Annotated in this window: 47 protein-coding genes and 1 pseudogene (1 of these 48 running past the window's edge); 23 read left to right on the top strand and 25 right to left on the bottom strand. The window is 66.7% G+C overall.

What is annotated here, in order from left to right; all coding sequences use genetic code 11:
- Both FG93_RS15870 and FG93_RS15865 read right to left on the bottom strand, forming a co-directional pair.
- Positions 1-284, bottom strand: partial view of a GNAT family N-acetyltransferase gene (locus tag FG93_RS15870; protein WP_043236012.1) — the 5' portion only. 229 nt of this gene lie to the left of the window's left edge; 284 of the gene's 513 nt are visible here — the first part of the coding sequence; its start codon is at positions 282-284; the stop codon falls past the left edge of the window.
- 58 nt (positions 285-342) lie between these two features.
- Positions 343-1272 carry a YihY/virulence factor BrkB family protein gene (locus tag FG93_RS15865; protein WP_052513826.1) on the bottom strand — a complete coding sequence of 310 codons (930 nt, stop codon included), beginning with the start codon at positions 1270-1272 and terminating at the stop codon, positions 343-345.
- A 152-nt stretch (positions 1273-1424) separates the two neighbouring features.
- Between FG93_RS15865 and FG93_RS15860 the strand changes: the two genes are divergently transcribed.
- Positions 1425-2309 carry a DMT family transporter gene (locus FG93_RS15860; RefSeq protein WP_043236111.1) on the top strand — a complete coding sequence of 295 codons (885 nt, stop codon included), beginning with the start codon at positions 1425-1427 and terminating at the stop codon, positions 2307-2309.
- A 79-nt stretch (positions 2310-2388) separates the two neighbouring features.
- Positions 2389-4065, top strand: a complete 1677-nt coding sequence (locus tag FG93_RS15855) for an acyl-CoA dehydrogenase family protein (RefSeq protein WP_043236010.1) — start codon at positions 2389-2391, stop codon at positions 4063-4065.
- A 29-nt stretch (positions 4066-4094) separates the two neighbouring features.
- On the opposite strand, the pseudogene FG93_RS33615 reads toward FG93_RS15855, so the two are convergent.
- Together FG93_RS33615 and FG93_RS15850 are read right to left on the bottom strand one after the other, a co-directional pair.
- Positions 4095-4210 (bottom strand): annotated as a pseudogene (locus FG93_RS33615) (ATP-binding cassette domain-containing protein); the annotation flags it as partial.
- 88 nt (positions 4211-4298) lie between these two features.
- Complete coding sequence (locus FG93_RS15850; protein ID WP_043236007.1) at positions 4299-6251, bottom strand: bifunctional 2',3'-cyclic-nucleotide 2'-phosphodiesterase/3'-nucleotidase; 1953 nt, start codon at positions 6249-6251, stop codon at positions 4299-4301.
- A gap of 370 nt (positions 6252-6621) precedes the next feature.
- On the opposite strand from FG93_RS15850, the gene FG93_RS15845 reads away from it, so the two are divergent.
- The gene (locus FG93_RS15845; RefSeq protein WP_043236006.1) at positions 6622-7248 is read left to right on the top strand and encodes a glutathione S-transferase family protein; all 627 of its coding nucleotides are present in this window, start codon (positions 6622-6624) and stop codon (positions 7246-7248) included.
- 3 nt (positions 7249-7251) lie between these two features.
- Here FG93_RS15845 and FG93_RS15840 read toward each other — a convergent pair whose 3' ends face one another.
- The 3 genes from FG93_RS15840 to FG93_RS15830 are packed head-to-tail and all read right to left on the bottom strand — an operon-like array spanning position 7252 to position 10420.
- Entirely contained in the window at positions 7252-8103 is an 852-nt protein-coding gene (locus tag FG93_RS15840) for a MaoC family dehydratase N-terminal domain-containing protein (protein ID WP_043236004.1), read from the bottom strand.
- 1 nt (position 8104) lies between these two features.
- A complete protein-coding gene (locus tag FG93_RS15835; RefSeq protein ID WP_043236002.1) occupies positions 8105-9259 on the bottom strand; it encodes an acyl-CoA dehydrogenase family protein in 1155 nt (384 codons plus the stop codon).
- A gap of 15 nt (positions 9260-9274) precedes the next feature.
- The gene (locus FG93_RS15830) at positions 9275-10420 is read right to left on the bottom strand and encodes a CaiB/BaiF CoA-transferase family protein (protein WP_043236001.1); all 1146 of its coding nucleotides are present in this window, start codon (positions 10418-10420) and stop codon (positions 9275-9277) included.
- 248 nt (positions 10421-10668) lie between these two features.
- Here FG93_RS15830 and FG93_RS15825 point away from each other — a divergent pair, with 248 nt between their 5' ends.
- The 6 genes from FG93_RS15825 (at position 10669) to FG93_RS15800 (ending at position 16861) form a co-directional block, all read left to right on the top strand.
- Positions 10669-11970, top strand: coding sequence for an ABC transporter substrate-binding protein (locus tag FG93_RS15825; protein WP_043235999.1), 1302 nt, complete (start codon positions 10669-10671; stop codon positions 11968-11970).
- Positions 11971-12113: 143 nt separating this feature from the next.
- The gene (locus FG93_RS15820) at positions 12114-13019 is read left to right on the top strand and encodes a branched-chain amino acid ABC transporter permease (protein WP_043235997.1); all 906 of its coding nucleotides are present in this window, start codon (positions 12114-12116) and stop codon (positions 13017-13019) included.
- Complete coding sequence (locus tag FG93_RS15815) at positions 13019-13960, top strand: branched-chain amino acid ABC transporter permease (RefSeq protein ID WP_043235995.1); 942 nt, start codon at positions 13019-13021, stop codon at positions 13958-13960. Before FG93_RS15820 ends, FG93_RS15815 begins: the two co-directional genes overlap by 1 nt.
- Complete coding sequence (locus FG93_RS15810; protein ID WP_043235994.1) at positions 13957-14706, top strand: ABC transporter ATP-binding protein; 750 nt, start codon at positions 13957-13959, stop codon at positions 14704-14706. Before FG93_RS15815 ends, FG93_RS15810 begins: the two co-directional genes overlap by 4 nt.
- 2 nt (positions 14707-14708) lie before the next feature.
- Positions 14709-15410 (top strand): ABC transporter ATP-binding protein, encoded by a 702-nt coding sequence (locus FG93_RS15805; RefSeq protein ID WP_043235991.1) that lies wholly within the window; start codon positions 14709-14711, stop codon positions 15408-15410.
- Between the two features lie 17 nt (positions 15411-15427).
- The gene (locus FG93_RS15800) at positions 15428-16861 is read left to right on the top strand and encodes an aldehyde dehydrogenase family protein (RefSeq protein WP_043235990.1); all 1434 of its coding nucleotides are present in this window, start codon (positions 15428-15430) and stop codon (positions 16859-16861) included.
- A 541-nt stretch (positions 16862-17402) separates the two neighbouring features.
- Here FG93_RS15800 and FG93_RS15795 read toward each other — a convergent pair.
- Positions 17403-17930, bottom strand: coding sequence for an Lrp/AsnC family transcriptional regulator (locus FG93_RS15795; RefSeq protein WP_043235988.1), 528 nt, complete (start codon positions 17928-17930; stop codon positions 17403-17405).
- A gap of 48 nt (positions 17931-17978) precedes the next feature.
- On the opposite strand from FG93_RS15795, the gene FG93_RS15790 reads away from it, so the two are divergent.
- Entirely contained in the window at positions 17979-19157 is a 1179-nt protein-coding gene (locus FG93_RS15790; RefSeq protein WP_043235986.1) for an MFS transporter, read from the top strand.
- Between the two features lie 266 nt (positions 19158-19423).
- On the opposite strand, the gene FG93_RS15785 is transcribed toward FG93_RS15790, so the two are convergent.
- Positions 19424-20548: a zinc-dependent alcohol dehydrogenase family protein gene (locus FG93_RS15785; RefSeq protein ID WP_043236108.1), complete on the bottom strand. Its 1125-nt coding sequence runs from the start codon at positions 20546-20548 to the stop codon at positions 19424-19426.
- A gap of 83 nt (positions 20549-20631) precedes the next feature.
- Positions 20632-21594: a LysR family transcriptional regulator gene (locus tag FG93_RS15780; protein WP_043235984.1), complete on the bottom strand. Its 963-nt coding sequence runs from the start codon at positions 21592-21594 to the stop codon at positions 20632-20634.
- Positions 21595-21976: 382 nt separating this feature from the next.
- On the opposite strand from FG93_RS15780, the gene FG93_RS15775 reads away from it, so the two are divergent.
- Positions 21977-22975 (top strand): MBL fold metallo-hydrolase, encoded by a 999-nt coding sequence (locus FG93_RS15775; protein ID WP_043235983.1) that lies wholly within the window; start codon positions 21977-21979, stop codon positions 22973-22975.
- A gap of 112 nt (positions 22976-23087) precedes the next feature.
- Here the strand turns inward: FG93_RS15775 and FG93_RS15770 are convergent, their stop codons facing one another.
- The 9 genes from FG93_RS15770 to FG93_RS15730 form a co-directional block, all read right to left on the bottom strand.
- Complete coding sequence (locus FG93_RS15770) at positions 23088-24962, bottom strand: bifunctional sugar phosphate isomerase/epimerase/4-hydroxyphenylpyruvate dioxygenase family protein (RefSeq protein WP_043235981.1); 1875 nt, start codon at positions 24960-24962, stop codon at positions 23088-23090.
- Positions 24959-26029, bottom strand: coding sequence for a Gfo/Idh/MocA family protein (locus FG93_RS15765; RefSeq protein ID WP_043235978.1), 1071 nt, complete (start codon positions 26027-26029; stop codon positions 24959-24961). The genes FG93_RS15770 and FG93_RS15765 overlap by 4 nt, the downstream gene beginning before the upstream one ends.
- The gene (locus tag FG93_RS15760; protein WP_043235975.1) at positions 26026-26763 is read right to left on the bottom strand and encodes an ABC transporter ATP-binding protein; all 738 of its coding nucleotides are present in this window, start codon (positions 26761-26763) and stop codon (positions 26026-26028) included. Before FG93_RS15760 ends, FG93_RS15765 begins: the two co-directional genes overlap by 4 nt.
- A 12-nt stretch (positions 26764-26775) precedes the next feature.
- A complete protein-coding gene (locus tag FG93_RS15755) occupies positions 26776-27519 on the bottom strand; it encodes an ABC transporter ATP-binding protein (RefSeq protein ID WP_043235974.1) in 744 nt (247 codons plus the stop codon).
- Positions 27516-28574, bottom strand: coding sequence for a branched-chain amino acid ABC transporter permease (locus FG93_RS15750; protein ID WP_244448629.1), 1059 nt, complete (start codon positions 28572-28574; stop codon positions 27516-27518). The genes FG93_RS15755 and FG93_RS15750 overlap by 4 nt, the downstream gene beginning before the upstream one ends.
- Positions 28571-29449, bottom strand: coding sequence for a branched-chain amino acid ABC transporter permease (locus FG93_RS15745; RefSeq protein WP_043235973.1), 879 nt, complete (start codon positions 29447-29449; stop codon positions 28571-28573). Before FG93_RS15745 ends, FG93_RS15750 begins: the two co-directional genes overlap by 4 nt.
- A 176-nt stretch (positions 29450-29625) precedes the next feature.
- Positions 29626-30762, bottom strand: a complete 1137-nt coding sequence (locus FG93_RS15740) for an ABC transporter substrate-binding protein (protein WP_043235971.1) — start codon at positions 30760-30762, stop codon at positions 29626-29628.
- A gap of 57 nt (positions 30763-30819) precedes the next feature.
- Positions 30820-31704, bottom strand: coding sequence for a shikimate dehydrogenase (locus FG93_RS15735; protein ID WP_043235970.1), 885 nt, complete (start codon positions 31702-31704; stop codon positions 30820-30822).
- A 102-nt stretch (positions 31705-31806) separates the two neighbouring features.
- On the bottom strand, positions 31807-32748 hold the full coding sequence (locus FG93_RS15730; protein ID WP_043236104.1) for a LysR family transcriptional regulator: 942 nt from the start codon (positions 32746-32748) through the stop codon (positions 31807-31809).
- A 77-nt stretch (positions 32749-32825) separates the two neighbouring features.
- On the opposite strand from FG93_RS15730, the gene FG93_RS15725 reads away from it, so the two are divergent.
- Positions 32826-33245 carry a GNAT family N-acetyltransferase gene (locus FG93_RS15725; RefSeq protein ID WP_043235967.1) on the top strand — a complete coding sequence of 140 codons (420 nt, stop codon included), beginning with the start codon at positions 32826-32828 and terminating at the stop codon, positions 33243-33245.
- 254 nt (positions 33246-33499) lie between these two features.
- On the opposite strand, the gene FG93_RS15720 is transcribed toward FG93_RS15725, so the two are convergent.
- The 3 genes from FG93_RS15720 to FG93_RS15710 form a co-directional block, all read right to left on the bottom strand.
- On the bottom strand, positions 33500-33997 hold the full coding sequence (locus FG93_RS15720; RefSeq protein WP_052513825.1) for a DUF4142 domain-containing protein: 498 nt from the start codon (positions 33995-33997) through the stop codon (positions 33500-33502).
- Positions 33998-34360: 363 nt separating this feature from the next.
- Positions 34361-35047 carry a GntR family transcriptional regulator gene (locus tag FG93_RS15715; RefSeq protein ID WP_043235966.1) on the bottom strand — a complete coding sequence of 229 codons (687 nt, stop codon included), beginning with the start codon at positions 35045-35047 and terminating at the stop codon, positions 34361-34363.
- A 45-nt stretch (positions 35048-35092) separates the two neighbouring features.
- Positions 35093-36511, bottom strand: coding sequence for a flagellar basal body P-ring biosynthesis protein FlgA (locus FG93_RS15710; RefSeq protein WP_043235964.1), 1419 nt, complete (start codon positions 36509-36511; stop codon positions 35093-35095).
- 181 nt (positions 36512-36692) lie between these two features.
- Here FG93_RS15710 and FG93_RS15705 point away from each other — a divergent pair, with 181 nt between their 5' ends.
- The 5 genes from FG93_RS15705 to FG93_RS15685 all read left to right on the top strand — a co-directional run bounded on the left by FG93_RS15705 (position 36693) and on the right by FG93_RS15685 (position 41922).
- Complete coding sequence (locus tag FG93_RS15705; RefSeq protein ID WP_043236100.1) at positions 36693-37721, top strand: 4-hydroxythreonine-4-phosphate dehydrogenase PdxA; 1029 nt, start codon at positions 36693-36695, stop codon at positions 37719-37721.
- A 64-nt stretch (positions 37722-37785) separates the two neighbouring features.
- Positions 37786-38781: a tripartite tricarboxylate transporter substrate binding protein gene (locus FG93_RS15700; protein ID WP_081881577.1), complete on the top strand. Its 996-nt coding sequence runs from the start codon at positions 37786-37788 to the stop codon at positions 38779-38781.
- A gap of 146 nt (positions 38782-38927) precedes the next feature.
- Complete coding sequence (locus FG93_RS15695; protein ID WP_043235962.1) at positions 38928-39416, top strand: tripartite tricarboxylate transporter TctB family protein; 489 nt, start codon at positions 38928-38930, stop codon at positions 39414-39416.
- 30 nt (positions 39417-39446) lie between these two features.
- Positions 39447-40958 (top strand): tripartite tricarboxylate transporter permease, encoded by a 1512-nt coding sequence (locus FG93_RS15690; RefSeq protein ID WP_043235961.1) that lies wholly within the window; start codon positions 39447-39449, stop codon positions 40956-40958.
- Positions 40959-41004: 46 nt separating this feature from the next.
- Positions 41005-41922: a dihydrodipicolinate synthase family protein gene (locus FG93_RS15685; protein WP_043235960.1), complete on the top strand. Its 918-nt coding sequence runs from the start codon at positions 41005-41007 to the stop codon at positions 41920-41922.
- A 46-nt stretch (positions 41923-41968) separates the two neighbouring features.
- Here the strand turns inward: FG93_RS15685 and FG93_RS33855 are convergent, their stop codons facing one another.
- Positions 41969-42103: a hypothetical protein gene (locus tag FG93_RS33855; RefSeq protein ID WP_280114144.1), complete on the bottom strand. Its 135-nt coding sequence runs from the start codon at positions 42101-42103 to the stop codon at positions 41969-41971.
- 75 nt (positions 42104-42178) lie between these two features.
- Positions 42179-42532: a VOC family protein gene (locus tag FG93_RS15680; RefSeq protein ID WP_043236096.1), complete on the bottom strand. Its 354-nt coding sequence runs from the start codon at positions 42530-42532 to the stop codon at positions 42179-42181.
- A 197-nt stretch (positions 42533-42729) separates the two neighbouring features.
- Here FG93_RS15680 and FG93_RS15675 point away from each other — a divergent pair, with 197 nt between their 5' ends.
- The 6 genes from FG93_RS15675 to FG93_RS33960 all read left to right on the top strand — a co-directional run bounded on the left by FG93_RS15675 (position 42730) and on the right by FG93_RS33960 (position 55114).
- The gene (locus FG93_RS15675; RefSeq protein WP_043235959.1) at positions 42730-43485 is read left to right on the top strand and encodes a fumarylacetoacetate hydrolase family protein; all 756 of its coding nucleotides are present in this window, start codon (positions 42730-42732) and stop codon (positions 43483-43485) included.
- 251 nt (positions 43486-43736) lie between these two features.
- On the top strand, positions 43737-45686 hold the full coding sequence (locus FG93_RS15670; protein WP_043235958.1) for an autotransporter assembly complex family protein: 1950 nt from the start codon (positions 43737-43739) through the stop codon (positions 45684-45686).
- Positions 45686-50005, top strand: a complete 4320-nt coding sequence (locus tag FG93_RS15665) for a translocation/assembly module TamB domain-containing protein (protein WP_052513823.1) — start codon at positions 45686-45688, stop codon at positions 50003-50005. The genes FG93_RS15670 and FG93_RS15665 overlap by 1 nt, the downstream gene beginning before the upstream one ends.
- Before the next feature lie 430 nt (positions 50006-50435).
- Positions 50436-51797: a porin gene (locus FG93_RS15660; protein WP_043235956.1), complete on the top strand. Its 1362-nt coding sequence runs from the start codon at positions 50436-50438 to the stop codon at positions 51795-51797.
- A gap of 177 nt (positions 51798-51974) precedes the next feature.
- Positions 51975-54320 (top strand): OmpA family protein, encoded by a 2346-nt coding sequence (locus FG93_RS15655; RefSeq protein WP_081881575.1) that lies wholly within the window; start codon positions 51975-51977, stop codon positions 54318-54320.
- Positions 54321-54331: 11 nt separating this feature from the next.
- Positions 54332-55114 carry a hypothetical protein gene (locus FG93_RS33960; RefSeq protein WP_052513822.1) on the top strand — a complete coding sequence of 261 codons (783 nt, stop codon included), beginning with the start codon at positions 54332-54334 and terminating at the stop codon, positions 55112-55114.
- 16 nt (positions 55115-55130) lie between these two features.
- On the opposite strand, the gene FG93_RS15645 is transcribed toward FG93_RS33960, so the two are convergent.
- Complete coding sequence (locus tag FG93_RS15645) at positions 55131-56024, bottom strand: alpha/beta fold hydrolase (RefSeq protein WP_043235953.1); 894 nt, start codon at positions 56022-56024, stop codon at positions 55131-55133.
- Between the last annotated feature and the right edge of the window lie 408 nt (positions 56025-56432).

Raw genomic sequence — 56432 nt, 5'->3', positions numbered from 1 at the left:
GCTTCCGGGACGTCGTCGAAACGCTCGCCCAGGCCGCGGTGGAAATCGGCGAGGCCGACATCGCCGATCAGTTTCCCGCTTGCCTTGTCGAAGACGGCGAACATGCCGTAGCCGAGCAGCGACCAGTGGCCGGCATAGCGCAGCAGCCTGTTCCAGCCATCCTCCCGCGACAAGTGCGGCACGGCAATGAACCGGAACAGCTCCCGGTCCGAGAACATCGCGTACCAGGGTTCGAAATCCTCCAGCGCATGAGGGCGCAGGAGCAGGCGTGGCGTCTCGATCATGGGCGGACAGAAAGCAGCAGCGCCACTCCGCGTCAACGCGGGAGCGCTGGAGATTGCCCTACAGCCCCGCGATCGCCTCGCCGGGATCGGCCCTTGGCGCTCTCGCGATCGCGAAGGCGGCGTTCAGCTCCGCGCCATAGAGGAAGATCGCGGCGAGCCAGTACAGGAAGACGAGCGCGATCATCGCCGTCGCAAGGCCGGCATAGGTCGTGACATAGGCGCCTGCAAAACTGTCGAGATACCAGCCGAAGGCGAGGCCGCCGACGAGCCAGAAGGCGAGGGTGACGAGAACGCCGGGCCAGAGCGTCCGGATATGCGGGGCACGGGCCGGCAGCGTGCTGTGCGCGACGATCAGCGCCAGCACGATCAGCATGGTCGCGCCAGTGACGCGCAGGAAGCTGAGCAGGAAGGAGAGCGGCGCCAGCCAGGGCGCAAAGCCGATCAGCCAGCGCAGCACCAGCGGCCCGAGCACCACGAGAAACGCGAAGGAGAGCATGAACACGGCGCCGCCGATCACGTAAAGGATCGATTCCAGCCGCGTATGCCACCAGGCCCGCCATTCATAGGCCTCATAGGCGCGGTTGAGGCCGATGCGCAGCGCCTCGACGCCCGACGACGAGAAATACAGCGCCAGCAGCGCGCCGAAGGTCAGTGCATCGCTGCGGACCGCCGTCAACACCGAGCGCACCTCTAGCGCTATCGGGATGGCGATCTCCTTCGGCCAGGCTTCGAGCAGCAGCGCCGTCGCTTCGTCGGCCGCATTCTGCGTGCCGAAGACGCCGCCGAGCGCGGTCAGCAGGATCAGGAAGGGAAAGAGCGACATCAGCACGGAGAGCGCGATATGGCTGGCGATCGCCCATGAATCATGGGCGACGAAGCGCTCGAAAGCGAGGGCAGGGACGGAGATCAGCGACATATGGAGATCAGCGACATGCGGAGACTCGGACGAGCGGGCGCCGATTGTGACCTCAACATGCTTCGCCGTCATCCAGGGTCCGTGTTCGATCCATTCGGAACCAGCCCTAGCTGGTGCGGCACGACGCATTCGTTCCCTCGCCCGGACATGCCGTCCCGGCGTCGCCGGACGGCGACAAGCGCTTGCGGCGGGCTTATCAGGGCGATCAGCGAAAGCCGGTCCCCATGCTCGAATCGCCCCTGTTCCTGCGCGTCATCCCGCTCGTCTTCACGCTTCTCTGGTCGAGCGGCTGGATCGTTGCCGGCTATTCCGCGCGCTATGCCGATCCGCTGACCTTCCTGGTCGTGCGCTATGCCTGTGCCGGCCTGCTGCTCATCGGCCTGGCGCTCGCCGTCGGTGCGCCCTGGCCGAAGGGAAGGCGCGCGATCATCGACTGCATCGTGACCGGAGTCCTGCTGCACGCCGTCTATCTCGGCGGCGTCTGGTGGGCGGTGCGCCATGGTCTGCCGGCAGGGGTTTCCGGCCTGATTGCCGGCCTTCAACCCGTGCTGACGGCTCTGTTTTCGCCAGTCCTGGTCGGCGAACGCATCTCGCCGGTGCGCTGGGCCGGGATTCTCTGCGGTTTCCTCGGCATCGCACTGGTGCTTGAGCCGAAGCTGGTCGGCGTCGAGCCGCAGGCGCTTGCGGGCATCCTGCTGCCGGTCGCCGTCAATATCGTCGCGATGTTCGCGGTGACCTTCGGCTCCTTCTATCAGAAGAAGCGCATCGTCACCGGCGATCTGCGCACCGTGACCGCCTGGCAGTACACCGCGGCCTTCCTCGTCACGCTGCCCATCGCCTATGCGCTCGAACCGATGCGGATCGAGTGGAACCTGACCATGGTCCTGGTGCTGGCCTGGTCGGTCCTGGCGCTCTCGCTCGGCGGAATCGGGCTCTATCTCTGGCTGATCCGGCGTGGCGAGGTCTCGCGCACCGCGACCTTCCTCTATCTCGTGCCGCCAGCCGTAGCGGTCGAGGCCTGGCTGCTCTTCGGCGAGACGCTGACGCCGCTCCAGCTCGTCGGCATGGCGGTGGCGGTGCTGGGCGTCGTGCTGGCCAGTCGGAAATGATCTGGCCCCCAGCCGAAAGGTGAATTTCGGATTCTCCGAATTCTCTCCTATGCTGCGTCGCAACAAAGGGAGAGAGATCATGAGCGCCAACGTCGCCCGCAACTCCGAAGCCCCTGGCTCCGCCGTCGAATTGATCGGTGCCGCGCTGCCGGGCTTCGAGACGCTGCTGGACCAGGCGATCGCCGCGGTACGCCAGAAGGTGCTGGTCGACGGCAAGATCTCGTCATTGAGGCTCGAGGCCGAGCAGCATGCTGCGCATGGCCTGTCCTGGCTCGCGACCTATGTCATGGCGCTGCGCGAGATGAAGGCCTATGGCGAGCGCCTGCAGGCGCAAGACCGCTACGGCGCCACCGAGGATTATGCGCTGCGCGTCGGCGCCGGCGAATATGCAGCCCAGATCTTTGGCGGCATCCCGATGAGCCAGGGCGAGATCGTCCGGCTCGCGGCGCTCGGCCTTGGCCAGAAGGCGATCGCCGCCGCCCGCGGCGAAGCGGCGGAAACCCTGATCAGCGAGGGCAACACGCCGGAAAACCGCGCGCGCCTCGTCGCCCTGTTCAGCCAGTCGCAGGGGCTTGCCAGCGTCGGCGATCCCGGTCTCGACGAGACCCTGGAAGCGATCCGCTCCGAGATGCGCCGCTTCTGCGAGGCGGAGGTGACGCCGCATGCGCATGAATGGCATCTGGAGAACCAGTACATCCCGATGCCGGTCGTCGAGAAAATGGCCGAGCTCGGCGTCTTCGGCCTGACCATCCCCGAGGAATTCGGCGGCATGGGCCTCAGCAAGGTCTCGATGTGCGTCGTCTCGGAGGAGCTTTCGCGCGGCTATATCGGCGTCGGCTCGCTCGGCACCCGCTCCGAGATCGCGGCCGAGCTCATCCTCTGCGGCGGCACGCCGGAGCAGAAGGCGCATTGGCTGCCTAAGATCGCCGCGGGCGAGACCTTGCCGACAGCCGTCTTCACCGAGCCCAATACCGGCTCCGACCTCGCGTCGTTGCGCACCAGGGCGGTGAGGGACGGCGATGTCTTCAGGGTCCATGGCAACAAGACCTGGATCACCCATCCCGTTCGCGCCGACATCATGACGCTGCTTGTCCGCACCGACCCGGACGCACCGGGCTATCGCGGCCTCTCCATGCTGATTGCCGAAAAGCCGCGCGGCACGGACGAAGAGCCGTTCCCGGTTGCCGGGCTGACCGGCGGCGAGATCGAGGTGCTCGGCTATCGCGGGATGAAGGAATACGAGCTCGCCTTCGACGGTTTCGAGGTCAAGGCCGACAATCTGCTCGGCGGCGTCGAAGGCCAGGGCTTCAAGCAGCTCATGCAGACCTTCGAGGCGGCCCGCATCCAGACCGCGGCGCGCGCCATCGGCGTGGCGCAATCGGCCTTCGATCTGGGTCTGCGCTATGCGCAGGAGCGCATCCAGTTCGGCAAGCCGCTGATCGCCTTCCCGCGCGTCGCCGACAAGCTCGCGATGATGGCGGCCGAAATCCTGATCGCCCGCCAGCTCACCTATTTTGCCGCCCGCGAGAAGGACGCCGAGCGCCGCTGCGATCTGGAAGCCGGCATGGCCAAGCTGCTCGGCGCCCGTGTCGCCTGGGCCGCAGCCGATAATGCGCTGCAGATCCATGGCGGCAACGGCTTTGCGCTGGAATACCCGATCAGCCGTGTCCTCTGCGACGCCCGCATCCTGAACATCTTTGAAGGCGCAGCGGAAATTCAGGCGCAGGTGATCGCGCGACGGCTGATCGAGGGCTGAGACCACTGGGCGGACTTGGCGTCGCCGGCGTCGCGGGCGGAGAAGGGCTCGTCCAGAAGCATCAGCCGCGGCAGCGGGCGAACGCACGGGCCAGCGCGACGCGCTGCTGCTGGCCGCCGGACAACGGGTGAGGGCGCCTGTCGGCCCTGCTGCGCGGCAGTTCGACGGTGTCCATCAGCTCTGTAATGCGCGCGCCCCCGGTCGGCCTGGTTCCGCGTCAGGCCGAGGTTTTATCAAAGCAGGCGATACTTCACGAATCCGTCTCCGCCATCACCCGCGGCTTGCGCCTTCAGATGATCCGGCATTTTTCCTGCTGCCGTGGGTGAGGTCACGAAAGTGACGTTCACGCCGGCCGGAAGTGCGACCAGCGACCAGTTGTCATCGGCCTTGGGTTCGATCGTCTTCCTCTCGATGATGTAGCGTATGATCACGTCGCGGTTGAGATCGGGCGCCTCCAGCACCACGGTCGTCCTGGTGCCGGGAAAGTTGCCGCCGCCCGAGGCGCGATAGTTATTGGTCGCGATGATGAACTCGGCCTGGTCGTCGATCGGCTTGCCGGCATAGGCGAGGTCGACGATGCGGCGTGCGTCGCGCGCGACCAGCGCGCCACTGCCATCATAGCGCGAGGGCTGCATGACATCGATCCGGTAGGTCACGCCGTCGATCACATCGAAATTGAAGGCGGGGAAACCGGGGTCGATCAGCGGCTGCTCCTCGGTCTTGCCCGGGTCGATGCGGTTGAAGATGCCGGCCGAGCGCTCCAGCCACTCGCGGACCTCAGCGCCGGTGACCTTCACCACCTGCACGGAGTTCGGGTACAGGTAGATGTCGGCGACGTTCTTGATCGCGATCGGCCCGGCCGGGATATCCGTGTAGAAACTCGGTCCCGCGCGCCCGCCGGACTTGAAGGGCGCGGCCGCGGAAAGCACGGGCAGCGCCTTCCACTGTGTCTGCGCCATCAGGCCCTTCACATAGGCAGTCTGTGCCTCGGCCACGATCTGGACCGAGGGATCGTCCGCGACCAGCGCGAAATAGCTGTTGATCGGGCTCGCGGTGGAGCCGACCGGCTCGCGCATATAGATCAGCGTCGCCTCGTGATCGGCCTTCACGGTCGCAAGCACGGATTGTTCGGTGGCCGCCTTCGACACGATCTTGCGGTCCGGCATGCGCTCGAAGATCGGGCGCGGCTCGACCTTGAAGGCGGCAACCGTCCAGCGCCCGTCGCGCTTTTCCAGTTCGAGATCGATCAGTCCGAGATGCGAACCCCAGAAGCCGGGCTGGCAGGCCGGCTTGCCATGCAGCGAGCCCGCCTTGTTGTCGACCCCCTCGATGCCGTCAAAGGCCTTGCCGCCGGGGAAGACGAGATGCTGGTGGCCGGTCAGGATCACGTCGATGCCATCGAGCCTGGCGAGATGCAGTGCCGCATTCTCCTCCATGCCCTTGCGAACGCCGCCTGCGATGCCGGAATGACAAAGCGCGACGACGAGATCGGGACCGGCCCTGAGCAGGTCGGGCAGATGCTTGCGGGCGGCATCGACGATGTCGGTTGCCACCAGCTTGCCGTCCAGATTGCCCTTGTCCCATTGCATGATCTGCGGTGGCACGAAGCCGATCACGCCGATCTTGAGGAGCTGCTTCTGGCCGGCCTCGTCCTCGAAGCTCTGGTCGAGCATGATCCAGGGGTCGAGCAGCGGTGTGCCTTCGGGGCGCGTGACATTGGCGCAGACCAGCGGGAATTCCGCCTTGGCGAGGCCGTTCTCGAGGAATGGGAGACCGTAATTGAACTCGTGATTGCCGAGCGTGCCGCAGGCATAGGGCAGGGCGTTCATGGCGGCGAGCATCGGGTGCGTCTCGCCGGGTTTCAGCCCCTTCTTGTAGGCGATGAAGTCGCCGAGCGAGGAACCCTGCAGGAAGTCGCCATTGTCGAACAGGATGCTGTTCCTGGCCTCCGCCTGCGCCAGCTTGATCAGGCTCGCCGTCTTGGCGAGGCCGACCGTGTCGTCGGCCGCATCGCGAAAATAGTCGTAGGGTACGACGTTGACGTGGAGATCGGTTGTCTCCAGCACGCGCAGCCTGAGCTTCGCAGGGCTCTGCGCGGCGAGGCTGGTAGGCAGCGTCGCTGCGGCGGCCATGGTCGCTCCGGCCTTCAGGGTTTCACGGCGGCTGAATTCGGTTGCGCGTAACATCGGACCCAGCCCCTGGATATCTGTTCTGAACAGCGTGGAGGCTAGAGCATGCTGCGAAAAAGTGGCAACGGTTTTTCGCATAAAGCATGCTCTAAACTATTAGAGTCGATCACGTTTTCTGCTTTTGGACGATTTCGTCCAAAAGCAGCGTGATCTTGAGCATCGGCCCGAAAAGTGGATTGCGGTTTTCGGGGGCAAAGCCGATGCAATCACAAAAGGCTGGATCATCGGACCGGATACGATATCCGGTCCGATGATCCAGCATTGTGCCGGGCGCATGGCACGCCCAGGATGCGGGCTGCTTGCAGCTCTCCCGCCTCGCTTGCCTGCAAGCGCAGGCAGATGGCAGGCTTCGCCAGGAGGTGCCCGCATGATCCTGATCGGCCAGTATGATTCCCCCTTCGTTCGGCGCGTCGGCATCGCATTGACGCTGTACGAACTGCCCTTCGAGCATCGGCCATGGTCGGTCTTCGGCGATGCCGACAAGATCCGGCCCTACAACCCGCTGACGCGCGTACCGACGCTCGTGCTGGATGACGGCCTCGTGCTGGTCGAAAGCCACGGTATTCTCGACTATCTCGATGGTCTTGTCGCAGCCGAACGCCGGCTCTTTCCGGTCACGGAGCCTGCCCGGCATCGGGCGCTCAGAGTCGCCGGGCTGGCGATGGGCTTCGCCGAGAAGGCCGTCAGCCTGTTCTACGAGTTGAAGCTGCATCAGGAAGTCTCGCAGGTCTGGGCCGAGCGCTGCCGCGCCCAGATCATCGCGACGCTGTCCGTCCTGGAAGCGGAGCGCAGCCGGCCGAGTGGAGATGACGGGTTCGCCGGGCGCATCGGCCACGCCGATATCGCCATCGCGGTGGCCTGGCGCTTCCTGATCGAGGCCCATCCCGGGATCGCCTCGGCCAACGATTACCCGACGCTTGCGGGTGAGGCCGCGCGGCTGGAAGCGCTGCCGGTCTTTCAGGCTATCGCGCAGCCCTTCATTCCCCCGGCCTGATCGCTACACAGCGCGGCTGACGCCTTCCATGCGCACCCGGCCATCGGACCCTTCGGTCCAGGCCGCGATGCCGCCATCAGGCAGGCGCTTAGCCTTCACCAGGAAGTCATCGCCTGCGATCAGGGGCGCGACGCCACGGTAATCCAGCCTGATCGGCTCGCCGCCCGACAGCGTCGCGATGATGTTGAGCAGCAGCGTCGCCTGGATCGGCCCGTGCACGACGAGGCCGTCATAGCCCTCCTCGCTCGTCACATAGGGATGGTCGTAGTGGATGCGATGGCTGTTGAAGGTGATGGCGGAATAGCGGAACAGGAAGACCGGCGAACTCGCGACCTGCCAGACCAGATCGGCGGCCCGCGGTTCTTCCGGCGCCGGTGCAGGTGAGGCGGCTGCATCCGGTTTCGCGGCCTCGCGGTAGACGATGTTGTGGCGCTCGCGGAGCGCGACGCCGCGCGGCGTGACAAGCTCGTGGTCGACGGCGACGAAGCAGAGCGGCCCCGTGCGGCCCTGCTTGTACGAGATGTCGCCGATCACCGAGCGGCGCGTGACCTCGTCGCCCGTGCGCAGCGGCGCAACGGTCTCGATCGTTCCACCTGCCCACATCCGGCGCGGCAGCGGCACGGGTGGCAGGAACTCGCCCTTTGCGGCATGGCCATCGACGCCGATCGCGCCCATCGGTGCGATCGGTGGGGCCAGGCACCAGTGCAGGGCAAGCGGTGCCTCGCCCTCGGCATAAGGCGCCAGATGCGGCGCGAAGGTCGCCTCGAAGCTCCGCACCAGACGCGGTGTGACGAGGTCGGCGGCCTCCTCGGTCCTGCCGGTCCAGCGCTTCAGGGCGTCAAGATCGATGCTCATCTCAGTAGGACCTCGGCATGCCCAACACATGTTCGGCGAGATAGGACAGGATCAGGTTCGTCGAGATCGGCGCGACCTGGTAGAGCCGTGTCTCCCGGAACTTGCGCTCGATGTCGTACTCCTCGGCGAAGCCGAAGCCGCCATGGGTCTGCACGCAGGCATTGGCCGCTTCGAACGAGGCATCGGCCGCCAGCATCTTCGCCATGTTGGCTTCCGCCCCGCAATCCTGGCCCTGCTCGTAGAGCCGCACCGCCTCGCGCACCATCAGCTCGGCGGCGCGCATATTCGCGTAGGCTTTCGCGATCGGGAACTGGACACCCTGGTTCTGGCCGATCGGCCGGCCGAAGACCTGCCTCTCCCTGGCATAGCCCGATGCTTTCTCGATGAACCATTTCGCGTCGCCGACGCATTCGGCGGCAATCAGGATGCGCTCGGCATTCATGCCCGACAGGATGTAGCGAAAGCCCTTGCCCTCCTCGCCGATCAGGTTTTCGGCGGGCACGCGGACATTGTCGAAGAACACCTCGGTCGTGGCATGGTTCATCATCGTGCGGATCGGCCGGATGGTGAGCCCGGCCTTCAGCGCCTCCTGCATGTCGAGGATGAAGACCGAGAGCCCGTCCGTGCGCTTGGCGACCTGGTCGCGTGGCGTCGTGCGCGCCAGGAGCAGCATCAGGTCGGACTGCGCGGCGCGGCTCGTCCAGATCTTCTGCCCGTTGACGACGTAGTGGTCGCCATCGCGCCGGGCGAAGGTGCGCAGCGACGTGGTGTCGGTGCCGCTCGTCGGCTCGGTGACGCCAAAGGCCTGCAGCCGCAAGGCGCCGGACGCGATCCTGGGGAGGTAGCTTTGCTTCTGCTCGGCCGAACCGTGGCGGAGCAGCGTGCCCATGATGTACATCTGGGCGTGGCAGGCGCCGCCATTGCAGCCCTGCCGCTGGATCTCCTCCATGATCACGGTCGCGGCCGAAAGCGGCAGGCCGGCCCCGCCATACTCCTCCGGGATCAGCGCCGAGAGGAAGCCGCTTTCGGTCAGCGCGCTGACGAAGGCGGTGGGATAGGCCATCTCGCGGTCGAGCTTGCGCCAGTACTCGCCGGGGAAGCCGGCACAGAGCTTTGCGACGGCGTCGCGGATCTCGGCGTGATCGGGATCTTGCATGGCGTGCTGCTTGTCTCAGGCGGAAGGGGCGGCGGCTGCCACGGCGAATTCGGCCCGCAGCGCGGCTTCATGCTCGCCGAGTTCCGGCACGCGCCGCATCGCCGCCCGCCTGCCGTCGACGATGGCCGGAGGGGCCAGAACCTCGATCGGACCCGCCGGCGTCTCGACGGTAAGCGTCGTTGCAGCCGGGTGGGTGATCAGGTCGCCGACGCTCGACACCGTGCCATAGGCGATTGCGGCCCGGTCGAGTGCGGCGGTGACGGCGGCAAAGGGCCTCGCGATCAGGATCGCCTGGATCGCGGCGTCGAGGGCTGCCCGTTCACGGACACGCAGCACATTGCTGGCGAAGCGCGGGTCGTTGGCCAGGGCCTCGTCCTGAAGCACCTCGCGCGCCAGGACCTGCCATTCGCGCTCGCTCTGCACCGCGAGAAGCACGTTGCCGTCGGCGAGCTCGAAGACGCCATAGGGCGCGATCGAGGGATGGGCGAGGCCAAGGCGTGGCGGCTCGATCCCGCCATAGCGCCGGGTCAGATAGGGCACGTTCATCAGGTCGGCGATGGTGTCGAACAGCGAGAGCGCGATCTGCGAGCCTTCGCCGGTGCGGGCGCGCCGAAGCAGCGCCTCGAGAATCGCGGCATAGGCGGCGTTCCCGGTGGCGATATCGGCGATGGAGACACCGATCCGCGTCGGCCCGGAGCTTTCGTTGCCGGTGATCGAGGACAAGCCGGCTTCGGCCTGGATCAGCAGGTCATAGGCCTTGCGCGTGTAATGCGGCGTGCCGGGCGCATAGCCCGAGACATCGCAGGTGATCAGGCGCGGGTGGCGCTTGCGCAGCTCGGCACTGCCGATACCGAGGCGGCCGGTCGCGCCGGGGGCGAGGTTCTGGATGAAGACATCGGCCCTGGCCAGCATCGCCTCGACCATGGCGAGGTCGTCGGGCTGCTTCAGGTCGACGCGGCAGGACTCCTTGCCGCGATTGATCCAGACGAAATAGGAGGACAGGCCATTGGCGTAGTCGTCATAGCCGCGCGAGAAGTCGCCCTCCGCCCGTTCGAGCTTGATGACACGCGCGCCCGCATCGGCCAGCCGGCAGGTCGCCACCGGCACGGCGACGGCCTGCTCCAGCGCCACGACCAGGATTCCTTCGAGAGCATTCGTCATCACGTCTAGCCGTTTGGTCTTGTCCTGCGGGCGAAACGGGCCTTTCGAGCCGCGCAAGTCAAATAGAGTTTTGCGATGGCATCCATAGCGCGGTGATCCGAACGCGTCGGGCGGGCGGACTATAGAAAATCGCTATGGCCTTCATCGCTTTATTCTTCTTGTCGGCCTCTTTCGCCTATGCGCCCCTTTCGGCCCCGGGAGACGCGCCGCCGCAAGAGCGCGCCCCAGCGCAATGAGGGAGACGCATCATGGTGAGGATGAAATGGGCGGCGGCGCTCGCCGCTGCTGCGATGCTCGGCGCGCCGGCGCTGGCGCAGGACAAGCCGAAGGAGCTCGTGGTCGGCATCGCGACCTTCCTCTCCGGCCCGGCCTCGGTCTTCGGCGTGCCTGGCAAGAACGCGGCCGATCTGCTGATCGAGGAGCTGAACGCCAAGGGCGGCGTCCTCGGCGTGCCGGTGAAGCCGGTCTATGTCGACGAGGGCGCTGGCACGAACCAGCTCCTCTCGGAATACCGCCGTGTCGTGCAGGAACAGGGCGCGCAGGTGATGTTCGGCGCGATTTCGAGCGGCAGCTGCAATGCGCTCGCCCCCGTCGCGGAGGATCTCAAGGTCGTCAACGTGATGTGGGATTGCGGCACGCAGACCATCTTCGAGGACGGCAAGTGGAAATACTCGGTGCGCACCCAGGCTCATGCCGGCGCCGAGATGATGTCGACCCTGCTCTACCTGATGAAGTCCAAGCCGGACTTCAAGACGATCGCGGTGGTCAACCAGGACTATGCCTGGGGGCGCGAATCCTGGGCCCTGTTCCAGGCCGGCCTGAAGGCGCTGAAGCCCGACGTGAAGGTCGTCGCCGAGCTCTTCCCGAAATTCGGCGCTCCCGACTTCTCGACCGAGATCACGCGCCTCTCGGCCCTGCGGCCGGATGTCGTGCTCTCGACCTCCTGGGGCGGCGATCTCGACACCTTCGTCCAGCAGGCGGCGGCGCGCGGCCTGCTCAAGCAGTCGACCTTCGTGCTGCCGCTCGCGGAGAGCTCGCTGGAGCGCCTCGGCAACGTCCTGCCCGAGGGCGTGATCATCGGCGGGCGCGGCGACCATTACTGGCTGCACCCCAAGCACAAGAACTCGCCCGAGATGCTGTCCTTCGTGAAGAAGTACAAGGACAAGACCGGCGTCTACCCGATCTATCCGACCTTCCACATGGCGCAGGCCGTGATCGGGCTCGCCAAGGCCTATGAGAAGGCCGGGCAGGCCGCGGGCGAGAAATGGCCGAGCAAGGAGCAGGTGATCGCGGCCTTCGAAGGGCTCGAGTTCAAGAGCCTGACCGGGACGGTCTCGATCCGTTCGGACCACCAGGGCCTCGAGGACCAGCTGCTCGGCACCACCAAGCGCGTGCCGGACTATCCCTTCGCCGTCTACGACAAGATGGCGCTCTATCCCGGCAAGCTGGTGACGACGCCGCTCGGCGAGAAGTCGCTGGAATGGTTCGCCAAGGTCAAGCCGGACCTGGTGACGGACAAGTCGATCGAGACCTTCGATTATTCGAAGTGACCGCCTCGCACTGGCCTTTGTCGTCATTGCGAGCGCAGCGAAGCAATCCAGAGCCTCGCGCCACGTCTCCTGGATTGCTTCGTCGGCTGCGCCTCCTCGCAATGACGGCTGCGCGTTGAAACAAAATCTGAAGAACGGACGGCATGCCTCCTGAAATGCTCCTTCTCGCGGCGCTCGACGGCCTCGCCTACGGCTCGCTGATCTTCCTGGTCGCGGTCGGGCTGTCGCTGATCTTCGGCGTGCTCGGCGTCCTCAACGTCGCCCATGGCAGCTTCTATGCGATCGGCGCCTATGTCGCGGCCGCCGGCGTGCTGGCCATGACCGGGATGGGGTTGCCGGCCTGGCTGGCCTTTCCCTTCTTCATCGTCGCGGCAGTGCTCGTCGGCGTCGTCGCCGGCGGGCTGGTCGAGTCCCTGCTGCTTCGGCGGATCTACGGCAAGGAGGAGGTGCTGCAGCTCCTCGTCACCTTCGCCGTCTTCATGATCCTCGAGGACGCGCAGAAGGTCGTCTTCGGCGTGCAGCCCTATTTCGCCAATGCGCCGATGAACTGGCTCGGCACCGTCGAGGTCTTCGGCATCTTCTATACCCAGTACCAGCTCATCCTGATCCCGGCCGTGGCGCTTCTCGTGCTGGTGGGCTTGCGCCTCTTCCTGCGCCGCACCGCCTTCGGCCGTGCCATCGTGGCGGTGACCCAGGATCGCGAGGCAGCGACCGCGATGGGGATCGACGCGACGCGGGTCTACCTGATCACCTTCATCATCGGGGCTTCGCTCGCCGCCCTTGGCGGCGCACTCTCCTCGGCCACGACCTCGCTGACCCCGGGCATCGGCTCGGGCATGATCGTGCTCTCCTTCGCGGTCGCGGCCACCGCCGGGCTCGGCCGCATCGAGGGCGCGGCGGTCGCCGCCTTGCTGATCGGGCTCGGCCGCTCGGTCGCCGTCTATTTCGCGCCCGAATTCGATGTGCTGATCCCCTATCTGATCATGGTCGCCGTGCTGCTGATCAAGCCCGAGGGCCTGTTCACCACCGTACAGACGAGGAAGGTGTGATGGCCCGCCAGCTCATCATCGGCGCGGGCCTGCTCGCTGCGCTCATCATCTTCCCGCTGCTCTCGCCCTGGTCGACGGTCATCCTCACCGTCGCGCTCTGCGAGGGGCTGGCGGCGCTCGGCATCCTCGTGCTGCTGCGGGCCGGGCAGGTCTCCTTCGGCCATGGGCTCTATTTCGCCTTCAGCGCCTATGTCGTCGCCTTCATGGCGGCGGCCCGCTTCGGCCATGAGGTGTTGATCCTCGTGCCGGTCGCAACCGCGGCCTCGGGGCTGCTCGCGGCCCTGGTCGGGCTCTTCGTCGTGCGTTACCGGGCGATCTTCTTCGGCATGCTGAACCTCGCCATCTCGATGGTGTTCTTCTCGCTGCTGGAGAAGCTGTTCTCGATCACGGGCGGCGCCGACGGCAAGCGCGTGCCGCGCCCGACGCTCGCCGGCATCAGCCTCGAGCGCGCCGAATTCGAGCTCTGGATCTTCTACATCACGCTGGGCCTGGCCGTTCTCGCGGCGCTCAGTGTCGCGCGCTATCTCGTCTCGCCCGGCGGCAAGGCGCTGGAGGCGATCAAGTCGAACGAGACACGGCTCGAATATCTCGGCGTCTCCAGCCGCAAGGTGCTCTTCGGCGCCTATGTGCTGTCGGGCCTGCTGGCCGGGCTCGGCGGGGCGGTCATTGCGCTGGTCTCCGGCCATGTCACGCCGGAGCTGGCCTATTGGGTCCGCTCGGGCGAGTTCGTCTTCATCGCCATCCTGGGCGGGGTGGGCGGCGTCGTCGGCCCCTTCCTCGGGGCGTTGATGTTCCAGATCATCCGGGGCTATGCGGCGGTCTATGCGCCCGAGACCTGGCATGCGGTGCTCGGCGTGATGCTCCTCGTCATCATCTTCTTCGCGCCGAACGGGCTCTATGGCCTGATGACGGGCCGCAAGCCGGCGGGGACGGGCCAATGAACGCACTCATCCTCGAAGCCCGGGACCTCGAGCTGCGCTTCGGCGGCGTGCAGGCCGCGAATGGCGCGAGCCTCAAGGTCCACGCCAATGAGCGCATCGCGATCATCGGCCCCAACGGCGCCGGCAAGACCACCTTCATCAATCTCTGCACCGGCTATCTCAAGCCGCAGTCAGGCCGTGTGCTCTTCGCGGGCCGAGACATCACGGCGCTCTCGCCGCGCGCCATCACCCGGCTTGGCGTCGGTCGCTCCTTCCAGATCCCGCAGCTCTTCCTCGAGAACACGGTGATCGAGAACCTGTTGCTGGCGCTCAGCGCCCGGGAGGGAACGTGGTCGCCCTTCCTCAGGCTCGACCGCCATCCGAAGACCGAGGAGATGTGGGCGCTGCTCGACATCGTCGGATTGAAGGATACCGGCCGCCGCATCGTACGCGAGCTGCCCGAGGGCATGCGCAAGCTCATCGACATCGCGGTCGCGCTCGCGCTCGAGCCAAGGCTGATCTTCATGGACGAGCCGACCAGCGGCGTCTCCAGCCACGAGAAATTCCAGGTGATGGATACGCTCACCCGCGCGCTCGATGCGCGTGCCACCACCGCCATCTTCGTCGAGCACGACATGGATGTGGTCGCGCGCTACGCCAGCCGCGTCGCCGTCTGGGCCGGCGGGCGCATTGCCCATGAGGGCACGCCCGACGACATCCTGAACCATCCCGAGGTCCGCGAGACCGTCATCGGCGTGGGAGTCTGATCATGCTGGAGATCAAGGGCCTCACTGCCGAGATCGAGGGCGTGCAGGTGCTGCGCAAGGTCGATCTGTCCCTGGCCGAGGGCGCGACGGTCGCGCTGATCGGCCGCAATGGCGCGGGCAAGACCAGCCTGCTGCGCGCCATCATGGGTTTCATGAAGGTGACGGGAGGCGAGATCACCTTCGACGGCAGGCCGCTGCTTCAGGTCAGGCCGCATGAGCGCCCGCGCCTCGGCATCGGCTACGCCCCGGAGGACCGCCGCCTGTTCTCGACCTTCACCATCGAGGAGAATATCCGCCTGCCGGCCGAGGTGATGAAGGTGCGCGAGGCCGAGATCGCCAGGCGACTGGAGGCCGTCTACCAGGTGCTGCCGGAACTCGCCGATCTGCGCCACCGGCCGGCCGCCGGCCTTTCCGGCGGGCAGGGCAAGATGGCAGCGCTGGCGCGTGCGCTGATGGTCGGCACGCGCATCATTCTGCTGGATGAGCCGTTCCAGGGGCTCGCCCCCGTGCTCGCCAATCGCTATGCCGCTGCCTTGCGCGCCCTGCGCGACAGCCATCCCGACATCGCCTTGCTCATCACCGAATCCAATCCCAGCCTGCTCCGGACCTTCGCCGAGCGCAGCTATGCGATCGAGCGCGGCGAGGTGACCGGGATTGCCGGCGGCCTGGCGGCGAGTTCGCTGGAAGCCGCAGGCCTGCACTGACTTCGGAAGGAAGCCCTATGACTCAGCATTTCATCAATGGCCGCCATGTCGCCGGCCGGACAGGCGAAACCATGGCGGTGCTTGCGCCAGCGACCGGCGAGGAGTTCACCCGCATCGCCTGCGGCACCGCGGACGATATCGACGATGCGGTGAAGGCGGCGCAAGCCGCCTATGAGGGCGCCTGGGGCAAGTTGACGGCGGCCGAACGGGGCCGGCTGATCGCGAAGCTCGCGCTCAAGGTGCAGGACCATTTCGACGAGCTGGCCCGAATCGAGGCGCAGGACACCGGCAAGCCGATGGCGCAGGCCAGGGCCGATATCGAGGCGACGGCCCGCTATTTCGAGTTCTATGGCGGCGCGGCGGACAAGGTGCATGGCCATGTCATCCCCTTCATGAACGGCTACAGCGTCAGCGTCGTGCACGAGCCGCATGGCGTCACCGGCCATATCCTGCCCTGGAACTACCCGGCGCAGATGTTCGGCCGCTCGCTGACGGCGTCGCTCGCCATGGGCAATGCGGTGGTGCTCAAGCCCGCGGAGGAGGCCTGCCAGACGGCGCTCAGGCTGGCCGTGCTGGCCTCCGAGGTCGGCTTCCCCGATGGCGCGATCAACATCGTCACCGGGCGCGGCCATGAGGCGGGCGCGGCGCTCTCGGCCCATCCCGGCATCGGCTTCATGTCCTTCACCGGCTCGCCCGAGGTCGGCAAGATGGTGCAGAAGGCCTGCGCCGAGAACCTGATCGGCTGCACGCTGGAGCTCGGCGGCAAATCCCCGCAGATCGTCTTCGACGATGCCGATTTCGACGCCGCGGTCCCGATCGTCTGCAAGGCCATCGTGCAGAACACCGGGCAGACCTGCTCGGCCGGCAGCCGCGTGCTGGTCCAGAAGAACATCTACGACGCATTCGTCGGTGCCGTCGCCAGGCAGTTCTCCAAGCTGCGTGCCGGCACGCCGGAGATGGATCTCGATTGCGGGCCGGTGATCAACGCCAGGCAGCAGGGCCGGGTACAGAGCTTCATTGACCAGGCCCGCGAGCAGGGCATCCCGGTCCTCGCCGAGGGGCAGATCGCGCAGGGCGTGCCGAATGGCGGTTTCTACGTCACGCCGACACTGTTCGGCCCGGTGCCGCGGGGCAACCGCCTGGAGCAGGAGGAGGTCTTTGGGCCCGTGCTCTCGGCGTTCCCCTTCGAGGACGAGAGCGACGCCATCCGGCTTGCCAATGCCACGGCCTATGGTCTCGTCGCGGGCATCTGGACCGGCAATGGTGGGCGCCAGCAGCGCGTCGCCAAAAGCGTCCGGGCCGGACAGGTCTTCATTAACGGCTATGGCGCCGGCGGCGGCATCGAACTGCCCTTTGGCGGCACCGGCAAGAGCGGCCATGGCCGCGAGAAGGGCTTCATGGCGCTGGAAGAGTTCGCGGTGACCAAGACCATCGTCCACAAGCACGGCTGACTCTTTCACGGGGGGGAATCGCGCCCCTCCTTCTCCCCTTGCGGGAGAAGGTGGCCCGAAGGGCCGGATGAGGGGTCGCGCCGCCCTTGCCGGTTATCGCCCCCGCAAGCCTGAAACTTTCAACGTCGCGCGACCCCTCACCCCAACCCTCTCCCGCAAGGGGAGAGGGGGCAGGTCGCGCCGAATCCCGCCGAAAACCCTCTCCGATAGTTATAGGGAGGGGAATCGCGCCCCTCCTTCTCCCCTTGCGGGAGAAGGTGGCCCGAAGGGCCGGATGAGGGCGCGCGCCGCCCTTGCCGGTTATCGCCCCGCAAGCCTGAAACTTTCCAACGTCGCGCGACCCCTCACCCCAACCCTCTCCCGCAAGGGGAGAGGGGGCAGGTCGCGCCGAATCCCGCCTCGCGCTACTACGCAGGCGTTTCAACACCGCGGCCCGGTCAGTGCCGGCTCCGCCTCAAAGCGGCCGACACCTCGTCCCGCCCCCCCTCTCCTTACAGGAGAGGGTTTTTTTGCGCCTTTCCGCCACGCCGTCAGCCTCCGGTCAGGCGTGCTTGACGCGGGCCGGCCACTCCCGGGTGACGCCCGGCTGGACCGGGCGTTCCAGATAGGTCGACAGCACGACATAGCTGCGCGTCGCCTTCACGCCTGGCGTGTCGTAGAGTCGGGCGAGCAGGCCTTCCAGCGCATGCGTGCTCTCGGTTCGGACCTTCAACAGCATGCAGGTATCGCCCGCGACAGAGTGGATCTCCTCCACTTCCGGATGGGACTCGATCGCCATGAGCGCTGTGGTCTTGCCCCAGCCGGTGGTGTCGACATGGACGAAGGCGAGAAGCGTCTTGCCCGTGGCTTCCGGATCGATCAGCGCCGCGACCCGCCGGATCGCGCCGGAGCGGCGCAACCGCTTCACCCGCTCATGCGCCGCAGGCGGAGAGAGGCCGACGCGCTCGCCCAACTCCGCGTAGCTCGTGGTCGCGTCCTCGACGAGAACGCCTAACAGCTTTCGGTCCATGGCATCGAGATCGCGTTCGGAACCGCGCCCGCGCCGAACCCCATCTGTTTTTTCGTTCATTCGACGATCCTCAATTGAACCGGAATTTCATTCGGCCATTCTGTGGGAATGGCGAATGCAGATCAAATCACTTCCGCATCGAGCCGGATCCCGGCGGCAGCCTATGCGCTGTGCCTCTGTGTCGGTCTCATCGGCGCGAATTCGCTTGCGCTGGGGCCGATCGCGCCGCGCGTGGCGGCGAGCTTCGGCTGCGACGTGCCGGCGGTGATGTCGGCCTCGGCCGCCTTCGGCATCGGGACGGCGGCGAGCGCCTTGCTGCTCGCCGGGCTGATCGACCGGTTCGGGCCCGGCCGGGTGCTGCGTGCGGCCCTGTTGCTCCTCATTGCCGCGCTCGCGGCGAGCGCGGCGGCGCCGGCCCTGCCGGCCTTCATTGCCGCGCAGCTCCTGGCGGGCCTCGCCGCCGGCCTTGCGCTGCCCTCGATCTACACGCTGGCCGCTCTCGCTGCGCCTGCGGGCCGCGAGAGCGATACGCTGGGCGTCGTGCTCTTCGGCTGGACGCTCAGCATGGTCGCGGGCGTCTCCCTCTCGGCCGTGATCGCCGACATGTTCGGCTGGCGCATGGTCTATGGCGTCGTCGTCGTTGCCGGCCTCGCTGCGGCCGCCGGCAGCACGACGCTGACGGCGAGCGGCGCAACGCCGACGGGGAGGGCGCAATCGCCCCTGTCTGCGCTGCGCGTTCCGGGCATCGCGCTGCTGCTTTGCGCCTGCGCCGCCTTCATGGCCGCGTTCTACGGCGTCTATGCCTATGTCGGCGACCACCTGCACCGTGCGCTCGGCCTGCCGGTGAGCGCCGGCGGCCTGCTGGCGCTGTGCTACGGCCTCGGCTTCGGCGCGACGGCCTTCCTCGATCGCTGGATCGACCGCTTCGGTCCGGCCCGGCTGCTGCCGGCGTTCTTCATGGCGGTCTGCGGCATCTATCTGCTGATGGCCGCGGCTGCGGGCTCCTATGTCGCGCTGCTCGCCGTCGCCTTCGGCTGGGGGATGGCCAATCATGCGGCGCTGAACGTACTGATCGTCCGGCTGGCGGCACTCGATCCGGGTCGCCGCGGCGCGATCATGGGCCTCAATAGCGGCGTGACCTATCTGGCGCTCTTCGCCGGGACGACCGGCTTCGGACCGGTTTATGCCCGCTCGGGCTTCGCGGCGCTGGCCATTCTGGCGGCCGCCCTGACGCTGGCAGCGATCCTGGCCGCCGCGCTCGCGCCACGGGGGCGGGTGACGAGCTAACCTTCTGTATTTGCATCGCCCCGAAAACCGCAATCCACTTTTCGGGCCGATGCTTGAGCTCACGGTTTCGCCGGATCCACGCCGTCATTCCGGGGCAGGCCGCTGGCCTGAGCCCGGAACCCAGAAACGCAGGTCCGTGCGAAGAAACGCGCCGATCGCTCCGTACGGGCAACGCCGGTGCTTCTGGGTTCCGGGCTCTTCGCTGCGCGAAGCCCCGGAATGACGGTCGTGCCGTCTCGAGCCAGCATGCTCTGGCCGCCTATGGCTCACATCAGGATGACATGCCGGATCGTGCGCCCCTCGGCGAGCGCGTCAAAACCCTCGTTGATCTCGTCGAGCCCGCTCGTGCTGGTGAGCAGCTTGTCGACCGGCAGCTTGCCGCGCTGGTAGAGGTCGATGAAGCGCGGGATGTCGCGGCCGGGAATGCAGCTCCCGACATAGGACCCCTTCAAGGTCCGCTCCTCGCCGACGAGCTTGACCGGGGCGAGCGCAAGCGTGTGGGCCGGGTTGGCGAGGCCGGCCGTGGTCGTCGTGCCGCCGCGCTTTGTGATCTGGTAGGCGAGCTCGAGCGCCTTGACCGAACCGGCCATCTCCAGCCCATGGTCGACGCCGCCCCGGGTGGCTGCGCGGATCGCCTCGACGACGCCGGGATCGCCGGCATTGAAGGTGTCGGTCGCGCCAAGCTCGCGGGCGATCCTGAGCTTGTCCTCGGAGAGATCGACCGCGATCACCCGCGCGGCGCCGCAGGCGGCTGCGCCCAGCAGCGCACTCAGGCCGACGCCGCCAAGACCTACGACGGCAACGGTTTCGCCGGCGCGGACTTTTGCCGTGTTCACGGCGGCGCCGACCCCGGTCAGCACCGCGCAGCCGAACAGCGCCGCGATCTCGTGCGGGATATCGGCCTCGATCTTCACCAGCGAATAGCGCGAGATCACCGCATGCTCGGCAAAGGCCGAGACACCGACATGATGGTTCACGGCCTTGCCATGGGCCGAGAGCCTGCGCCCGCCGCCGAGCAGCTCTCCGGCGCCATTGGCCGCGTTGCCGGGTTCGCAGAGCGCTGGGCGGCCCTCGCTGCAGGGCGCGCAGTGGCCGCAGGAGGGCACGAAGACCATGATGACGCGGTCGCCCGCCTTCAGGTCCTGCACGCCGGGGCCGGGCTCGACGACCTCGCCGGCCGCCTCGTGGCCGAGTACCATCGGTACCGGGCGGGGTCGGTTGCCGTCGATCACCGAGAGGTCGGAATGGCAGAGCCCGGCGGCCCGCACGCGGACCAGGACCTCGCCCGGACCGGGCGGAGCGAGCTCGACCTCCTCGATCGCAAGCGGCCTGGATTGCGCATAGGGCGCAGCGACGGGGCTGGCATTCAGGACAGCGGCGCGGATCTTCACGGGCGTTTCCTCGGGTGGGCTGAGTTCTATGACCGGTGTGAAGGTCGGGCCCCGTTCCACTCCTGTCAAAGAGGAAATCGCGATCAGCCGTATAAGTCCGGACGATCACTGTCCTCGCCCAGCGTCGCCGTCCAGGTCTCGTCGGCCACCAGCCCGCGCAGGATCTCCCAGGAGAGCTGGCCGATGGCGCGCGCCGCAGCCGGCATCGGGCGCTCCGTCGAGTAGGCGAGATAGACCTTGCGGTGGAGCGCCGGCCTGTCGATCCGCCAGGTCTGGAAGATGCCGGCCCTGGCCTGCGCGCTGACGGCCATGCGGGGCAGGATGCCGTAGCCCAGCCCGCGCTCCGCCAGCCGCTTGATCTGGGAGTAGGATTCGATCTCGATCGCCGGGGTGATCGCGGCGTGGACACCAAGGGCGGCCTCGTCGATCTGGTCGCGCAAGCCGTGCCCCTGGCCGGGCAGAATGAGATCGAGCCCGGCCGCCTCGGTCAGGCTGACGGTGCCGCCGGCCGGTGCCGTGACAGCCTTCAGTGACGGCGCTCCGAACAGGCAGAGCTCCTCGGTCAGGACATGGTGGATGCCGAGGCCCTTGGGATCGGAGGTCGAGTAGATCACCGCGAGGTCGACCTCGCCACGGCGCAGCCAGTCGAGCACGAAGCCGCTCATCGCCTCGGCGATACGGATGCGCACGGCCGGGTAGCGCTCCCGCGCCGCCTCGATGAGCGGCACGCTGAACTGTTCGCTGACGGTGCCTGGCAGGCCGATGCGGACCTCGCCGCCCGGCGCGGCGGAGGCGCCGCGCACGCTGTCGCGCAGCTCCGCGAACTCGGCGAGGATGGAGCGGGCCCGCGCGAGCAGGCGCTCGCCGGCTTCGGTCGGAATGACGCCGCGCGTGCCGCGATGCAGGAGCGGTACGCCGAGCTCGTCCTCCATATGGCGCAGATGCTGGCTGAGCGCCGGCTGGGCGACGCGCAGCTTGGTCGCAGCCTTCGAGAACGAGCCCTGTTCGACGATCGCGGTGAAATAGCGGAGTTGGCGCAGATCCATCGCGGCTTCATCTCTCCCGGTGGCCCATGAATAATCGTCGTATGCATGAATAATCGCCGCATGGTGGTAGCGTCCGCGGCGCGCGAAGGCCAGAGACCGTCGGCGGAGCGATGCAACGACCGAGCGGCACCGCACCGCGGGACACGGGCGAAACGCCATGAAATCAGCGCCTTGTCGCACACTCCTGAATCACTCTCGCCTGAGGCCGCCCAAGCTTTCGGTTATGCGCGCCAGAGCGAAGCCTTATTGGCCGTCACGCAGCGGCACGTGCATCCTCGAGACGTGGCGTGGGACAGGAGGCCTTCTTCAGAAAGCGCCTCATCGGGAACGCCCAGCAGCAACCGGCGCCAGACGCCGGATGGTCACGTTCAGGAGGAATGCCATGTCCAGGGATCTGATCTTGCCGAACCTTGCCAGCCGCCGCGGTTTCCTCGGTGGCGCTGCTGCGCTCGCCGCGGGGGCGACACTGCCGATCGGCGCAACGTCCTTCGCCAAGGCGCCGCTGTCCAACAATCAGGCGCCCTATTTCTACCGCTTCATGCTTGGCCCGTCCGAGGTGACGGTCATCTCCGACGGGCCGCTGCCGCTCGGGGACCCCGGCACCAACTTCGTCGGCGTGGCCAAGGACGAAGTCTACAGGATGCTGGAGACGAACTTCCTGCCGAAGGACAATGTCGTCCTCGAGCAGAACGTCCCCGTGGTGAATTTCGGTGACCGGCTGGTGATGTTCGACACCGGAATGGGCTTCTCGAAGGCCTTTGGTCCGACGACCGGGCGCCTGCAGAAGAGCCTGCAGGAAGCCGGCATCAAGCCTGCGGATATCGACGCCATCGTCTGCAGCCATGCCCATATCGACCATATCGGCGGCATCTGCACGGCCGACGGCAAGGCCAATTTCCCCAATGCGCAGATTTATATCAGCCAGACGGATTTCGATTTCTGGACGGATGAGAGCAAGCTCGGCTCGCCGCTCAAGGTCTTCGTCGAACATGCGCGCGCCAATCTTCTGCCGGTGCGCGACCGCATCGTCTTCTTCAGGGATGGGCAGGAGTTCCTGCCGGGCATCCAGGCCATCGCGGCGCCGGGTCACACCGTCGGCCACCACATCTTCATGGTGTCCTCGGGCGGAAAGAGCTTCGCATTCCTCGGCGACCTGACCCACCACGCGGTGCTGCTGCTCGAGAAGCCGCTGATGGAATTCGCCTATGACAGCGACCCCAAGCAGGCTGCGCAGTCGCGCGTGAAGCTGCTCGGCATGCTGGCAGCCAACAAGACGCCGGTGATGTCCTACCACTTTGCCTGGCCAGGTTTCGGTAATCTGGCCAAGATAGGCGATGGCTACCGTTATTTTGCCGCACCTATGGACATGCTGCGTGGGTGAGTGAGCTGCGCTGCGGTGCTCCTCCCCGCTGCGGCGCCTCACCGGGGCCGGGGTCTGCACGAACGCTTCGGCCTTCGCGCAGGCTCCGGCCTTCTCCTGCGGCCGGGGGGCTTCAGTCCCGCAGGGGGCGGGGCACCGTCACCGGGCGTGCCTCGCGTGCCTGGGCGGCCAGGCGCATCGGCGCATTGACCGCTCCGAAGCCGGAATAGCCACCGCGGCGCTCGACGATCTCGAAGAAGAAGCGCTGGGCGAAGACATGGCTGTAGACCTGCAGGAACTCGGCCTCGCCGTCGCGGTCGTAGAGGATGTGGTGCTCGCGCAGCCGGTCGATGAAGCCGGGCTCCAGCCCGTGCCGGGCCTCCAAGTCGTTGTAATAGTTCTCGGGAATGTCGAGGAAGGACAGTCCTGCGGCGCGCATCGCCGTGACGGCGGCGAAGATGTCGGGCGCGCTGAAGGCGATATGCTGCACGCCAGAGCCGAAATGCTCGGAGACGAAGCGTGAGGAGAGCGTCCGCGTTGATTGCGAGCCGTTGAGCACGAAGCGGACGGCACCGTCGCCGCTGATGATCGGCCGGCTCGCGACCAGTCCGGCGGGATCGGCGACGTCGATCTGCTGGATGCGTTCCAGTTCGAACAGCGAGGTATAGAACAGCAGCCAGGACAGCATCTCCTCGTAGTCCATCGACTGCGAGATATGGTCGACGCTGTCCAGGAGGGCGGGCGAGGGCGCGCGCTCATCTGTGGCCGCGATGAACTCCTTCTCCCAGACATGGCCGAGCTCGCCCTTGGGCTCGGTGAAGTAGATCAGCGCGCCGCCGACCCCGCGGATCGCGGGAATATGCATCTCGCCTGGTGCGACCGGCTGCTCGAAGGCCGCGATCCTGAGCTGCCTCGCCCGCGCCATGGCCTGCGCCACATCCGCCACCCGCAGCCCGATCGCGCAGACGCCAGGACCGTGCATGATCGCATGCGACTGGGCAAAGCCGTCCTTCTCGGTGTTGAGCACGAGATTGATGCCGCCCTGGCTCCAGCGCGTCACCGCCTTGCTGACATGGTGCCCGGTCTGCCGGAAACCGAGCGCGGTGAAGAGTTCCGCCAGGCCGTGGGCCGTCTCCTCGTCGAGCGCGAATTCGATGAACTCGACGCCGCGGCACGGTGCGCGCGGTGGCAGCTCCGGCGCGACCTGGTCGGCGAGCTGGATCAGCGAGCGGACGCCGTCGGTCGCAAGCCGCCGGGCCGAGCCCGCGCGAAACTGATCGTTGAAGACCTCGAGCGAGAGCGGCCCGGAATAGCCCGTCGCCTCGACGGCCCTGACGAAATCCACGACCGGCAGGTCGCCCTGGCCGGGGAAGCAGCGGAAATGCCGGCTCCAGCTCAGCACGTCCATGTCCAGGGCGGGCGCGTCCGCAAGTTGGACCAGGAAGATGCGGTCTCCGGGGATCGTCGTGATCGGCCCCAGGGGCGAGCGCCGCGCAAGCGTGTGGAACGAGTCGAGGATGAGGCCGATGCGCGGATGGTCGGCCCGGCGCACGATCTCCCAGGCGTCGCGGTAGTCGTTGATATGCCGGCCCCAGGCCAGCGCCTCGAACCCGACCTTGACGCCATGCTTCTCGGCCAACGCGCCGAGCTCGCGCAGATCGGCTGCCGCACGGTCGATGCCGCCCTCCGCCTGCGGCGAGACATTGGAGCAGATCAGCATCAGCTCGGCGCCGAGCTCGTTCATGATCGCGAACTTGCGCTCGGCCCGTGCGAAGGCGCGGGTGCGGAGCGGCTCCGGCATGCCCTCGAAATCGCGGAAGGGCTGGAAGGCGGCAATGCCCAGGCCGAGATCGGCGATCATCCGGCCGACATCGCGCGGGCTGCCGTCGAAGGTCAGGAAGTCGTTCTCGAAGACCTCGACCGCGTCGAACCCGGCGCCGGCAATGGCTTGCAGCTTCTCGGCGAGATCGCCGCTGAGCGAGACGGTGGCGATCGAGGTCGGGTTCATGCTGCATCTGTCCCGGACAGGACCCGCAGCGGCGCGGGCTTGATGGTTGCGCCGGTCCTGGCCGCTTCCGCGACGGCCTCGACGACCGCCAACGTGCGGGCGGCATCGGCTGCGCCGGTCAGCGGCTCTTCGCTGCCGCCTATGACGGCGCAGAAATGCCGGAGTTGCTCGGCCAGGGGCTCGACAGGCTCGACGCCACGGCTTTCATGCTGGAGCGGCTCCCACCAGCCGGCCTTGTCGCGGTAATGCCAGAAATCGAGCTTCGGCAGCGCCAGCGAGCCCTCGTCTCCGGCGATCAGGTAACAATGGCCCTCGCGCTGCGGATAGGCCTTGTTCTCGCCGGAGCTGAGCTCCCAGCTCCAGGGCGAGGGCGTCACGTCCGAGACGGTCGCGGTCCCGAGCGCACCATTCTCGAAGCGGAAGATCAGGGCGGCGGTGTCCTCGACGGCAAAGCCGCGTGTCGCGTTGGAGGTGATGGCCTGCACGCTGTCGATCTCGCCGCAGATGAAGCGGAGATTGTCGATGTCGTGGATCAGGTTGATCAGCACGGGGCCGCCGCCCGGCTCGCGCCGCCAGGCGACGTCGAAATAGTCGTCCGGTTTCTTGATGAGGAACAGCGCATTGACGGCGACCAGCCGGCCGATGCCGCCCTCTCTGACGATCCTGCGCGCCGCCTTCACGATCGGGTTGTGGCGGCGGTGATGACCGGCAAGCACGGCGACGCCCGTGCGGGCCTGTGCATCGACAAGCCTTTGTGCCGCAGCGACGCTCTCGGCCAGCGGCTTTTCGACCAGCACCGGCACGCCGGCCTCGAGGCAGTCGATCGCACCCGGGACATGCAGCGCATTCGGCGTCGCGATGATGGCGCCGTCGGGCTTCATGGCAGCCAGCATCTCGTGCTGCGACGGGAACCAGCGCACGCTCCGCTCGGCCGCGATCGCCTTCGCTGCCTCGGTCGGGTCGCAGATGGCGGCCAGCGCGCAATCCGCCGAGGCCTCGATGCGCAGGAGATGCGCGCGGCCGATCAGGCCGGCGCCGACGAGCGCGATCTGGAGAGGTTTGCTCATGCGGCCTCCGTCATTACGCCGCCGAGGAAGAGCTGGCCGACGCGCGGGTCGGCGAGGATCTCGGCGGCCGGTCCCTGCATCCTGGTCTGGCCGAGTTCCAGCACAAGCCCTTCATCGGAGATCTCCAGCGCCGAGCGGGCGTTCTGCTCGACCATCAGGATGGTGACGCCGCGCGCGCGCAGGTCCTGCAGGATGCCGAAGGTCTCCTGCACCATCATCGGCGAAAGCCCGATCGAGGGCTCGTCGATCAGCACGAGCTTGGGGTCGAGCAGCAGTCCGCGCACGATCTCGAGCTGCTTCTGCTCGCCGCCCGAGAGGGTGGACGCCTGCTGGTCGGCCTTGCGGCGCAGCGCCGGAAAGCGATCGAGCGCGGCTTCGAGCCGCTTCGGCATATCGGTGATGTCCGAGCCTGCCGCGACAGCGCCGAGCTCGATATTATGCCGCACCGAGAGCTCGGGGAAGATGTTGCGCCCCTGCGGTACATAGCAGATGCCGGCCTCCAGCAGCTTGCGCTGGTTCCAGTGGGTGATCTCGGCGCCGTCCAGCCGGATATGGCCCTCGCGAACCTTGAGCAGGCCGAAGATCGCCTTGAACACGGTCGACTTGCCGGCGCCATTGGGGCCGATCACCGTGGTGATGGCGGCGCGCCGGACCTTGAAGGTCGTGCCGTTCAGGATGGTCATGGCGCCATAGCCGCCGACCACGCCGTCGAGTTCGAGGATATGGGCGTCCATTCCAGTCGCTCCTCAATGGCCGAGATAGGCTTCGATGACCTGCGGATCGGCCCTGACTTCGGCCGGCGTTCCCTCGGCCAGGACCTTGCCTTCCGCCAGCACGAGCACGCGGGTGCAGAGCGACATGACGAAATCCATGTTGTGCTCGATCACCACGAAGGTCGCGCCCTGCTCGGCATTGATGGCGCGCAGGCGCTCCTTCAGGTCGCCGAGCATGGTCAGGTTGACGCCGCCCGCCGGCTCGTCGAGCAGCACGAGGCGGGGCCCCGCCATGAAGGCCATCGCGGCATCGAGCAGCTTCTGCTGGCCGTAGGAGAGCCCGCCCGCCTTGGCGTCGACGAGATGGCCGAGCTTGAAGAAACCGATCATCCGATCGGCCTTCTCGGTCAGCCCGGCATCGCGCCGCCCGAAGAAGCGCGAGAGCATCGTGCCTTCATGTTCCTGGCCGGCGAGGATCAGGTTCTCGCGCACCGAGAGCTCGGGAAAGACCTGGAGGAGCTGGAAGGTGCGGCTGACGCCGAGGCGGTTGAGGTCGGAGGGGCGCATCCGCGTGACCTCCTTGCCGTCGAGCTTCACCGTGCCCTCGGTCGGGTCGAGCTGGCCCAGGATGCAGTTGAACAGGGTCGACTTGCCGCAGCCATTCGGCCCGATGATGCCGAGGATCTCGCCTTCCCCAACCGAGAAGGAGACGCCGTTCACCGCCTTGATGCCGCCGAAGGCCTTGTGGATGTTCGAGACTTCGAGCACCGGGCTCATGAGCGGCCTCCCGTGTTGGCAACCTTGGCCTCGCCAGCCTTGTCTTTGCCGGTGAGCCTCGCCCAGCCGCGCTCGAGAAGGCCGCTGACGCCCTGCGGGCAGGCGATCAGCAGCAGCATGACGATGGTCGCGAAGATGATCAGGTAGAGCGATCCGACGACGCGCAGCCATTCCGGCAGCACCACGCCGAGCAGCGCGCCGATGAACGGGCCGAGCAGGTAGCCGGCGCCGCCTGCGACCACCATCAGCAGCAGGAAGAAGCTCTGCGACAGCGAGAAGGGCGAGGGATCGATGAACTCGACCAGCGGAGCGTAGAGCGCGCCTGCAAAGCCGGCATAGGCCGAGCCGATGGCGAAGGCGAGCAGCGTGTACATGCGCGTGTCGATGCCGAGGCTGGCGGCCCGGATCGGGTTCTCGCGCAGCGCCGTGAAGGCGCGGCCCCAGGGCGAGCGGATCATCCACCATAGGGCGATCGCCAGGATCAAGGTGACGATGACGACGAAACGATGGAAGGCGAGCGCGCCGTCGAGCTTCAATCCGAAGAGGCTCGGGCGCGGGATGTTCGAGAGGCCGAAGACGCCGCCGGTCAGCCATTGCTCGTTGCGCAGGATCAGCCAGACCAGCGTCGAGAAGGCGAGCGTGACGAAGGCGAGGTAATGCGCCTTGACCCGCAGTGCCGGGAATCCGAGCACCAGCCCGACCGCGAAGGTCAGCAGGCCGGAGATCGCGAAGGAGGCGTACCAGTTCGGCCCGACCTTGGTGGTCAGCAGCGCGGTCGCATAGGCGCCGAGCCCCATGAAGGCGGCCTGTGCCAGCGACTTCAGGCCGGCATAGCCGAGTGTCAGGTTCAGGCCCATCACGGCGATGCTCATCACCAGCCAGAGCGAGAGCACATAGGTGCCGTAGCGGCCCATGCCGGCGGGCGCGAACCAGAGGATGACGGCGCCGAGCATCAGCGTGACCAGGGTGCCGTCGGCGAAGGCGGCAAAGGACGGCACTCTTGAGAGGCGGCCGCGCTGCTGCGGCAGGCTTCCCTCGGTCGCGGGCGCGGTCATACACGGCGCTCCTCTTTACGGCCCATCAGGCCTTCCGGCTTGAGCAGGATGATGACGACGAGCAGGACGAGCGGCACGGCCAGGCGATAGGAGGTCGAGATATAGGCCGCCGCCATGCTGTCGACGATGCCGACCACGAGCCCGCCGACCAGCGCGCCACGCACCTGGTTGAAGCCGCCGACGATGGCGGCGATGAAGGCGAAGAGGCCGATGACTTCGCCATTCGAGAATTTCGCCAGATAGATCGGCGAGATCAGCACCGAGGCGACGACGGCGAGCACAGCGTTGATCACGAAGGTCAGCAGCACCATGCGCTCGACCGGGATGCCGAGAATGCGCGCGACCGTCGGGTTCTGGGCCGTGGCCTGCATCTGCCGGCCAAGCCGCGTGCCGCCGACGAACCATTGCAGCAGGCCGATCACCGCGAAGGCGACGACGATGATGGCGATATGCTGCAGCGAGATCGAGGCGCCGAAGACCGAAATCGTCTGGGTCGGCACAAAGGAAGGGAAGTTCTGCGCCTCTGCCGAGAAGCCGTCCTTGGCGCCTTCCTTCATGATGATCGAGAGCGCCATGGTGGCGATCGCGAGCGGCAACACGCCGTGCCGGATCATTGGATCGACCACCGCGATCTTGAAGCCGACGCCGAAGATCAGGATGAAGGCGGCGATGCCGATCAGCGCTCCCAGCCAGATCGGCGCGCCGAACAGCTTGATGGCGAGCAGCACCAGCACCGCCGGCAGCATGACGAACTCGCCCTGGGCGAAATTGATCGTCTGCGAGGTCTGCCAGACAAGCGTGAAGCCGATCGCGGCCAGCGCGTAGATCGCGCCCGTGGCGATGCCGGCGATGAGATAGGCGATGAATTCAGCCATGGCGGGTTCTCGCGTTTGCTTGGCATGGCGGGTTTGACTCGGCCACCTCTGGCCGAAGCGGTCTTCCCCCGCGCCTGTCGTCATTGCGAGGAGCGTAGCGACGAAGCAATCCAGCGGTCGTAGCGCGGAAAGGCTGGATTGCTTCGCTGCGCTCGCAATGACGGGAGCGCGGCGCCTTACGGCTTGATCTTGGGCAGGGTCGCGTTGATCACCTGCTTGCCGTTGATCACCTCGGCGAGGAAGCTCTCGCGGTCGAGGTCGCCATTGCTCTCGATGGTGGTCTCCATCAGGATTCCAGGCTCGTCCGAAGGCTTGATCGTCGCGCCGCGCAGCGTATCGGCCACGCCCTTCTTGTCGAATTTCTTCTGCTTCTCGGTCGCCCACTTGATCATGTGGACGGCCATGTAGCCCTTCAGGCCGTTATGGTCCGAGGCATAGTTGTACTTGGCCTGGAACTTCTTGCCGAATTCCTGGAAGGCCGGGATCGGCGCGTCGATCGAGAGGCCGACATGGCCCTTGACGCCATTGGCGGCCTCGCCCGCGAGCTCGATCACCTTGGCGCCGAGCAGCGTCGTCTCGCCGACCATCGGTTTGCTGATGCCCTGCTGCTTGGCGGCGCGCAGGAAGCGGGCGCTCTCTTCCTCGTTGAGGTAGACGAAGATGGCGTCGGCATTCGAGTTCTTGATCTTGATGGCGTCGGCCGCGAAATCGGCCTGGCCCTGTTCGGTCGCGACATCGGCCACCACCTTGATGCCGGCTTTCTCGAGCTCGGGCAGGATGGCGTCGCGCCCGCCCTTGCCGAAGTCGTTATTGACCCAGACGACGGCGACCGAGCCCGCCTTGACCGTGTTCTTCAGATAGTTCGCGATCTTCGGCATCGCCGCCGCCTGGCTGAGCGAGGTGCGGAACAAATACGGGTTGCCCTGCTTGGTCAGGCCGGCGGCCTCGCCACCGACGAGCTGGGCGATTTCCGCGCGCTGGGCGATCTGCATCGAGGCGCCGATCGGGCCGGAGAAGACCGGGCCGAGCACGGCATAGGTGCCTTCGTCGATGGCGCGCTGCACCGCCGCGCGGGTGTTCCCCGGGTTGGTCTGCGTGTCGTAATGGACGATCTCGATCTGCTTGCCGAGGATGCCGCCCTTGGCATTGATGTCGGCGACGGCGAGGTCGATGCCGTTCTTCCAGTTGGTGCCGGCGGTTGCGCCCGCGCCCGAGAGTTCGACGACGTCGACAAGCTTGAGCTTGTCCTGCGCCGGCGCCGGCGTCGCGAGCCCTGCGCTGAGCGCCGCGGCCATGATCCATGTGGACTTCATGATGTCTCCTCCAGTTGTCCGGTTTCTTGTCTCCGCCCGGTCTCGCCGGGGCGTCGCTCAGGCGGCGCGATCGATCGTCGCGTGCGCCGCCATGATCCTGTCGAAGGCCTCAGCCATCGCGTTGTCCGATGGCTCCGCGCCGGTGAACAGCCGAAAGGCGTCCAGAGCCTGATGAATCGCCAGTTCGCGCCCGGTCATGACCGTCGCGCCAGCGGCTTGCGCCGCCTTCAGCAGAGGCGTCATGAGCGGATGATAGACTGCGTCCGCGACCCATTGGCCCGGCTGGATCAGGGCCGCGGGCACGGGCGTGCCCCGGTCGGGCAACATGCCGACCGGCGTGCCGTTGACGATGCCGGCGGCGCCGGCAACCGCTGCCTCGGCACTGCCGGCGATCTCGACCTCCGCCCGGGCACCGAGCAGCCCGGCCAGCGTCGCGGCCTTGGCGCGGTCGAGATCGAACAGACGCAGCCGGGCGACGCCGGAGGCGGCCAGCGCGAAGGCGATCGCCTTTCCGACACCGCCTGCGCCGAGGATCGCCACCGGCCGATGACCATCATGCCGCTTCAGGCCGCGATAGGCCGTGGCAAAGCCGCTCGCATCGGTGTTGTAGCCGATGAGCCGGCCATCCCGAACCACGACGGTATTGACCGCGCCAAGCGCCTCGGCGTCCGGCGACAACCCATCGAGCAGGCCGGTCACGGCCTCCTTGTAGGGGAAGGTGACGTTGATGCCGGAGAAACCCAGTCGCCTGACCCCGTCCAGCATGGCAGCGAGATCGTCGCGGCCTGCGGCGGCGACCTCGATGAGGTGGTAATGCGCTTCGAGCCCGGCTGCCCGCGCGGCCGCCTCGTGCATCGCAGGCGACGCCGAATGCGCGATCGGCGAGCCGAGAAGCCCGAGCAGCACACGCCTGGTCTTGTTGGCGACGGCGATTGCCGGCATGTCCCGATCCCTCTTGGCTCGCCCATCATGGTCGCAGGCGTTGCCATACGTCACATAAACCGATTTCAGGCAGTAACGCGATAACCAATTCATCCCGGTTACCTAACCTGATGTTATCTTTTCCAGCGCCTTTGCCGAGGCGCGCAGGCGCGGCGAAACCACCGCGTTCATCTCCTCGCGCAGCAGGCTGACGAAGGTCTCGGCATAGAGCGAAGGCGCCTTGTCGTTCTTGATCGCGACATAGGTCTGGAACTCGGTCGGCTCCTCGATCGGGATCGCGGTGATGCCCTGCATCGAGCCATGCGCGACGGTGAACTGGTCGATGATCGCGATGCCGAGCCCGGCCCGAACGAGCGAGCAGACGGTGGTGCCGAAGCGGGCCTTGATCCGCATGTCATAGGCCAGACCCTGTCGGCTGAAGATCTCGCTCATCACCCGGCCATAGGGATCGTTGGGATCGATGCCGATCAGCTCGTGCCGCACGATCTCGCGCGCCGACAGGCAGGCGCGGCCGGCAAGCTCATGGCTGTCCGGGACGATGCAGAGCAGTTCGCCCATCGCCAGCGGCATGAAATCGATGCCGGGATGGTCGAGCTTGTAGCTCATCGCCGCGATCTCGCCCTTGCCGAGCAGCAGATAGTCGAGCGCTTCCTCGATCTTCAGGATGTTGATGTCGATGCGCAGGTCGGGATGCTTGCGCCGCAGCCGCTCGATCGCGCGCGGCACCATGACATGGCAGATGCTCGGCACCGAGCCGAGCCTGAGTTCGATCTCGCCGCCGCGCTCGATGCGGGCCAGCGTGTAGTGCAGGTCGTCGACCTTCTTGTAGACCCCGTTGATCTGCTCGAAGATGTCGTTGGCTTCGGGGGTCGGAATGTAGCGCCCGTGCCGGCGTTCGAACAGTTTCAACCGGAGCGTGCGTTCGGTATGCTTCATCAGGCGGCTGATGCCCGGCGCCGAGACGCTGAGCAGCTTGGCCGCCCCGGCAATCGTGCCGGTGATCATGATGGCGCGGATCACCTCGATCTGGCGCAAGGTCAGCATGACCGGCGTATCCTTCCCCATCCTGTTTTGCGACAAGCGGAGGCGAGGGCCGGGTGACTGTCAATGGGGAGGATAGTGTGGACGTCGAGATCAGGCGAGTGACCGCGGCGGACATGGCCCTGTTCGATCGCGTCGACGAGGATGTTTTCGACGAGCCGGTCGATCCGGCAAGGCTGCGCGCCTATCTCGCCTCGCCGGGCCATCTCATGCTTGTCGGGATTCGCAAGGGCGTGGTGGTGGCGCAGGTCGCAGCCGTGATCCATCGCCATCCCGACAAGAAGACGGAACTCTATATCGATGAGGTCGCCGTTGCTCCCGCGCTGCAGCGCCAGGGTCTGGCGCGGCGGATGCTCGCCGACATGTTCGACTGGGGCCGCGAACTCGGTTGCGAGGAGGCCTGGGTCGGAACCGAACTGGACAACGAGCCGGCGCGCGCGCTTTACGAGCAGCCATTCGGATCGGGCGGCGTCTTCGTCATGTATGCCTGCCGGCTCTAAAGCACCGGCCCGAAAAGTGGGTTGCGGTTTTCGGGGAAGCCGATGCAAACACAAAAAAGGTTAGATCATCGGACCGAATAGTGGAATCGGTTTTCGGAAAAATCCGATGCTCAAACAAAGAGTTGGATCGCCGCGCCTGCGTCCGAATGGACGCACGGCGATCTAGGCTCGGGACCTGTCACGTGCGAGATCGCGCAGGCACCGCAATCAGGGTTTCGGCGCATCGCCAGCGAGCGGCGAATGGAACCCGCGGCTCAGTCGGCGCCCGGCAGCTTTCGCGCCAGTTCGCCCTGCGTTTGCAGGAGCGGGAGGGTCTTGCTGGCGAAGGTCCTCAGCTCGGCGTCCGCACCCGTCTGGGCGTAGCTGGAAAAAAGCGCCATCGCCTCGTCCTGGGCCCGCTTCTGCGCGGTGACATAAGCGCGGTCGAACTCGGCCCCTTTCTTGTTGCCGAGTTCGCGCAGGATGTCCTGATGCGCCTGATCGGGCCGTTCGGGCAGGGCGATGCCCGAGCGCTTCGCCACGATCTGGCGCAGGCCGGTGCCTGCGGTCGTACGGTCGTTGACGGCCTGATGCGCGAAGGCCTTGATCTCGGGCGACGAGCTCTTCTGCAAGGCGAGCGTGCCGAGCTCCACCGCCATCATGTTCGAGATCGCGGCCTTCTTGACGAATTCATCGGCCTGGAGCGGCTCCTGCGCCGGAGCATGGGAAGCGCAAAACGCCAGTGCCACCAGGGCAAGCAGGACTGCTCTCATCAATTCCTCGCGGATATGCCGGGCCCGCAGGATATGCCGGGCCCGTGGGGAGTAACCTGCAATCCCCCCCGGAGGTTCCCAGCTCCAGGCGCGGCGGCTAAGGCATCGGCCCGAAAACTGGATTGCGGTTTTCGGGAAAGCCGATGCAATCACAAAGGCATCGGCCCGATAACTGGATTGCGGTTTTCGGGAAAGCCGATGCAATCACAAAGGTATCGGCCCGAAAAGTGGATTGCGGTTTTCGGGAAAGCCGATGCAATCACAAAAGCATCGGCCCGAAAAGTGGATTGCGGTTTTCGGGAAAGCCGATGCAATCACAAAAGCTTAGATCATCGGACCGGATCCGATATCCGGTCCAATAATCTAGAGGACGTCGCTGACGCGCAGCCGCGTGGAGTCCATATGCCGGCCGATGACGTCGGCCAGGGCGTCCGCGTCGCGCTTCTTCAGCGCAACGATCATCTCCTCGTGCTCCGCCACGGCCCCGGCCCATTTCACCGGGCCTTCATTGCCGATGAAGCGCAGCCGCTTGATCCGTGCCTGCAGGGTCTCGTGCATCTCCATCAGCACGGCATTGCCGGAGGCGGCCACGATGGCGCTGTGGATCGCCTGGTTGAGCTTGAAATATTCGAGCCGGTTCGTGGCCTCATAGAGCTCCAGCATCTGCCTGTGCAGCGCGTGGATCGCCTCGATCGTCTCGTCGCTGGCCAATTGGCAGGCCATCCGGCCTCCCAGTTGCTCGAGCGTCTTCAGCACCTGCAGGATCTGGGCGAGATCCTTCTCGGTGAAGCGACGCACGATCGCGCCCTTGGCGGGCTGGATCTCGACCAGGCCTTCGCTCGCCAGCGTCTTGATCGCCTCGCGCAGCGGTGTGCGCGAGACGCCGAGCTGGGCGCCGACCTGCCCTTCGTTGATCCGCTGGCCGGGGGCGAGCCGGCCTTCGATGATCATGTCGCGCAGGCGTTCCAGGACCTCGTCATGCAGGGTCCGCCGGGTGATACGCGGATAGATATCCGGCGCGGCCCGGGTGATGTCGGCTTCGTTTGTCATCGCCGTCCCTCGTTTTCATCGTTACGGCATGGGGTCGTCAGCCTGTCAACGCGCCGCGGCTGCGCGCTCCACCGCGCTTTCGGCGAAGATCTCATCCTGCCTGCGCCGGGTCTGGAGCAGGACCGAGCCCTGATCGATCTCGACATCGCCGAGCCTGATCGCTGCGCCGGCCGCCACGGGGCGAACCAGCTTGCGGTTGGCGACCAGATAGAACGGGGCAGGGCGGTCATTGGCGAGCGCGGCCGCCGGGCGCATTTCGGCGCCGACGCTGTCGATGCTGTGGTGATGGCCGCCCATGGTGAGCACGATGCCGGCCGGCAGGTCCCGTTCCGCGACGGCGACCAGATCCCAGCGCGGACGATAATCCTCGCCATAGCCGGACCGGCCGAGCCCGGCCGCGTCGAGGATGCTGGTCGCGGCCTCGACGCCGAGCAGGTGGCGCGGCAGGTACAGCATCGCGGTATTGGCGGTGCGGCTGACCACATGGCCCTTGCCGGCAAGCATGTCCCAGGTGGCATCGTCCTCGCAACGCACGACAACGAAGACACCGCCGGCGAAGCTCGCTTCCTCCGCCAGCCGGATGTGGTGGAAGACATCGACGCGGCGCGTGCCGGCGCTCAGGCCGCCCCGGCGGCGCTCGGCGAACAGATCGGCGATTTCGGGAATGCGGGCCGGTGGCGCATGGAAGCCGGGCGTATCGGGCCCAAGCCCGGTCGCATTGGCGACAAGCGTCATTTCGCAGAGATCGGGCACGGCCCTGAGCGGGAAGGCGCTGCCCAGGATACGGGCGCGCTCGGCGGCATTGCCGACGATCGAACGCGTCCCGGGGAGCCAATGGTCGCGCAGCTCGGGGAGGGAATGCGTCACCCCGTTACAGGTCACCGCACCGGTCGCGGCATCGAGAACGAAATCATATTCGCTCGACTTGCCGGCGGCGATGATCTCCAGCCCGAGCACCTCGGCCCAGGTGACGAGGGCGATCAGCAGGCTCGGCTGGTCGCCGTCCACCGGCGTGACGACGACGCCCTTGTCCTGCGCCATGCGGGCGAGGCCGGGGCCGACGACGCTGTCTGCTTCCTTGGACACAAGCGCGACATGCCGCCCGGCCTCGATCGCCGCCAGGCTGTGACGGGTTGCCGCTTCCGGGCTGCCGGTCGCCTCGATCAGCAGGTGGAAGGGCAGGTCGATGACGGTCTCCAGCCTGCCTGCGGCGACGTGGCGCCCGGCCGCCCAGGCCGCCTTGGCTTCCGCCGGCGTTTCGCAGGCGACAATGTCGGAGGCGGGGATGCCGGCCGCCGCCATGGCGCGGGCCGCCCCTTCGGCGGTCATGTCCACCGCGATGCGCGCATTGATCAGCCTGATGCGCTGCGCCTGGCCCAGGAAGCTCTGGCCGAAGCCGCCGCTGCCGACCAGGCAGGTCTCGATCGGGGTCTTGATGCCGCTGTAGAGCGAATGAAAATTCATGGGCAGATCCTCCGGGGCGCCGCGTCGCGACTCTGAACCGGCCGCCACTTTCCGCTGAGCCTATAGCAAGACGGTTATGCTGCATACAGCATACTTGTAGCGTTTGGAGGGCTATGCTAGGTCGATGGCCAAGTCTGGCCCTGATCACATCCGGCCATGTGGGAGAATGAGAGCGATGGACATGCGCGCAAACGGATCACTGCCGACGATCGCGGTCGCGATGGGGGATCCGTCCGGCATCAGCCCCGAATTGCTGGCGCGCATCCTGCTCGAGCCCGATCTGCGCTCGTCTGCCCGTTACGTCGTCTTCGGCGACAAGCGCCTGCTCGATCTCGGAGCTGCGGACGCCAAGGTCGACCCGGATGTTCTGGTCATTCGCGAGGGCGACGAGATTCCGGCCCAGTCCGTGAAGCCGGTCTTCATCGATCTCGCCAATCACGATCCGGCCGCGCTCGAGCGTGGCAAGGCGACGCTCGCCGGCGGCCAGGCGGCGACCGACAATTTCCGTCGCGCCCTGCGTTTCGCTGCCGAAGGCAGGGCCGATGCCGTATTCTTCACGCCCTTCAACAAGGCCGCGATGCGCTTCGCCTATCCCGGCTATGACGACGAGATCCGCTTCGTGCGCGATGCCATCGGCTACGAGGGCGATGCCAGCGAGTTCAACATTCTCGACGGGCTGTGGAACGCCCGTGTCACCTCGCATATCCCGCTGTCCGAGGTTGCGGCCGCGATCAGCCAGGAGCGCATCCTCAAGGCGCTGACGCTGGCCGATGGCAATCTGCGTGCTGCCGGCTTCAACCCGCCGCGTATCGCCGTTGCCGGTATCAACCCGCATGCCGGCGACGGCGGCAATTTCGGCCGTGACGAGATCGAGACGATCGAGCCGGCGGTGAAGCAGGCCAAGGCCAGGGGCTTCACCGTCGAGGGGCCGTTCCCCTCCGACACCGTCTTCCTGCGCGCCAGGAACGGCGATTTCGATGCCGTCCTGACGATGTATCACGACCAGGGTCAGATCGCGATGAAGCTGATCGGCTTCGATCGCGGCGTCACGCTGATCGGCGGCTTCCCGTTCCCGATCTGCACGCCGGCGCATGGCACCGCCTATGAGATCGCCGGCAAGGGCATCGCCAATCTCGGCGCGACCCGCGCGGCGCTCAGCCTCGCCATCAAGATGGCGAATGAAGGAAGGGCCGCACGCAAGGCGGCTTGAGATAACCGCGGCCGGGCAGCCGATTCATGAGCCGCCCGGCATCTAATCACGAAGGGAGAGACGAATGAAAAAGACGAGCATTGCGGCTGGTATTGCGGTCGCGTTCAGCCTGGCCGGTGCAACGGCCGCGCAGGCCTGGCAGCCCACCAAACCGGTGGAATTCGTGGTCACCTCGGGCGCTGGCGGCGGCACCGACAATTTTGCCCGCGTCATCCAGTCGATCATCACCAAGCACAAGCTCTTCGACCAGCCGATCGTGGTGGTGAACAAGGGCGGCGGCAGCGGCGCTGAGGGCTATATCCATGGCCGCGCCGGCAAGGGCGATGCCCACCGCGTCATCTTCGGCACCAACAATGCCTATCTGCTGCCCTATGTCGCCAAGCTCGGCTACAAGCTCTCGGATCTGACGCCGGTCTCGGCGCTGGCCCTCGACGAGTTCATCCTCTGGGTCAATGGCCAGGCCCCCTACGCCGACGCCAAGAGCTATATCGACGCGGTCAAGGCCAAGCCCGGTTCGCTCAAGATGGGCGGCAGCCAGTCGAAGGACACCGACCAGACGCTGACCTCGATGATCCAGGAAGCCGCTGGCGTGAAGTGGATCTACGTGCCGTTCCAGGGTGGCAGCGCGGCCGCCGTGCAGCTCGCCGGTGGTCACATCGACTCCAACGTCAACAACCCCAACGAGAACATCGGCCAGTGGAAGGCCGGCCAGGTGAAGCCGCTCTGCGTGTTCAGCCCGGCGCGTCTCGCCAAGGGTGAGCCGGTCTTCGAGGGCAAGGGCTGGGGCGATATCCCGACCTGCAAGGAAGCTGGCCTCCAGCTCGAGACCTTCCAGATGCCGCGCACGGTCTGGCTGCCGGCCGAAGTCCCCGCCGACGCGGTCGATTTCTACGCCGGCATCATGGAGAAGGTCAGCAAGACGCCGGAGTGGCAGGAATTCGTCACCCGCACCTCGCAGACCGGCCGCTTCATGAAGGGCAAGGAATTCGCTGATTTCGTCGCCAAGGACGAGGCCGCGAACAAGAAGACCTTCGAAGCCGAAGGCTGGGTCGTCAAGTAAGGTGGTTCCCTGCCGCCGCCGGCCGGAAGGCCGGGCGGCGGCAGATCGTTTCATGATTGGCCTTGCCCCGGCGCCTTCAACAGGACCGGGACAAGGGTGTTGAATGCGAAGAGACGGCCTGAAGCCGTTCGCTGGAGGAGGCTGCCATGATCACCCGCTTCTGGGCTGAATCCGCCATGGCCGTGGTGACGATGCTCTTCGGCCTCGGCATCGTCTATGGTGCACTCGACTTCGGCGTCGGCTGGGATTCTTCTGGGCCGCAGCCGGGCGCCTTCCCCTTCTATACGGGTCTGCTTGTCGCGCTCGCCAGCCTCGGCACCTTGCTGCTGACGTTCGGCAAGCGCTTTGCCGGAACCGGCAATCTGCAGGACGTCTTTCTCGATCGCGAGCAGGCCAGGCGCGTCGCCGCCTTCTTCCTGCCGATGCTGGCCTTCGCCGTGCTGAGCGTCACGCTCGGCATGTATGTCGCGACGATCCTCTACCTCGTCTTCACCATGCGCTTCCAGGGCCGGTACGGCTGGTTCGCCTCGCTCGGCACCGCCTTCGTGACGGCCGTGCTCTTCTATTTCGCGCTCGAAAAGTTCTTCCAGATCGGCCTGCTCAAGGGGCCGGTCGAGTCTTTCCTCGGCCTGTGATCATCTCCCTTTCCGGATCGGTGCCGTCTCATGGATAATGTCGCCTCCCTGATGCACGGCTTCTCGGTCGCGCTCACCACTCACCACATCCTGCTGATGATGGCCGGCGTCCTGCTCGGCATCCTGGTCGGTGTCCTGCCCGGACTCGGCGCGCCCAACGGCGTCTCGCTGATGCTGCCGCTGACCTTCTCGATGGACCCGGTCTCGGCGATCATCCTGCTGACCTCGCTCTATTGGGGGGCGCTGTTCGGCGGCTCGACCACATCGATTCTGTTCAATATCCCTGGCGAGCCGTCCTCCGTCGCGACGACATTCGACGGGCACCCGATGGCGAAGCAGGGCAGGGCGGCCGAGGCCTTGTCCTTCGCGTTCCTCTCCGCCGGGTTCGGCGCGATGGCGGGCGTCATCCTGATCACGCTGCTCTCGGGCTGGGTTGCCAAGTTCGCGCTGAAATTCTCCTCGCCCGAGTATTTTGCGGTCTATTTCATGACCTTCGCGAGCTTCATCGGCCTTGGCGGAGCCACGCCGCTGAAGGCGATCGTCTCGATGGGCGTCGGCTTTACGCTTGCCTCGGTCGGCATGGACTCGGTCTCCGGCAGCGTCCGGCTGACCTATGATCTCGACGTACTGCTCGCCGGCGTCAGCTTCCTCATCGCGGTGATCGGCCTGTTCGGCATCGGCGAGCTGCTGCTGACCATGGAGGAGGGCCTGAAATTCGACGGTATCCACGCCAAGGTCAGGATCACCGACGTTCTGAAGACCGCGGCCAAGCTGCCGCGCTACTGGGTGGCGCTGCTGCGCTCCAGCGTGATCGGCATCTGGATGGGCATCACGCCCGGAGGCCCGACCGCGGCCTCCTTCATGAGCTATGCCATGGCCAAGCGCTCCTCACGCCATCCCGGCAAGTTCGGCAAGGGCGAGCCGGAGGGCGTGATCGCGCCCGAGACCGCCGACCACGCAGCTGGTTCGGCCGCGATGCTGCCGATGCTGGCGCTTGGCATTCCCGGCTCGGCGACGGCTGCCGTGATGATGGGCGGGTTGATGATCTGGGGGCTCAATCCCGGTCCGATGCTCTTCATCGAACGACCGGATTTCGTCTGGGGCCTGATCGCCTCGATGTATCTCGGCAATGTCGTCGCGGTCATCGTCGTGCTGGCGACGGTTCCGCTCTTCGCCTCGATCCTGCGCATCCCGTTCTCGATCGTCGGGCCGCTGATCGTGATCATCTGCTTCATCGGTGCCTTCACCGTCGCCAGCAAGGAATTCGACATCTGGCTGGCGCTGATCTTCGGGATCGTCGGCTACCTCTTCAAGAAGCTCGATTATCCGATTGCGCCGCTCGTGCTCGCCATGGTCATCGGCGACAAGGCCGAGGATGCCTTCCGGCAATCGATGATCTTCTCGCAAGGGTCGCTCTCGATCTTCTGGTCGAATCCGCTGGTCTCGACCCTGATGTCGATCGGTGTCCTGCTGCTGGTCATGCCGTTGCTCGGCTCAGGCCTGCGCCGTCTCAGGGGCGGCCGCGCGGCGCGCCCCGCCTGACCGTTGCTTCGACCCTCCGTCTCACCTTCGAAAACAGAGACCGACCATGACCGAACCCTTCAAGGGCATTCTGCCGATCGCTCCGACGATCTTCCACGACAATGGCGACCTCGACATCGAGGGCAACAGGCGTGTCATGGACCTGATGGTCGATCAGGGCGTCGACGGCATCTGCATCCTGGCCAATTTCTCCGAGCAGTTCCTGCTCACCGACGAGGAGCGCGACCAGGTCATGCGCCTGTCGATCGAGCAGGTCGCCGGCCGCGTGCCGGTGATCGTCACGACCTCGCATTTCTCGACCCGGATCGCCGCGCAGCGCGCCAAGGCCGCGGCGGATGCCGGCGCGAAGATGCTGATGATGATGCCGCCCTATCACGGCGCGCTGCTCAAGGCCGACGAGCAGGGCATGATCGAGCATTTCAGGCATGTCACCGATGCCTGCGGCATTCCGGTCATCCTGCAGGACGCGCCGCTCTCCGGCGTCACCATGACGGTTCCCTTCATGGTGCGGCTGGCGAAGGAGGTCCCGCTCGTCCGCTACTTCAAGATCGAGGTTCCCGGCACGGCCAACAAGTTGCGCGCCTTGATCGAGGCGGGCGGCGAGGCCGTGGTCGGCCCGTTCGATGGCGAGGAGGCGATCACGCTGATGGCCGATCTCGATGCCGGCGCGACCGGCACGATGACCAGCGCCATGATCCCCGACCTGATCAAGCCGATCCTGACCGCGCATGCGTCCGGCGATCGCGAGACGGCGGCGTCGCTCTATCGCGAGGTGCTGCCGATCATCAATTACGAGAACCGCCAGTGCGGCCTGCGCTCGGCCAAGGCGGTGATGAAGGAGGGCGGCGTGATCAGGAGCGAGGCCGTCCGCCACCCGCTGACGCCGCTGCACCCGAAGACCCGCGAGGGCCTGATCGAGCTGGCGCGCGAACTCGATCCGCTGGCGCTGCGCTGGGGAAAATGAGGCGGCGCGCCGGTGCGGCGCCCGCCGGGAGACGATCAGCGTCGGGTCAGTACGCCCCGATGCCGCCGGAAGGCGGCGGCAGGTTGCCGCGCCGATCTCTCGTGATGAATTCCGGCGTCACCTGGAACACCGTGGACAGCCAGGTGATGTAGGCCGACAGCAACTGCCCGATGGCACGCATGGGTTGCCTCCACATTTGCAGTGGCAATCCTAGCACGAAAAGGGGCGTCTTGCCCGGGATTTCGGGCGAAAGCCCTTACGCCTTCGTCCAGACCGCAAGCTCGTAGCCGTCGGGATCGGCGAAGTGAAAGCGCCGCCCGCCGGGGAAATCGAAGGCCGGCTTGACGACGCGCCCGCCTGCGGCCTCGACCTGCGCCTGCGCCGCGGCGAGATCGTCGGCATAGAGGATGACCAACGGCCCGCCGGGCTGCGGCGTGCCCTGCGTGGTGAAGCCGCCTTCGAGACGGCCGTCAGAGAAGGCGCAGTATTCCGGGCCGTACTCGGTCATCGTCCAGCCGAAGGCCTTCTCGTAGAAGGCACGCGCCTGGTCGAGATCGGCGACGACGAACTCGACATAGTCGATGCGCCGGTCATTGGGCGATGGGCTCATGACGTTCTCCTTCGATTCATCTTCGTCTGATCTCATGGAGCGGCCTCCCGTCATGATCCGGCAGGAGGCAAAGGATCAGGGGCGCTGCCGACGCGCATCTTGTTCAAGGGCGCCGTGCTGCTGTAGCAGCTTGGCAATCACCGGGCCTCCTGTGCACGATGCACATCCACAGGCTCAGACCGACAGGGGCGAGACGCATGCCGACGACGACCGAAACCTCCTTGCGCGAAGCCTTTGTCCAGGCGCGCCGCAGCCGCAGCCTCGTCGAGATCGAGACGCTTCCCGTTCCGGCCGATCTCGAATCGGCCCTGACGGTCCAGGCCGATGTCAGCAGCGATATGGGCTATGCGCATCTCGGCTGGAAGGTCTCGATCACGGATGGTCGCGGGCTCGTCGGCCTGATGCCCGGCCCGTTCCTGAAGCCGGGCGATACCTATCGCTCGGTGCCCGGAGCCGAGCTGCGCCTCGAGGTCGAGCTTGGCATTCGCCTCGGGCGCGACATGCCGCGCCGCCCCGGCAAACCCTATAGCCGCGCCGAACTGCTCGAGCATTGCCACAGCGCCTTCGTCGGCGTCGAGATCATCGAAAGCCGCATCGCCGACTGGACCCATGTTCCATTCCCGCTCTGGCTGGCCGATGCGATGGGCCATGGCGGCTATCTGATCGGCCAGGACGTTCCCTTCGAGGCCTTGGACGAGATTGCCGATCTGACCTGCACGATCGAGCTCGACGGCGACGTGCTCCATGACAAGCCCGCCCATCACGCCAATGGAGACCCGCTGACCCCGGTGCTGGCCTGGGCCAATCGCGAGACCGAGAGCGCGCTTGGCGGCCTGGTCGCCGGCCAGATCATCACCACCGGCAGCCTTTGCGGCGGCGTGCTCGCGCCGAATCTCGGCCCGGTCATCGCCAGGCTCGATCCGCTCGCCGCGATTTCCTTCGCGCTGGCCTGACATTGGCAAGGCCCATGCACGGGGAGGCAGCTTACAAGGGAGCCCGATCGTCGCGCAGCCCGAGGCAAGTATCGCTGGCTGCGGCAGCGCCGAGGACAGCTTTGGCGAGTTGAATTGTGGTCATGACGAGGCGTAACCACAAAAACATCTCATTCTATTGGTCTTGATAGTGTTGCGTTGGAGGATTGATGCGGGGTTTGCGGCGTAGGGTGCGCAGGGTTGCAGGCGGAGGCGGCTACGCTTTCGCCGCTATGCTTGCAATCCAGCCTGCGCCGGCTGAGGCCTTCGACTTCTCCTCGCTCGACATATTCGGCCTGTTCGGCTCCAAGGATAAGCCGCCTGCGGTGAGCAGCGCGACGCTGCCCTATCAGCTCGAATTCGATGTGAGCGGGGCCGTCGATGCCAAGGCGTTGACGCAGACCCTGCGCGACGCCTCGCTGCTTTATCGGCTCAGGCAGGATGCGCCACCCGACGGCGAGACCCTGGCCCGGCGCATGGTCGCCGATCTCAACCCGCTGATCGATGCTCTCTGGTCGCAGGGCTATTTCAATGCGGATGTGACGATCGCGGTCGACGGCAACGGTTTGCGCCTCGGCAGCGAGCCGGGCCCGGCGCTGGTGCGTACGCTCGAAGCCTATCGCAACCGGGCGCCGGTGCCGATCGTCGTGCGGGTTGCGACCGGCCCGCTCTTCAGCCTGCGCAATGTCGCGGTCGTCGAACAGGGCAAGGGCGCGGGCGGTGCCATTGCCGATCCCCACAAGGTGGCCCGTCTGAAATCGGGCGATCCTGCAACTGCGGCCGCGTTGCGCGCCGCGCAGGCCTCGCTGGTCGATTACCTGCGCAACCAGTCGCGCCCGCTTGCCAGGGTGGTCGCGCTGCGCCCGGTCGTCGATCACGCGGCGAAGATCATGGACGTGACCTATGTCGTCGAGCCCGGGCCGGTTGCCGGTTTCGGCGATGTCGCGATCGACGGGACGGTCGATGTGCCGCCGCATGTCGTCCGCTCCTTCATCTATCTGGAGCCGGGCGATCCCTATTCGCCCAAGGCGCTGGCCGATACGCGCAAATCGATCACCTCGATTCCCGCCATCGGCTCCGCCCGCATCCGCGAGGGCGACCGGCTCGACGCCAATGGCAACCTGCCGATCTTCGTCGACATCACCGAGCGGCCGAAACGGCTGATCGGCTTCTCGGCCCGTTATTCCACCATCGATGGTCCGGCGGTCAGGACCTATTGGGAACACCGCAATCTGCTCGGCGGCGCCGAGCGGCTCAGGCTCGAGGGCGATCTCTTTCTCGCTCCGCGCATCGATGGTACCAAGATCCAGAGTTTCGGCGATTTCGAGCGATCCGACATTGGCGGGCGCTTTGCGTTCAGCTTCATGAAGCCGGCGCTGAACGGAACCCGCTACGACCTGCTGGTCGATGGCTTCGCGACGCGCGAGCGTGTCGGTACCAGTCGCTATGGCGGCTACACCGCCCGCTACGCCAATGTCACCAGCAGCATCCGCCGGCGTTTCAGCGACACCTTCTCGGTCCAGGCCGGCCTCGAAGTCGAGCGCGGCCAGACCAGCGATGTGCTCGGCCAGGTCGATTACACCCTCGTCGGCATCCCGCTTTCGGTCCGATACGACACGACCGACAGCCTGCTCGATCCGACGCGCGGTGTCCGCGTCACGGCGTCCGTGGCGCCGTACCCGACCTTCCTGGGGTCGACGGTCGGCATCGTCCAGACCAAGGGGGCGGTGTCCGGCTATTACGCGCTCGACGAGGAGGCCCGCTATGTGCTGGCCGGGCGCATCGGCTTCGGCTCGGTGGCCGGTGCGGCGCTCGACGAGATTCCGTCGACGCGGCGTTTCTACGCCGGCGGTGGCGGTTCGGTGCGCGGCTACGCCTATCGTACGCTGTCGCCGCTGGGCCCGGACAACCAGTTGATCGGCGGACGCAGCCTGTTCGAAGGCTCGGTCGAGGCACGGATCAAGATCACCAATACCATCGGCATCGTGCCGTTCTTCGACGTTGGCGCCGCATTCGAGGAAAGCTTCCCGACCTTCAACCAGACGCTGCGGATGTCGGCCGGTCTCGGGTTGCGCTACTATACGCCGATCGGCCCGATCCGGTTCGACGTCGCCGCCCCGCTCAATCCGCGCAAGGGCGACAAGCCGGTGGCGGTCTATATCAGCATCGGGCAGGCCTTCTGATGCGCAACCGGCTGACCCTTTCGCGCCTGGCGCATCTGGCCCTGCTGCTGGTCGTGGGGCTGGTCGTCTCGGCGCGCTTCGGCGGTTTCGCCCAGAATGCCCAGAGTGATCGCGGAGTTCTGGCCGATCTGATCTCGCGCGCCCTGTCGACGCCGAACAGCCAGGTCTCGATTGGCGCGGTCGATGGCGCGCTGACCTCCGACGCGACGATCCGCGATGTGGTTCTCTCCGATCGGGATGGCGCCTGGCTGAGGGTCGATCGCGTGCGGCTGATCTGGACCCGCACGGCCCTGCTGCTCGGCAGGCTCGAGGTCGACCGGCTCGAGATCGGCAAGCTCGAGATCCTGCGCAAGCCGATAGCCGATCCGGCCGCTGCACCGACCAGCGACCAGCCGCTCCTGCCGGAATTGCCGGTCAAGGTGAACATCACCGCCTTCCAGCTCGGCGAGTTGTCGCTGGGCGCCCCGATCATCGGCGTGCCGGCGCGGCTGGGCGCGACCGGGGCCGCATCGCTGGGCGCACCGTCCGAAGGGCTTTTGCTGCGGCTCGAGGCGCGCCGGCTCGACGCGCCAGGGGAGTATACGCTGAGGCTCGGTTTCGTGCCGCAGACCACGCGCCTGCAGATTGCCGGCAAGGTCGACGAGCCGCAGGGTGGCCTGATCGCGCGTGTCGCAAACCTCCCGGACCAGCCGCCCGTCAAGCTCGACCTCAATGGCGATGGCCCGCTCGACGCCTTCCGCTCGACCCTGACGTTCACGGCCGGACCGACCATCGGGGCGCAAGGCTCGGCTGTTCTCTCGCGTGTCGGCAATGGCCGCGATCTTGCCTTGGCGCTCGATGCCCGCATCGAGGGGCTGATGCCGGCGCCGGCCGCTCCGATCTTTGCGGGCTCGACCCGCCTCGACGGCACGGTCGGCTTCGTCGATGATGGGGCCGTCGATCTGCGCAACATCGCGCTCGTCTCGGCACTGGCGCGTCTCGATGTCGCCGGCCGCTACGGTGCCGACAAGAACCTCGATATTCGCGTCACGGCTGCCGCCGTGCCCAACGCCAACGGCCGCACCGTTGCCGCCGGCAGCGAGATCGGCAAGCTCGCCCTGGACGCCACGATCAACGGCCCCGTGAACGGGCCGCGCGTCGTCGCCTCGCTCGATGCACAGGATGCGCGCCTGCCGACCGGTCGCCTTGGCAAGCTCGTGGCGCGCTTCACCGCGACGCCGAACGGACCGATCGGCAATGCCGACACGCGCATCGCGCTTGTCTCGGATGGAGAAGCGACCGGCGTGGCGCTGGCCGATGCCAAGCTCGCCCGCGTCGTCGGCGACCGCATCGTCTTCACGCTGCGCGCGACGGGGCGGGGCGAGGGCAGTGCCGATTTCGAGACGCTGCGGCTCGCGATGTCCGGCGTGGAACTCGACTACAAGGGGCAGCTCGGCAAGGCGCGCATCCTGGGGCAGGCGCGCGCAGTCCTGCCCGATCTCTCGCGGCTCAGCGGCCTTGCCGGCCGCAGGCTTTCGGGCAAGGCGCAACTCGGCGCCGATCTCGATGCCGTGCCGCGCCAGAACATCTATTCCGCGACCCTCGATGGCCGCGGCGATCAGATCGGGACCGGGGAGGCGGCGCTCGACCGGCTGCTCGCCGGCAATCTGACGCTCGCCGGGCGCGTCGGGACGCTGGCCGGCGGCGGCGTGAATGTCAGCGGCCTTCGTCTCGCCGGGCAGCATGTCGCCTTCACCGCCGATGGCGGGGTCGGCCGCGAGCGCTCGGATCTGCGGGCCGTCGTCTCCCTGCCTGACCTGAAGCGCGCCGACCCGCGCCTCTCCGGCAGGGGCGAGATCACGGCACAGCTTACCGGACCGCAGAACAAGCTCGATGCGTCGGCACGGATTGCGGTGACGAATGCGAGCGCGCTCGGCCGCCCGATTCCACGGCTGGCGATCGATGCCGTGATCCGCGACCTGCAGGGCGCGCTCGATACGCGCGCGACGCTCGCCGGTGAGATCGAGGGCAAGCCCGCGACCGGCACGCTGCAGTTCGCACGCCTGCCCGACGATGCCTGGGACCTGTCGAAGCTCGATCTCGCCATCGGCTCGGTGAAGCTCACCGGCGCGGTCACGCTCGACCAGGCCAGGCGGGCAGCCGGCCGGCTGACGCTCGCCGCGCGCAATCTCGACGATCTCTCGGCCCTTGCCCTCACCAAACTCGGCGGACAGCTCGATGCGGATATCGTGCTCGCGCTCGTCGAAGGCCGGCAAAACCTGGACCTGAAAGCCAAGGGCACGCGCATCAATGCCGCCGGGGTCTCGCTCGACAAGCTCGATGCCAGCGTCGGTGCCACGGATCTCCATGGTCGCCCGGCGATCGACGCCGCGATCGCGATCGACCGCGCGGTTATCGCCGGCGAGGCGATCAACGCGATCCGCTTCGATTCGAAGGGCGGGCCGGATGCGAGCGCCTTCACTCTCAGCGCCAACGCCCGGGGCTTCACGCTCAACGGAGCCGGTCAGCTCGTTCCGGGCGATCCGCTGCGTCTCGACATCGCCTCCTTCGATGCCCGGCGCGAGGGCAGGCGCATCACGCTCGCCAACCCCGCCTCGCTCAGCTTTCCGGCCGGCGGCGTCGAGATCTCGAAGCTGGCGCTTGCCATCGATGCCGGCCGGCTCAGCCTGGACGGCCGTGCGGGCGAGACCCTCGATCTGCGCGTGAATGCGAAGGACATCCCGCTTTCTGCGGTCAAGCTGGTGGCCCCGAAGCTCGACCTGTCCGGCACCTTGAACGCCGAGGCGCAGGTGTCCGGCAAGCCGGATGATCTCAGCGGTCCCTGGCAGCTCCGGATCGCGCGGCTGGTGACGCCCGAAACCCGGAACGCCGGCCTGCCTCCGGTCGAGATCAGCGGCAATGGTCAATTCTCCGGCCGGCAGACCAGCGTCGATGCAACCTTGACGGCCGGCCGCGGCGCCAATCTCGCGGTTCGCGGCACGGCACCCTTGAGCGCAAGCGGCGCGTTGGCGCTTACCATTCAGGGCAAGCTCGACGCTGCCCTCGCCAACGCGCTGCTGGCAGCGCAGGGGCAGCGGCTGACCGGTGCAGTGACGCTCGACCTGCGGGCAGGCGGCACGGCGGCTGCGCCGGAGCTGAACGGCGCCGCGACGCTCGCCAATGGCAGCTTCACCGACGCTCTCCAGGGCGTGCGGCTGACCGGGATCGAAGCGCGCATTGCTGCCAATGGCGACAATCTGCGCATCGAGCGCGCGGTTGCCCGCTCGGCCAATGGCGGCACGCTGTCGGCGTCGGGCCAGGTCCGCGTCGACCCCGCCGCCGGTTTCCCGGGCGAGATCAGAATCGAGGGACGCCGTGCGCAGCTTGTCTCGAACGGCATCGTGACATCGGTTGCCGACCTCAATCTCGCGATTGCCGGCCCCCTGGCGCAGCGCCCGCGCGTGGAGGGGCGTGTCGATATCATCTCGCTCGATGTCGCGGTGCCGGATCGGTTGCCGGCTTCGTTACGTCCCGTCGACGGGATTCGCCACGTCAACGCGAAGGGCACCGCAGCGGTGCGGCTTGCCGCACAACGCAAGGCGGCGCGCAGCGCCGACAGGGGCGGGCGAGCCGCGCCCGCCTTCGATGCCGCGCTCGCCGTCACCGTCTCCGCGCCGAGCCGCGTCTTCATCCGTGGTCGCGGGATCGACGCTGAACTTGGTGGCGAACTGCGCGTCGGCGGCACGCTCTCTGCCCCCGTGCTCGATGGCGGCTTCGATCTGCGGCGCGGCCGATTGTCGGTGGCGAGCCAGCGGCTCGATTTCAGCCGTGGCCGGCTGACCTTCGTTGGTGGGGTGATTCCCGAGCTCGACTTCGTCGCCGAGACCCGCGCCTCGGACGTGACCGCGCGAATCCTCGTCACCGGTCCGGCGGACCAGCCCGCCTTCGCCTTCAACTCCCAGCCGGAGCTGCCGCAGGACGAGGTTCTGTCGCGCCTGCTCTTCGCCCGTGCCTCCGGTTCGCTCTCGCCGTTCCAGGCCCTGCAGCTGGCGCAGACCGCCGCGCAATTCGCGGGAACCGGCGGCGACGATGCCTTCGAGAAGCTGCGCAAGTCGCTCGGCGTCGACAATCTCGACATCCAGTTCGGCGCCGGCGGCCCGACGGTCGGTGTCTCCCGCTATATCGGCGACAACGTCTCGATCGGAATCAAGGCCGGGGCCAAGCCCGAGGATAGCGGCGTCTCGATCGGCATCGACGTGACGAAGCGGCTTCGCATCCAGGCCGAGACGGGTGCGGATGGCAGCGCAGCCGTCGGCGTCGGCGCCGAGTGGGAATACTGACCGGCGCCTGGGCGCTCCGTTCCGGCGGCTGCGGCTGCAGCTGAGGCGGTGATTCCGATTCGAACGGGCCGCCGATTCGAACAGGCCGTGATTCCGCCGTCTTTTGCCTGCAGGAGGTGCCCAGCCGGGGCGTGCGGTTAACGGCTGGTAAATTTCGACCCTCAAAGCGTGGCGCGCCTGCAACACCGGGTTTCAAAGCACCCCCTCCGGCCTCGCGGCGGTGTGATCTCGGTTGATCGGCCTCCCGGCATTCGTATGGTGGAGATGCGTCGGGACGTTCCCGGTCGCTGTTTTTCGTCTTCGCCTCTGAATGGTTCAGGGACGTGGGCGAAAGGCCGGGATAGGCGGGTTCGCCGGTTTGGTCTCCTGGGGCCGGTCGTCAAGAACACGCTGAAGCCCGAGGGTCTCGAAACTCTTTTGGAGGTTACCAATGAAGCTCGTTAAGAGCCTCCTCCTCGGTTCTGCCGCCGGCTTCGCCGCGGTTGCCGGGGCTCAGGCCGCCGACCTTCCCTCGCGGAAGGCCGCTCCGGTCGAATACGTTCGCGTCTGCACCGCCTATGGCAGCGGCTTCTTCTACATCCCGGGCACCGATAGCTGCCTTCGCATCGGTGGCCGTCTCCGCGCTGAGTACACCTTCGGCGAGCGTTGGGGCGACCTGCAGGACTCGTACGGCACCCGCGCTCGCGGCCGTCTGAACGTTGACCTGCGCACCGCCACCGCTTACGGCACCCTGCGTACCTTCATCCGCTATGACGTCACGATCTCCTCGGGTGCGTACGGCTACGGCGCGCTGAACTCCGGCGCGATCTTCGCCAACGGCGCTCGCGGTGCTGCTGCCTCGACGGTCATCAACCTCGACAAGGGCTTCATCCAGTTCGGCCCGATCACCGCTGGTCGCGCGCAGTCGTTCTTCGACTTCTACGCCAACGACCTGGGCTTCAGCTCGCTCCGCGGCTCGGACACCAGCCCGAACCTGTTGGCCTACACCGCGACCTTCGGCTCGGGCTTCTCGGCCACGATCTCGCTCGAAGATCGCGCCGTCGGCCGTGACGCCACCGTCCGCAACGCGCTTGCGTTCGGCAGCAACATCGTCCTTGAAGGCCAGCAGTATCCGGACCTCGTCGGTGCGTTGAACGTGACCCAGGGCTGGGGCTCGGCTCAGCTGTCGGGTGCCATCGGTCAGCGTAGCACCGCTTCGATCCCGGCTGGTGTGGTCGGCTTCGCTCCTCAGGTTGGCGACGACGAAGTCGTGTGGGCCATCCAGGGCGGTCTGAAGTTCAACCTGCCGATGCTCGCCGCTGGCGACGTCCTGTGGTTGCAGGCGGCTTACGCTGAGGGCGCCAACTCCTACCTCGGCTACGGCAGCGCCTTCGGCTACGGCCGTCTCGGCTCGCTCACCGCGGCTGATATCGTCGTCGATCCGACCAACGGTCGCTCGAAGCTGACGAAGGGCTGGGCCATCGTTGCCGGCCTGAAGCACTACTGGACCCCGACCATCCGTTCGGAAGTCTATGGTTCGTACTCTGAGCTCGACATGGGCGCGGCTGTTCAGCCGGCCGTTCTTGGCGCCGGCGTCAACGCTGTGAAGCTTGACCCGAAGGAGTTCATCATCGGCACCAACCTCGTCTGGACCCCGGTTTCGGGTCTCGATATCGGCGTGGAAGTTCTCTACTCCAAGGTTGAGCTGAAGAACCGCATCCTCGCGGTCGACAACTTCGGCAACCGCACCGGCTTCCTGATCAAGTCGGACGACGCCCTCACCGGCCGTCTGCGCATCCAGCGCGACTTCTGATCGGTTCTCCGATCCTAGTCGGAAGCCCCGGGGAAACCCGGGGCTTTTTTCGTTTGGATATCGTGGGTTAGACTCATTCACTCACTTGACACGATGATCTGAACCGGCGTGACTTGACAGCCTGGGGACGGTGATCGGTAAGGGCCTGACAAGTCTGTGCCGACGCGGGGAGCGGGAATGGCGCAGCCGGCAAACTGGTTATGGGGGCTCGTGCCGCTGGCGCTGCTCTGGAGCGCCGGCAACCTCTATCTCGATGCTGCGGTTCAGGACGATGTCAGCCGCCGCGCCATAGCGGTGGCGACGCAGGCCGCGGGCGAGGCACCTGGCGCAAGGCCGGTGATGGCGCTCGTTGCCGGGCGCGACGTGCTGATCGGTGGCGAAGCGCTCTCGGCCGATGGCGCGGCCAAGGCCATGGTGCAGTTGCGGGGTCAGTTCGGCATCCGCCGGGCGCTCGGGGGGTTGTCCCAGGTCGTCGCGCAGAAGCCTTATAGCTGGTCGGCGACGCGTGAACGCGATGCGGTGACGCTGAGCGGCTTCGTGCCCGACGAGGCGACGGCGACTGCGAATGTTTCCGCGGCGAGTGCGGCCGTGCCGGGACTGCGCATCGACGATCGCCAGATGCTCGCCTTCGGTGCACCCGCCGGTTTTGCTGCCGTAACACAGAAAATCCTGGGCGAGTTGGCCGGTCTCTCGAGCGGCAAGGTGGCGCTGGACGACACGCGCTTCTGCATCGAAGGCAAGGCGACGACGCCTGAGCGCTTCCTTGCGCTGCGGGAGAGCACTGCCTCCCTGAGCCAGGGCGGATTCACCGCCGTCGAGTGCGCCCTCGAGCCGCCGACGATCGCGCCTTACCGTTGGGCTATCGAAAAGGGCGTCGATGGTGGGCTGAGCGTCACCGGCTTCTACCCGTCGGACGAGGCCAGGCAGCAGATTTCGGCAGCGTTGCGGCGCGGCTTTCCCGAGCCCGCTCGCATCGATGATCAGACGAAACCAGCCCTTGGCGAGCCGGGCGCCTTCCTGGCCAAGGTCACGCGCGCCATTGGCGACCTTGCACGGCTCCGCAGCGGCAAGGCCGAGCTCGATGCCGGCACCTACAGGCTGTCGGGAGACGGGCCCGAGGATTTCGAAACCTGCCAGGCCCTGCAGTTGCTGATCGCACAGACTGACGGGCCGGATTCGGTTGCGCAGGCCAGTATCGCCTGTCCGCCGGCGCCCCCGCCTATGCCACCCCTGCCGGAGATTCCGCCGCTCTTCGTTCCAGCAGAGCCTCCTGCGCCTTTGGAGCCTTCAACGCCTCCTGCGCCTCAGCGCGGTGAGTTGCCATCGCCCGGGAGCTCCCACGCCAGCGCTGGCGAGGTGAAAGCGCCCATCCCGGTGCTCGCGGTGCCCCAGCGTACGGTTCCGCTGCAATGGCGGGCCGAGAAGACCGAGCAGGGCGCCGTGCTGAGCGGCCTCGTTCCCGATGAGGCGGCGCGGCAGAGAGTGCTGCACTCTGCTGACCGCGGGGCGGCTGCCGGCCGGGTCACCGATCGCATGACGGGCGAAGCGAAGCTGCGCGAGGCTCCCGATTTCGGCACGGCGACCGGCTTTCTGCTGGATTTGCTTGGCAGGATGAGCAGCGGGGTGGTTTCCATCGAGGGAACGCAAGCCTCGCTGTCTGGCGTCGTTGCCGACGAAGAGGCCTGGCGCGCGATCGAGGCCGCGCTGCGGCAGCAGCCCTTGCCGGGAGGCCTCACCGGCACGCCGGACCTCGCTGGCCTTGGCCTGCGCCCCTATGGACTTACGATTTCCGCGGATCGCTCAGGCGTCGCTCTGTCCGGATATTTGCCCGATGAGCAGACGCGCTCGGCGCTGCTGGGGTTGCTGGATGGCTCGCCCTTGCAGGGCAAGGTCCTGGACGAGGCGCGCATCGTTCCGGGGGCGCCCGCCGGTTTCAGCGGCGCAGCTCGCGTCGCCGTGACCGATCTGCTCAGACTGGATCTCGGCACTGCGCACTTGGTCGATAGCAGCGTCGAGCTCCGGGGGCTGACCTGCCGCGAGCTGATCAAGGGCGAGGTCGAGACCAGCGCGGCAAGCGGGCTGCCGGCCGCTTTTGCAGGCCAGGCTGAGATCGGCTTGCGCCAGACCGGCTGCGTCACGGCACCGCCCAACGCCTGTCAGAACGAGCTCGATGCCCTGACCAGGCGCCAATCCGTGCTTTTCGGCCAGGGCACCGCTGTGGTCGTACTCGATGCCACAACGGAGCGGGCGATGGCGGAAGCATCCGCGATCCTCAAGCAGTGCCCGGATGTGCGCGTCACGATCGAAGGGCATGCCAATTTCGATGGCGAGCGGCGCGGGTTCGACAATGTCGATCTCTCGAACCGGCGCGCCCGGCGCGTGCTTGATGAGATGGTCATGCGCGGCATCAGCGCCGCCCGGCTCGAGCCGAAGGGCTTTGGCGCGCAGCGGCCGCTTGTTCCCCATGACGAGCCCGAGGCGAAGGCCATGAACCGGCGCGTCCAGTTCACGGTCGAGAAGTAGGGATCGCTGGCATGCTCTACCTGGCCACCCAGTTCGCCTGGTTCCTGCTCGCAGCCTTCGGCATCGGCCTTGCCATGGGCTGGATCACCTGCACGGGCGGGAAGGTCCGTTTCTGGGCCGGTCCGATTCCCCTCGTCGTGGGCGTCTGTGCCATGGTCGCCGCGCTCACCTGGTTACAGGTGGTGAACGGCGTCGCTGCGCTCTGGCTGGAAACCGCGCTCCTCTATGTCGCGGCCTATCTGGCAGGCTGCTGTCTGGCCTGCTTTGCCCGCACGATAGTCGCTCATCGCGATTCGGTCGTCGCCATCGCCGGCGCCAATCTCGGCTCGATCCCGGAGGCACCGTCCGCACCTGCCGTCGCGGCGGCGAAGCCGGCATTGGCGCAGTCGGCCCCGCTCCTGGACAAGGTCGAAGGCGAGAATCGCATCCCCGGCAGGCGGCCATCCGGCCTTGTCGCAGCGCGCAGCGACGCGGCTGACGATCTCAAACTGATCAAGGGCATCGGCCAGCAGAACGAGGGCAAGCTGCATGGCCTCGGGATCTGGCATTTCGACCAGATCGCAGCCTGGACGCCCGAGAACATCGAGTGGGTCGGCCATTATCTCGCCTTTCCCGGGCGGATCGAGCGCGAGGACTGGGTTGCCCAGGCCCGTTCGCTCGCCGCCGGCATCGAGACCGCGTTTTCGACACGGGCCCGGGCCGGTGAGGTCGCGACCTCGCGTGACGACGGCACGCAGGGTCGGGACAATGTCGCCGACATCTCCGAGGACGGAGCCGACGGCAAGCGGCCGTAAGGGCTGGTCCCAAGGTTCAGGCTGCGCGCTTTTCCGCCTTGCCGATCAGCTTGCCGATGCGTCGGACCATGTCCTTCGACCCGAGCAGCGGCGCATGGCCTTGTCCGGGGGCGACGAAGATCTCGCAATCGGGATGGCGCGCGCCCATCTCGCGGAGCGTCTCCTCCGAGAGGAGATCGGAATTGGCGCCACGGATCGCCAGGATCGGTACGGCATTCAGCCCGGCGAAATAGGTCCAGAGCACGGGCAGGGGGGCTTCGAGGTCAAGCTCCTCCAGGATCTTCATCAGGTTGGGGTCGTAATCGGTGACGAGATGTCCGTTGCGCTCGGTCCAGGTCCGTCGCGCCATGGTCTCCCACTCCCTTTCGCCGAAGGCCGGAAATTGCTGGTCAGACAGGCGCTTGAGGATTTCGGCGCCTTCGACAAAGCTGCGTGGGCTCGGCAGCTTGCCGACATAGCCACGGATCCGAAGCAGTCCGCGCGCATCGATCACCGGGCCGACATCGTTCAGGACGACACCCTTGATCATGGTCGGGCGCGCCGCCGCCAGTGCCATCGTCAACAGGCCGCCGCGCGAGGTTCCGACAAACACGGCCGCTTCGATACCGGCCGCCGTAAGCAGCTGCATCAGGTCGTCGAGTTCGACGCGGATATCGTAATTGGCCCAGTTCCGATCATAGGCGGAGCGTCCGCGCCCGCGATAATCGAGTGCCAGGACGCGCCGTGGCCTGGCCTCGTCCTCGGCGAGCGCCATCGCCAGCTCGTGGAAGTCGGCAGCCGTCCGCGCCAGGCCCGGCAGGCAGACCACCGGCAGGGCGTGAGAGGCGAGGGGGCCGTAATCGCGGGCGTGGAGCTTCAGGCCGTCGCGGGCACTGATGAAGAAGGAGCGGAAACCGCTGTCAGAATCCATTCGCCCTCCGGCGGCACTGCAAGAGGGCAGGACTAAAGCATTTTCAGGCGAACCGGGCACCGGTCCGCGTCAAGAAAATGCACCGGAACAGAAGAGGCGAAATGCGTTCCGACCCCGAAGGGTCGGAAATACCTCAAGCATCGGCCCGAAAAGTGGATTGCGGTTTTCGGGGCAAAGCCGATGCGAACTCAGGCATCGGCCCGAAAAGTGGATTGCGGCTTCCGAGAAAGTCGATGCAAACACAGTAGGTTAGACCATCGGACCGGATATGATGCCCGGTCCGATGGTCTAGCAGGCTGCTGAAATTCCTGCTGCGTTTCCGCGAGTTTGGGTTGTGGGCGCGATTTTTTGACGGATATCGGCCGGTTTTGGGCTGTCCGGCGCAGGGGTTCTGGTCATATTGGCCTA

It is taken from the genome of Allobosea sp. LC85, assembly GCF_000735605.1.
In the GTDB taxonomy this organism is placed as follows: domain Bacteria; phylum Pseudomonadota; class Alphaproteobacteria; order Rhizobiales; family Beijerinckiaceae; genus Allobosea.
The sequence above is the reverse complement of the archived record's forward strand: the minus strand, read 5'-3'. Positions and strand labels throughout refer to the sequence as shown.

Excerpts from the sequence above, each read along its gene's own strand:
- FG93_RS15865 (WP_052513826.1), bottom strand. The coding sequence starts at position 1,272 with ATGACGGCGAAGCATGTTGAGGTCACAATCGGCGCCCGCTCGTCCGAG.
- FG93_RS15675 (WP_043235959.1), top strand. The coding sequence starts at position 42,730 with ATGCCGACGACGACCGAAACCTCCTTGCGCGAAGCCTTTGTCCAGGCG.
- FG93_RS15660 (WP_043235956.1), top strand. The coding sequence starts at position 50,436 with ATGAAGCTCGTTAAGAGCCTCCTCCTCGGTTCTGCCGCCGGCTTCGCC.
- FG93_RS15770 (WP_043235981.1), bottom strand. The coding sequence starts at position 24,962 with ATGAACCCGACCTCGATCGCCACCGTCTCGCTCAGCGGCGATCTCGCC.
- FG93_RS15745 (WP_043235973.1), bottom strand. The coding sequence starts at position 29,449 with ATGGCTGAATTCATCGCCTATCTCATCGCCGGCATCGCCACGGGCGCG.
- FG93_RS15815 (WP_043235995.1), top strand. The coding sequence starts at position 13,019 with ATGGCCCGCCAGCTCATCATCGGCGCGGGCCTGCTCGCTGCGCTCATC.
- FG93_RS15680 (WP_043236096.1), bottom strand. The coding sequence starts at position 42,532 with ATGAGCCCATCGCCCAATGACCGGCGCATCGACTATGTCGAGTTCGTC.
- FG93_RS15805 (WP_043235991.1), top strand. The coding sequence starts at position 14,709 with ATGCTGGAGATCAAGGGCCTCACTGCCGAGATCGAGGGCGTGCAGGTG.
- FG93_RS15795 (WP_043235988.1), bottom strand. The coding sequence starts at position 17,930 with ATGAACGAAAAAACAGATGGGGTTCGGCGCGGGCGCGGTTCCGAACGC.
- FG93_RS15775 (WP_043235983.1), top strand. The coding sequence starts at position 21,977 with ATGTCCAGGGATCTGATCTTGCCGAACCTTGCCAGCCGCCGCGGTTTC.
- FG93_RS15820 (WP_043235997.1), top strand. The coding sequence starts at position 12,114 with ATGCCTCCTGAAATGCTCCTTCTCGCGGCGCTCGACGGCCTCGCCTAC.
- FG93_RS15780 (WP_043235984.1), bottom strand. The coding sequence starts at position 21,594 with ATGGATCTGCGCCAACTCCGCTATTTCACCGCGATCGTCGAACAGGGC.
- FG93_RS15720 (WP_052513825.1), bottom strand. The coding sequence starts at position 33,997 with ATGAGAGCAGTCCTGCTTGCCCTGGTGGCACTGGCGTTTTGCGCTTCC.
- FG93_RS15840 (WP_043236004.1), bottom strand. The coding sequence starts at position 8,103 with ATGAGCATCGATCTTGACGCCCTGAAGCGCTGGACCGGCAGGACCGAG.
- FG93_RS33855 (WP_280114144.1), bottom strand. The coding sequence starts at position 42,103 with ATGCGTGCCATCGGGCAGTTGCTGTCGGCCTACATCACCTGGCTGTCC.
- FG93_RS15860 (WP_043236111.1), top strand. The coding sequence starts at position 1,425 with ATGCTCGAATCGCCCCTGTTCCTGCGCGTCATCCCGCTCGTCTTCACG.
- FG93_RS15830 (WP_043236001.1), bottom strand. The coding sequence starts at position 10,420 with ATGACGAATGCTCTCGAAGGAATCCTGGTCGTGGCGCTGGAGCAGGCC.
- FG93_RS15735 (WP_043235970.1), bottom strand. The coding sequence starts at position 31,704 with ATGCCGGCAATCGCCGTCGCCAACAAGACCAGGCGTGTGCTGCTCGGG.
- FG93_RS15685 (WP_043235960.1), top strand. The coding sequence starts at position 41,005 with ATGACCGAACCCTTCAAGGGCATTCTGCCGATCGCTCCGACGATCTTC.
- FG93_RS15810 (WP_043235994.1), top strand. The coding sequence starts at position 13,957 with ATGAACGCACTCATCCTCGAAGCCCGGGACCTCGAGCTGCGCTTCGGC.
- FG93_RS15750 (WP_244448629.1), bottom strand. The coding sequence starts at position 28,574 with ATGACCGCGCCCGCGACCGAGGGAAGCCTGCCGCAGCAGCGCGGCCGC.
- FG93_RS15845 (WP_043236006.1), top strand. The coding sequence starts at position 6,622 with ATGATCCTGATCGGCCAGTATGATTCCCCCTTCGTTCGGCGCGTCGGC.
- FG93_RS15645 (WP_043235953.1), bottom strand. The coding sequence starts at position 56,024 with ATGGATTCTGACAGCGGTTTCCGCTCCTTCTTCATCAGTGCCCGCGAC.
- FG93_RS15755 (WP_043235974.1), bottom strand. The coding sequence starts at position 27,519 with ATGAGCCCGGTGCTCGAAGTCTCGAACATCCACAAGGCCTTCGGCGGC.
- FG93_RS15835 (WP_043236002.1), bottom strand. The coding sequence starts at position 9,259 with ATGCAAGATCCCGATCACGCCGAGATCCGCGACGCCGTCGCAAAGCTC.
- FG93_RS15800 (WP_043235990.1), top strand. The coding sequence starts at position 15,428 with ATGACTCAGCATTTCATCAATGGCCGCCATGTCGCCGGCCGGACAGGC.
- FG93_RS15850 (WP_043236007.1), bottom strand. The coding sequence starts at position 6,251 with ATGTTACGCGCAACCGAATTCAGCCGCCGTGAAACCCTGAAGGCCGGA.
- FG93_RS15765 (WP_043235978.1), bottom strand. The coding sequence starts at position 26,029 with ATGAGCAAACCTCTCCAGATCGCGCTCGTCGGCGCCGGCCTGATCGGC.
- FG93_RS15730 (WP_043236104.1), bottom strand. The coding sequence starts at position 32,748 with ATGCTGACCTTGCGCCAGATCGAGGTGATCCGCGCCATCATGATCACC.
- FG93_RS15760 (WP_043235975.1), bottom strand. The coding sequence starts at position 26,763 with ATGGACGCCCATATCCTCGAACTCGACGGCGTGGTCGGCGGCTATGGC.
- FG93_RS15705 (WP_043236100.1), top strand. The coding sequence starts at position 36,693 with ATGCGCGCAAACGGATCACTGCCGACGATCGCGGTCGCGATGGGGGAT.
- FG93_RS15665 (WP_052513823.1), top strand. The coding sequence starts at position 45,686 with ATGCGCAACCGGCTGACCCTTTCGCGCCTGGCGCATCTGGCCCTGCTG.
- FG93_RS15695 (WP_043235962.1), top strand. The coding sequence starts at position 38,928 with ATGATCACCCGCTTCTGGGCTGAATCCGCCATGGCCGTGGTGACGATG.
- FG93_RS15740 (WP_043235971.1), bottom strand. The coding sequence starts at position 30,762 with ATGAAGTCCACATGGATCATGGCCGCGGCGCTCAGCGCAGGGCTCGCG.
- FG93_RS15710 (WP_043235964.1), bottom strand. The coding sequence starts at position 36,511 with ATGAATTTTCATTCGCTCTACAGCGGCATCAAGACCCCGATCGAGACC.
- FG93_RS15855 (WP_043236010.1), top strand. The coding sequence starts at position 2,389 with ATGAGCGCCAACGTCGCCCGCAACTCCGAAGCCCCTGGCTCCGCCGTC.
- FG93_RS15690 (WP_043235961.1), top strand. The coding sequence starts at position 39,447 with ATGGATAATGTCGCCTCCCTGATGCACGGCTTCTCGGTCGCGCTCACC.
- FG93_RS15825 (WP_043235999.1), top strand. The coding sequence starts at position 10,669 with ATGGTGAGGATGAAATGGGCGGCGGCGCTCGCCGCTGCTGCGATGCTC.
- FG93_RS15700 (WP_081881577.1), top strand. The coding sequence starts at position 37,786 with ATGAAAAAGACGAGCATTGCGGCTGGTATTGCGGTCGCGTTCAGCCTG.
- FG93_RS15715 (WP_043235966.1), bottom strand. The coding sequence starts at position 35,047 with ATGACAAACGAAGCCGACATCACCCGGGCCGCGCCGGATATCTATCCG.
- FG93_RS15655 (WP_081881575.1), top strand. The coding sequence starts at position 51,975 with ATGGCGCAGCCGGCAAACTGGTTATGGGGGCTCGTGCCGCTGGCGCTG.
- FG93_RS33960 (WP_052513822.1), top strand. The coding sequence starts at position 54,332 with ATGCTCTACCTGGCCACCCAGTTCGCCTGGTTCCTGCTCGCAGCCTTC.
- FG93_RS15670 (WP_043235958.1), top strand. The coding sequence starts at position 43,737 with ATGCTTGCAATCCAGCCTGCGCCGGCTGAGGCCTTCGACTTCTCCTCG.
- FG93_RS15790 (WP_043235986.1), top strand. The coding sequence starts at position 17,979 with ATGGCGAATGCAGATCAAATCACTTCCGCATCGAGCCGGATCCCGGCG.